The organism is Kordiimonas laminariae, assembly GCF_023008165.1.
GTDB lineage: Bacteria > Pseudomonadota > Alphaproteobacteria > Sphingomonadales > Kordiimonadaceae > Kordiimonas > Kordiimonas laminariae.
The window spans coordinates 1-57,671 of sequence record NZ_JAKQZA010000001.1 but is presented as its reverse complement, the minus strand read 5'-3'; the positions used below and the strand labels follow the sequence as shown (position 1 = coordinate 57,671).

General features: G+C 46.4%; 51 protein-coding genes and 1 tRNA gene (1 of these 52 running past the window's edge). 15 read left to right on the top strand and 37 right to left on the bottom strand.

The features are described from left to right. The 21 genes from MF542_RS00260 to MF542_RS00160 form a co-directional block, all read right to left on the bottom strand. Positions 1-1,327, bottom strand: partial view of a TonB-dependent receptor gene (locus tag MF542_RS00260; RefSeq protein WP_247014712.1) — the 5' portion only. The gene continues 989 nt to the left of window position 1, outside the view; only the first 1,327 of its 2,316 coding nucleotides appear in the window; it begins with the start codon at positions 1,325-1,327; the stop codon falls past the left edge of the window. A gap of 94 nt (positions 1,328-1,421) precedes the next feature. Continuing rightward, a complete protein-coding gene (locus MF542_RS00255; RefSeq protein WP_247014710.1) occupies positions 1,422-3,026 on the bottom strand; it encodes a PepSY-associated TM helix domain-containing protein in 1,605 nt (534 codons plus the stop codon). Next, positions 3,023-3,292: a hypothetical protein gene (locus tag MF542_RS00250; RefSeq protein ID WP_247014708.1), complete on the bottom strand. Its 270-nt coding sequence runs from the start codon at positions 3,290-3,292 to the stop codon at positions 3,023-3,025. The genes MF542_RS00255 and MF542_RS00250 overlap by 4 nt, the downstream gene beginning before the upstream one ends. After that, complete coding sequence (locus MF542_RS00245) at positions 3,289-3,609, bottom strand: DUF3325 family protein (RefSeq protein ID WP_247014706.1); 321 nt, start codon at positions 3,607-3,609, stop codon at positions 3,289-3,291. Before MF542_RS00245 ends, MF542_RS00250 begins: the two co-directional genes overlap by 4 nt. Before the next feature lie 174 nt (positions 3,610-3,783). Then, a complete protein-coding gene (locus MF542_RS00240) occupies positions 3,784-4,968 on the bottom strand; it encodes an HD domain-containing phosphohydrolase (protein WP_247014704.1) in 1,185 nt (394 codons plus the stop codon). Beyond that, positions 4,965-6,041 carry a response regulator gene (locus MF542_RS00235; protein ID WP_247014702.1) on the bottom strand — a complete coding sequence of 359 codons (1,077 nt, stop codon included), beginning with the start codon at positions 6,039-6,041 and terminating at the stop codon, positions 4,965-4,967. Before MF542_RS00235 ends, MF542_RS00240 begins: the two co-directional genes overlap by 4 nt. A gap of 14 nt (positions 6,042-6,055) precedes the next feature. Then, positions 6,056-7,384 carry a PAS domain-containing sensor histidine kinase gene (locus MF542_RS00230; protein ID WP_247014700.1) on the bottom strand — a complete coding sequence of 443 codons (1,329 nt, stop codon included), beginning with the start codon at positions 7,382-7,384 and terminating at the stop codon, positions 6,056-6,058. Positions 7,385-7,393: 9 nt separating this feature from the next. Then, positions 7,394-7,936, bottom strand: coding sequence for a heme NO-binding domain-containing protein (locus MF542_RS00225; RefSeq protein ID WP_247014698.1), 543 nt, complete (start codon positions 7,934-7,936; stop codon positions 7,394-7,396). A gap of 105 nt (positions 7,937-8,041) precedes the next feature. After that, a complete protein-coding gene (locus MF542_RS00220; RefSeq protein ID WP_247014696.1) occupies positions 8,042-9,046 on the bottom strand; it encodes a DNA-binding response regulator in 1,005 nt (334 codons plus the stop codon). 109 nt (positions 9,047-9,155) lie between these two features. After that, the gene (locus MF542_RS00215; protein WP_247014694.1) at positions 9,156-9,848 is read right to left on the bottom strand and encodes a response regulator; all 693 of its coding nucleotides are present in this window, start codon (positions 9,846-9,848) and stop codon (positions 9,156-9,158) included. A 1-nt stretch (position 9,849) separates the two neighbouring features. Continuing rightward, positions 9,850-10,323, bottom strand: coding sequence for a DNA-binding transcriptional response regulator (locus MF542_RS00210; protein WP_247014692.1), 474 nt, complete (start codon positions 10,321-10,323; stop codon positions 9,850-9,852). Continuing rightward, positions 10,307-12,370: a GumC family protein gene (locus MF542_RS00205; RefSeq protein WP_247014691.1), complete on the bottom strand. Its 2,064-nt coding sequence runs from the start codon at positions 12,368-12,370 to the stop codon at positions 10,307-10,309. The genes MF542_RS00210 and MF542_RS00205 overlap by 17 nt, the downstream gene beginning before the upstream one ends. Positions 12,371-12,379: 9 nt before the next feature. Then, positions 12,380-13,246 carry a glycosyltransferase family 2 protein gene (locus tag MF542_RS00200; protein ID WP_247014689.1) on the bottom strand — a complete coding sequence of 289 codons (867 nt, stop codon included), beginning with the start codon at positions 13,244-13,246 and terminating at the stop codon, positions 12,380-12,382. After that, positions 13,239-13,739, bottom strand: a complete 501-nt coding sequence (locus MF542_RS00195; protein ID WP_247014688.1) for a glycosyltransferase — start codon at positions 13,737-13,739, stop codon at positions 13,239-13,241. Before MF542_RS00195 ends, MF542_RS00200 begins: the two co-directional genes overlap by 8 nt. Before the next feature lie 72 nt (positions 13,740-13,811). Then, positions 13,812-14,276 (bottom strand): glycosyltransferase family 28 protein, encoded by a 465-nt coding sequence (locus tag MF542_RS00190; protein ID WP_247014686.1) that lies wholly within the window; start codon positions 14,274-14,276, stop codon positions 13,812-13,814. A 4-nt stretch (positions 14,277-14,280) separates the two neighbouring features. Continuing rightward, positions 14,281-15,510, bottom strand: coding sequence for a glycosyltransferase (locus tag MF542_RS00185; RefSeq protein WP_247014684.1), 1,230 nt, complete (start codon positions 15,508-15,510; stop codon positions 14,281-14,283). Further along, entirely contained in the window at positions 15,507-16,451 is a 945-nt protein-coding gene (locus MF542_RS00180) for a glycosyltransferase family 2 protein (protein ID WP_247014682.1), read from the bottom strand. The genes MF542_RS00185 and MF542_RS00180 overlap by 4 nt, the downstream gene beginning before the upstream one ends. Further along, the gene (locus MF542_RS00175) at positions 16,448-17,731 is read right to left on the bottom strand and encodes an O-antigen ligase family protein (protein ID WP_247014681.1); all 1,284 of its coding nucleotides are present in this window, start codon (positions 17,729-17,731) and stop codon (positions 16,448-16,450) included. The genes MF542_RS00180 and MF542_RS00175 overlap by 4 nt, the downstream gene beginning before the upstream one ends. Further along, a complete protein-coding gene (locus tag MF542_RS00170) occupies positions 17,728-18,984 on the bottom strand; it encodes a Coenzyme F420 hydrogenase/dehydrogenase, beta subunit C-terminal domain (RefSeq protein ID WP_247014679.1) in 1,257 nt (418 codons plus the stop codon). Before MF542_RS00170 ends, MF542_RS00175 begins: the two co-directional genes overlap by 4 nt. Continuing rightward, positions 18,984-20,252, bottom strand: coding sequence for an oligosaccharide flippase family protein (locus tag MF542_RS00165; protein ID WP_247014677.1), 1,269 nt, complete (start codon positions 20,250-20,252; stop codon positions 18,984-18,986). The genes MF542_RS00170 and MF542_RS00165 overlap by 1 nt, the downstream gene beginning before the upstream one ends. Then, on the bottom strand, positions 20,245-21,498 hold the full coding sequence (locus MF542_RS00160) for a polysaccharide pyruvyl transferase family protein (protein WP_247014675.1): 1,254 nt from the start codon (positions 21,496-21,498) through the stop codon (positions 20,245-20,247). Before MF542_RS00160 ends, MF542_RS00165 begins: the two co-directional genes overlap by 8 nt. A 263-nt stretch (positions 21,499-21,761) precedes the next feature. On the opposite strand from MF542_RS00160, the gene MF542_RS00155 reads away from it, so the two are divergent. From MF542_RS00155 to MF542_RS00140, 4 genes are read left to right on the top strand one after another with little or no spacing between them, the layout of a single operon-like run. Further along, positions 21,762-23,489: a sugar transferase gene (locus MF542_RS00155; protein WP_247014673.1), complete on the top strand. Its 1,728-nt coding sequence runs from the start codon at positions 21,762-21,764 to the stop codon at positions 23,487-23,489. A 2-nt stretch (positions 23,490-23,491) separates the two neighbouring features. Further along, positions 23,492-24,352: a DUF4114 domain-containing protein gene (locus MF542_RS00150; RefSeq protein ID WP_247014671.1), complete on the top strand. Its 861-nt coding sequence runs from the start codon at positions 23,492-23,494 to the stop codon at positions 24,350-24,352. Continuing rightward, complete coding sequence (locus MF542_RS00145; protein WP_247014670.1) at positions 24,343-25,698, top strand: archaeosortase/exosortase family protein; 1,356 nt, start codon at positions 24,343-24,345, stop codon at positions 25,696-25,698. The genes MF542_RS00150 and MF542_RS00145 overlap by 10 nt, the downstream gene beginning before the upstream one ends. Then, positions 25,695-27,695 carry a tetratricopeptide repeat protein gene (locus MF542_RS00140; RefSeq protein WP_247014668.1) on the top strand — a complete coding sequence of 667 codons (2,001 nt, stop codon included), beginning with the start codon at positions 25,695-25,697 and terminating at the stop codon, positions 27,693-27,695. The genes MF542_RS00145 and MF542_RS00140 overlap by 4 nt, the downstream gene beginning before the upstream one ends. Here MF542_RS00140 and MF542_RS00135 read toward each other — a convergent pair. The 5 genes from MF542_RS00135 to MF542_RS00115 form a co-directional block, all read right to left on the bottom strand. After that, entirely contained in the window at positions 27,692-29,110 is a 1,419-nt protein-coding gene (locus tag MF542_RS00135) for a sigma-54-dependent transcriptional regulator (protein WP_247014666.1), read from the bottom strand. The genes MF542_RS00140 and MF542_RS00135 overlap by 4 nt on opposite strands. A gap of 4 nt (positions 29,111-29,114) precedes the next feature. Beyond that, a complete protein-coding gene (locus MF542_RS00130; protein ID WP_247014664.1) occupies positions 29,115-31,388 on the bottom strand; it encodes a response regulator in 2,274 nt (757 codons plus the stop codon). Beyond that, positions 31,385-31,933 (bottom strand): heme NO-binding domain-containing protein, encoded by a 549-nt coding sequence (locus tag MF542_RS00125; RefSeq protein ID WP_247014662.1) that lies wholly within the window; start codon positions 31,931-31,933, stop codon positions 31,385-31,387. The genes MF542_RS00130 and MF542_RS00125 overlap by 4 nt, the downstream gene beginning before the upstream one ends. A gap of 262 nt (positions 31,934-32,195) precedes the next feature. Then, complete coding sequence (gabT, locus tag MF542_RS00120; RefSeq protein WP_247014660.1) at positions 32,196-33,473, bottom strand: 4-aminobutyrate--2-oxoglutarate transaminase; 1,278 nt, start codon at positions 33,471-33,473, stop codon at positions 32,196-32,198. A 1-nt stretch (position 33,474) separates the two neighbouring features. Further along, a complete protein-coding gene (locus MF542_RS00115) occupies positions 33,475-34,896 on the bottom strand; it encodes an NAD-dependent succinate-semialdehyde dehydrogenase (protein WP_247014658.1) in 1,422 nt (473 codons plus the stop codon). Between the two features lie 151 nt (positions 34,897-35,047). Between MF542_RS00115 and MF542_RS00110 the strand changes: the two genes are divergently transcribed. Beyond that, the gene (locus MF542_RS00110) at positions 35,048-36,235 is read left to right on the top strand and encodes an MFS transporter (RefSeq protein ID WP_247014656.1); all 1,188 of its coding nucleotides are present in this window, start codon (positions 35,048-35,050) and stop codon (positions 36,233-36,235) included. A 12-nt stretch (positions 36,236-36,247) separates the two neighbouring features. Here the strand turns inward: MF542_RS00110 and MF542_RS00105 are convergent, their stop codons facing one another. Together MF542_RS00105 and MF542_RS00100 are read right to left on the bottom strand one after the other, a co-directional pair. After that, a complete protein-coding gene (locus MF542_RS00105; RefSeq protein ID WP_247014654.1) occupies positions 36,248-37,675 on the bottom strand; it encodes an aldehyde dehydrogenase family protein in 1,428 nt (475 codons plus the stop codon). Position 37,676: 1 nt separating this feature from the next. After that, entirely contained in the window at positions 37,677-38,564 is an 888-nt protein-coding gene (locus MF542_RS00100; RefSeq protein WP_343264820.1) for a fumarylacetoacetate hydrolase family protein, read from the bottom strand. Between the two features lie 160 nt (positions 38,565-38,724). Between MF542_RS00100 and MF542_RS00095 the strand changes: the two genes are divergently transcribed. After that, positions 38,725-39,528, top strand: a complete 804-nt coding sequence (locus MF542_RS00095) for an acetoacetate decarboxylase family protein (RefSeq protein WP_247014650.1) — start codon at positions 38,725-38,727, stop codon at positions 39,526-39,528. After that, positions 39,497-39,874: a DOPA 4,5-dioxygenase family protein gene (locus MF542_RS00090; protein WP_343264609.1), complete on the top strand. Its 378-nt coding sequence runs from the start codon at positions 39,497-39,499 to the stop codon at positions 39,872-39,874. Before MF542_RS00095 ends, MF542_RS00090 begins: the two co-directional genes overlap by 32 nt. On the opposite strand, the gene MF542_RS00085 is transcribed toward MF542_RS00090, so the two are convergent. From MF542_RS00085 to MF542_RS00075, 3 genes are read right to left on the bottom strand one after another with little or no spacing between them, the layout of a single operon-like run. Then, positions 39,871-41,331 (bottom strand): aldehyde dehydrogenase, encoded by a 1,461-nt coding sequence (locus MF542_RS00085; RefSeq protein ID WP_247014646.1) that lies wholly within the window; start codon positions 41,329-41,331, stop codon positions 39,871-39,873. The two genes, MF542_RS00090 and MF542_RS00085, sit on opposite strands and share 4 nt — an antisense overlap. Before the next feature lie 18 nt (positions 41,332-41,349). Beyond that, positions 41,350-42,642: a glutamine synthetase family protein gene (locus MF542_RS00080; RefSeq protein WP_247014644.1), complete on the bottom strand. Its 1,293-nt coding sequence runs from the start codon at positions 42,640-42,642 to the stop codon at positions 41,350-41,352. A 48-nt stretch (positions 42,643-42,690) separates the two neighbouring features. Beyond that, positions 42,691-43,968 carry a cytochrome P450 gene (locus tag MF542_RS00075; protein ID WP_247014642.1) on the bottom strand — a complete coding sequence of 426 codons (1,278 nt, stop codon included), beginning with the start codon at positions 43,966-43,968 and terminating at the stop codon, positions 42,691-42,693. A 159-nt stretch (positions 43,969-44,127) separates the two neighbouring features. Here MF542_RS00075 and MF542_RS00070 point away from each other — a divergent pair, with 159 nt between their 5' ends. Further along, positions 44,128-45,015 carry a DODA-type extradiol aromatic ring-opening family dioxygenase gene (locus MF542_RS00070; protein ID WP_247014640.1) on the top strand — a complete coding sequence of 296 codons (888 nt, stop codon included), beginning with the start codon at positions 44,128-44,130 and terminating at the stop codon, positions 45,013-45,015. A gap of 70 nt (positions 45,016-45,085) precedes the next feature. Here MF542_RS00070 and MF542_RS00065 read toward each other — a convergent pair whose 3' ends face one another. Next, complete coding sequence (locus MF542_RS00065; protein ID WP_247014638.1) at positions 45,086-45,919, bottom strand: type 1 glutamine amidotransferase; 834 nt, start codon at positions 45,917-45,919, stop codon at positions 45,086-45,088. 92 nt (positions 45,920-46,011) lie between these two features. Continuing rightward, positions 46,012-47,019, bottom strand: coding sequence for an AraC-like transcriptional regulator QhpR (gene qhpR, locus MF542_RS00060; RefSeq protein WP_247014636.1), 1,008 nt, complete (start codon positions 47,017-47,019; stop codon positions 46,012-46,014). Between the two features lie 146 nt (positions 47,020-47,165). On the opposite strand from qhpR, the gene MF542_RS00055 reads away from it, so the two are divergent. The 3 genes from MF542_RS00055 (at position 47,166) to MF542_RS00045 (ending at position 49,829) form a co-directional block, all read left to right on the top strand. Further along, positions 47,166-48,191 (top strand): AraC family transcriptional regulator, encoded by a 1,026-nt coding sequence (locus tag MF542_RS00055; RefSeq protein ID WP_247014634.1) that lies wholly within the window; start codon positions 47,166-47,168, stop codon positions 48,189-48,191. 65 nt (positions 48,192-48,256) lie between these two features. Then, complete coding sequence (locus MF542_RS00050) at positions 48,257-49,504, top strand: NAD(P)/FAD-dependent oxidoreductase (RefSeq protein ID WP_247014632.1); 1,248 nt, start codon at positions 48,257-48,259, stop codon at positions 49,502-49,504. A 4-nt stretch (positions 49,505-49,508) separates the two neighbouring features. Beyond that, complete coding sequence (locus MF542_RS00045; protein ID WP_247014630.1) at positions 49,509-49,829, top strand: 2Fe-2S iron-sulfur cluster-binding protein; 321 nt, start codon at positions 49,509-49,511, stop codon at positions 49,827-49,829. Between the two features lie 138 nt (positions 49,830-49,967). Here MF542_RS00045 and MF542_RS00040 read toward each other — a convergent pair whose 3' ends face one another. After that, complete coding sequence (locus tag MF542_RS00040; protein ID WP_247014628.1) at positions 49,968-52,334, bottom strand: TonB-dependent receptor; 2,367 nt, start codon at positions 52,332-52,334, stop codon at positions 49,968-49,970. Between the two features lie 185 nt (positions 52,335-52,519). On the opposite strand from MF542_RS00040, the gene MF542_RS00035 reads away from it, so the two are divergent. Then, positions 52,520-52,596, top strand: a tRNA-Ile gene (locus MF542_RS00035). Here MF542_RS00035 and MF542_RS17730 read toward each other — a convergent pair. Further along, positions 52,553-54,103 (bottom strand): recombinase family protein, encoded by a 1,551-nt coding sequence (locus MF542_RS17730; protein ID WP_343264818.1) that lies wholly within the window; start codon positions 54,101-54,103, stop codon positions 52,553-52,555. The two genes, MF542_RS00035 and MF542_RS17730, sit on opposite strands and share 44 nt — an antisense overlap. 2 nt (positions 54,104-54,105) lie before the next feature. After that, positions 54,106-54,390, bottom strand: a complete 285-nt coding sequence (locus MF542_RS00025) for a hypothetical protein (protein ID WP_247014624.1) — start codon at positions 54,388-54,390, stop codon at positions 54,106-54,108. A 187-nt stretch (positions 54,391-54,577) separates the two neighbouring features. Between MF542_RS00025 and MF542_RS00020 the strand changes: the two genes are divergently transcribed. Together MF542_RS00020 and MF542_RS00015 are read left to right on the top strand one after the other, a co-directional pair. Further along, a complete protein-coding gene (locus tag MF542_RS00020) occupies positions 54,578-55,168 on the top strand; it encodes a hypothetical protein (protein ID WP_247014622.1) in 591 nt (196 codons plus the stop codon). Then, positions 55,165-55,728 (top strand): hypothetical protein, encoded by a 564-nt coding sequence (locus MF542_RS00015; protein WP_247014620.1) that lies wholly within the window; start codon positions 55,165-55,167, stop codon positions 55,726-55,728. The genes MF542_RS00020 and MF542_RS00015 overlap by 4 nt, the downstream gene beginning before the upstream one ends. 8 nt (positions 55,729-55,736) lie before the next feature. Here the strand turns inward: MF542_RS00015 and MF542_RS00010 are convergent, their stop codons facing one another. Then, complete coding sequence (locus MF542_RS00010; protein ID WP_247014618.1) at positions 55,737-57,257, bottom strand: hypothetical protein; 1,521 nt, start codon at positions 57,255-57,257, stop codon at positions 55,737-55,739. A gap of 247 nt (positions 57,258-57,504) precedes the next feature. On the opposite strand from MF542_RS00010, the gene MF542_RS00005 reads away from it, so the two are divergent. After that, positions 57,505-57,671 (top strand): recombinase family protein (locus MF542_RS00005; RefSeq protein WP_247015955.1); only part of this gene is annotated, 167 nt, incomplete at its 3' end.

Below are 57,671 nucleotides of genomic sequence, written 5' to 3'. Positions count from 1 at the left end.
ATACATCATATGTTACATCAGCAAATCCAGCGATTGAGCTGATATCTTGCGGCGCTCTTGTCAGGTAATTCACAACGACAGGATCAACAGGCCCATAGAGCGATAAAACACCATCTACCAAAGCAGCGGGTAGGCCAAAACCACCAACTGCGGGTGGAGCAGTAAGGATTTGACGAAGGCCTAGGCTTTCGAGTGTCAGAAAGGTCGTGCCACCAAATTCTTCATCACCGCTTTCATTGAAATAATAGGCGCCGAACACACCTTTCAGGCGGTCATATTCAAAGTTTACACGCAGTTCCTGTGTGAAGGTATCCTGTGGGTTATCGTCGAATGTCGTACCAAGCGGTAGCGCTGAAGCATCGGAGTCCCACTGGAACGAATAACGGTTTTCATTGTAGGACGTGATGGACGTGAGGCTCCAAATATCGTTCAGTTCGTATGAAAGTTCTGCGGTGAAAATAGTGTTTTCGTTGCGGGTTTGTGTTGGGGCATCATAATCAATCAACCGGTTATTAAAGCGGTCTGGTGTATCGACGATAGAGTTGGCGTGACCAGTTTCATGGTCATTATAGGCCGCAACAAAAAGTGCTCTAAAACCTTCTAGGCCTTCTGGCTCGATAAGAAGTTTGGCACGCAGCGTTGTATCATTATCGAAATCAGATTTAATACCCGTTGTGATATTATCAATGAAACCATCAAATTCTGTTGTTTCAACAGCAATGCGGAAAGCAACCTGATCTTCAATAAGCGGGCCGCCGCCGGCAAACGCATATTCTTCAAGCCCGCCATTACCAAATGTAATTTGACCGTGTGTATCCCATTCGTATGTTGGATCTTGTGTGCGGATAACAACGGCACCAGCCAACGCATTGCGGCCTTGCAGGGTTGATTGTGGGCCACGAAGAATTTCAACCTGAGCAACATCCCAAGCTGTTAGCGGGCCTGTTGCAACAGCGCGGCGGGGAAGGGCTGCACCATCCACATATACACTTGCAAGGTAGCTTGAACCGCCACCAGAAACGCTGAACGCATCAACACCACGAATGTTGAAACCATTGTTGGAGTTTGCGGATGATACGTTAGCTGTGCGCGCAAACACATCGTAAACATTATCAATGTTTTCTACTTCAATGGTGTCAGCCGTAATAACGCGAACACTGGAAACTGTTTCCTGAAGTGATTTGGCGCGTTTTTCGCCAATCACAACAATTTCTTCGACAGGCTTGTCTGCTTCCGAAGAAACTTCTGTTTCAGCAAGCAGGGGGGAGCTTGATAATGCAACTGCTACAGCTAAAAGGCTGGATCGGGTATATAGATTTTTCAACATGTTTCGGTTCCTGAACCTAAATTGTTAATAATTATTATTTGCAATTATAAAGTCTGTTTGCCTTGAGGCTTTCAATCGCGTTTTTTGTGGGGAATTACTCCGCGGGTTGTGCGGCCACCTTCCGGTGTCTGATCATTTCAGGGCGTTCGAGTGGTATCTTCGAGGCAGAATAAATTAATAAAGCGCCAGCGCTGAGCATCGTTAGATCAACAAGTGCTACAGCCCATTCACCCGCAAGCAGGGTTTTAAAGAGATGATCACTAGTGAGCACGCCGTTTGCAACGGGTACTAAAATTGATACCGCGGCTGAAGCCTGCAAGAGAAGCTTGGTAGACTTGTAAGCATTACCCAAACCAAAGGCGAAAATGATGCTTAGAACCCAAACGGTAAAATAGGTGTTGCCAACGATGGTTTCTGTAACGCTGTAACCAGCAGCAACGGCCATATGCTGGGCGAGAAACGCAGATGCCGTGGCCAATACCATGCCGCCGCATACGCCCACTGAAAGTGCAGAAAGCCAGCGGTATGAATTCATTGCTTCATTACCCTTGCGGCCAGTACGGCGTTCCATCCAAAGCAGAATGCCAGAAATGGAAAGCATGCTGGTAGATATGCCGAGAAGAGCGTAAAGCACCTTAAGGGCAACACCGCCGTATGTGGCATAGTGGAGCGGCACGATAGAATAATAGATACGCATACCGATACCGCTGGCGTGCCAATCCTTAGAGCTTAAGAATTCACCTGTTACGGCATGAAAGGATACAGAACCACGTGGTGCCAGTGCTGCGCGTGTTACATTCGGGATATCCAGATTGAATTCAATATAGGCGTTTTTATCACCGAAATTTTGAATAATGGCTGTTTCCATAACAGTACCGGGCTGCATCTGGGTGGCTTTAGCTTGCAGTTCATCCAGGTTTGTCATAGGTGTTGCTTCGCCTACATGCTGCGGTGGTGTACCGAGGATGGCAGCTTGTGCGGCTGCGGTGTCTCCTTTGTAGGCAGCACCAGCCGCGATCAGTAACAGAATGCCGGACAAGCCAATAAGCGCCCCTGTGAAGCCAATCATCGCATGGAAGATCAGCCCCCAAACACTCATGGCTTTGTGGCTGTCTGTGATCATCAGACGTAAGCTGCGGCCTACACGGAAACTGAATAGTTCCTTCAAAATTTTCTTATGAATGATCACCCCGGTGATAATAGAAAACATTAGAACCACACCCATAAAGCCCACAAGATAGCGGCCCCAAGGTTTAGGAAGGTGAAGATCTGTGTGCATATGAGCCAGAAAATGGCCAACACCATCGTCACTGGTGTGAAGCATTTCATTTGTTTCGGGATCGAAATTGAAATTCTGGCTATGGCCAGTATCAACATCCCGCAGGAAAATGCGAGCGAGGGGATAAAACTCGTTCGGTGGTACCGCTACTACAAAATTAGCGTCGCCTTCAAACATGGCATCGGCTGCTTTTACAGTTTTATCCAGAGAAAACTCAGGTCCACTATAAGCACGGCGTAGCCGCTTATCTTCCCACAAGCCAACTTCATCAGTGAAAAGTGCTACGACACCTGAGAAACATACGATGAACATCAAAAGTCCTAGTCCGATACCAGCCCAGGCATGACCTTCATACATTAGTTTGCGGCCAGCCTGTTTATCGGCTTTGGCCTGTAGTTGTTTGTTCTTATCAGCACTCATGCGCCTGCTCCCCCCATAATGGCATAGGCATTTGCACTGCCAGTAATTAGAATAATCAAGCCGGCATATCCCCAGGCTTTGAGTGTTGATTTCACGGTGCAGAACATGATGCCAGCAATCGACCAGATGACAGGCATGAGGATGGCACCGATGATCAAACGGTCAGCCGCTAAATCGTAGGGCAGATAAATATTTAGGAAAGCACCGCCAAAGATTGCTACGAGCAGGCCGCCGATTAGAGCACTGATTGCTTTACCTGCTGTCATGATGCTGCTCTCACTATAAGGGCACTGCAGCTTACAAGGGCTGAGATGGGGAAAAGCGCAGCTGCGAGCCTCGGCCTCACCGGATAGAGTAAGACGAGCACAGTGCCGCCAAGCATAAAGAGCGCCAGCCAAATCACGATGCCCAACTCCCAGCCGTAAGCCTGCTTCCAGCCCCATAAAGCTGCCAGATTAAGCGCTGTTGCAGCAACTTTATAAAAGCGTTTACTTAATTTGAGCGGCAGAATTTTGGGATCATTGGCCACATACGGTAACATCGCCGCAAATAGGCCAAAGCTAGATAGAAACCAGATATTCATTCGACAAGTACCCCAGTGTTGTCAATTCGGTGTTGCTGCATTCCAGTAGTCGCAGCGATTCTGGGGTACTAATAATGCGAGTCATTCTTACTTGCAAGACAAAATGATGTATTACTCATATTTGCTGGTTTCCATATCCTGAGTTACCTCAATACTTTAGGGTATTATTTTGTTTTATGCGGCTGCTTTAACACCTCGTCTAAGTATCTGTATTGGTGAGTTTAGACCAATATTGTCATTGGTTTGTTTAATTTTACCAAGCAGATGAGGGGTTAATACTGTTCCTGCTGTTAGAACGAGTGAGCCGTATCTAGTGCGGATATCCTCTTCGATAATATCATCTTCCACAAGGTCAGTTACTTCTACTGTCGTTCCTGCATGAGCTTGAGGCTCTCCTTGTTGGTGCTTTTCATGAATGAGGATGTGTTCAAACTGTTCAAGCAGCTGAGGGTCATATGCACCGATATTTCGTTTTAATTCACCAAATGATTTATGGAGCGAAAAGTTGCCATTTGCGTCAACTGCATGGGCACTAAGATCATTCAGAATTTTGAGGATACGTGCCATTTTCGGGATTGAATTACCCCAAACATCATCATTAGGCCAACCCGATCCATCAAAACCCTTATTTTGATACTGGATGGCATCTGCCACATTATTGAACATTGGTGTTTTATCAAGCACATGGTTGGCTGAACTTGTCGCTTTTTCAACAAGACGATATTCTTCATCTGTGAGTTGCTCTGAAGCTTCAATTTTGCTTTGCAATTCTTCGGGCAAAGACAGCTTCCCAAGGCCAGATAGAATAACAGCACATTCAAGTTCAAACGGATTAATATCTTCGATGTATGGGGCAAGTTGCTTTGCCCATGCTCGGGTGTATGGAACAGCACCAGCGTTGCTGCCACTTTTAAAGGCGATAACTTCACTCATAAGAGTAAGGCCCTCAAGCAAGGTTGCTTCTGCTGAAGTACGTTCATTAACCTTGCTTTCAAATCTTTTTAGCGCGCTGCGAACAGCGGTGAGTACATTTTCTGGTGAGCATGGTTTTGAAAGTATTTTAAAAACATGTCCATCATTTACAGCCTGTTGGGATGTTTCTTCATCCGCTTGGCCTGTCATCATAATACGCTGCATGTCCGGCGCGATTTCTTTAGCTGCCTTCAGGAGCTCTAAACCGTTCATTCCTGGCATATTTTGATCTGTTACAAGAACAGCAAAGGGTCCCTCTTCTTTAAGAAGGTCGAGCGCTTCCTGGCCGCTGGCTGCTGTGGAAAGGTTGATTTCCTTTCTAAGCCGACGTCTGATTGCAGAGAGAAGTTGTAGGCTATCATCAACAAAAAGTATTTTTTTAGTCATGCTGCTTTCTCCTCTTGAATAGACAGGTTTTGAAGACGTTCAATAAACTGCGCGATTGCTGCATTTTGTTGGCCGGCTGGTACACCTTCGTGTTGGAAGAACTGCCCAATGGCGGCAGCTACCGCCGCCTCATCAGTTGAGATATTGTTGGTCCAGATTTCCTTTAATCCCGAAACGATTTCCTGTGGAAATCCCCACAGATTTGCGAAGTTGATACAGAGGGTTTCATCCAGATAAGATTTGGCACCTGATGTAATGCCTAAAACTCTGCCCAAAGGGAGGAATTTGGCAAGCTGCCTGAGGAGAGCTGGGTCTAACTCATGCTCCGGAAAGTTATGGCAGTATGCATCAGCCATACGGGCATATTCCCCGGCCATATGAAGAAGGTCGTTTAATTCTTTGTAGTTAGGGCAGGTAGCACTTGCTGGCTCCATAAAACGAGTTTGGTCTTTAAGGGTTGTCAGAACCTCTCTACCCAGTGTTCTGACAGCATCGCCAGGAAGCAAGGTTGTATGCCCGTTACCAAAATAGGCCGAATTTGAAAGCTGCAGCAGCTTGGCAGATAATGCCAGATCATCACCAATTATTTCGGCCAGTTCGTTAGCATCAAAATCTGGCTGCTCAAAGATCCGGTTAATTTTCTCAGCGGTGCTATCCGGTGTTGGTAAAGCTTCAATGGCAAGTGGCCGCGAAGATTGTTCTGTTTCGAAAAGAGGAATTTGTTCCTCAAGTAGTTCAATTAGTTTCTGGCTGTCAAACGGCTTCGCAAGGAACTGGTGGGTGATACCAACCGCTTTAATAACAGCATGATCTGCGGCTTGCCCGGAAAGAATAAAACGGCAAGTGAACGGCCAGTTTTCAGCAAGGCTTTCCATTAATCCGGCACCATCCACATCTGGCATGCGCATATCGGAAACAATAATGTTTGCTGGCGTTTCTGACATAGCGATCATGGCTTCTTGTGCGCTTTCCACAAATCTCATATCCCAGTCCTTGCGCTTGCCTCTTAGAGCTCTACGAAGCCCCCTTAGAACATCGCGTTCATCATCAACAAATAAGATGCTTGGTTTCATCGCTGGCCTCCTATCTATTGAGCATGAAGGGGCAGAGTGATTTTGAAACAAGTACCAATACCGGCTTCGGTCTCTACTTCAATACTGCCGCCCATACGCTGAGTGATGATTTTATAAGTGATCGCAAGGCCTTGGCCTGTTCCTTTCCCAACTTCTTTGGTTGTGAAGAACGGATCATAGATACGTTCAAGATATTTTTCCGGAATGCCGCAGCCCGTATCAGTGATTTCAAGATGAACCGCAGAAGCACTTGAACGGGTTGATATGTTGATAGCACCGGAAGACGATTGTTTTTGTTCTTCAATAGCGTGTGCGGCGTTTACGATAAGGTTCAACATCACCTGATTAATATCACCGGCGTTACCTTTGATATGGGGTAGGTTTGGATCAAGGTCCAGATTAAGGTCTGCTACATATTTCCACTGGTTGTGAGTAACAGTAGCGGTGGTTTCAATCGCTTTGTTTAAGTCGATATCCGCAGTAGCACTTTGCCCGGGATGGGAAAATTCTTTGATAGCAGAAACAATAGTACCGATACGTTCCATGCCTTCGAGGGACTGTTCGCCACAAGAAGGTAGTTCTTCCTGAAGAAACTGAAGATCAGCATCTTCTTCAGCATCTTTCAGCTTTTCGAGAATTTCAGCTTTATTGGGGGCCTCGAGGGAATTGATCGCCTTGCGGTACTCAGAAATAAGGCTTTCAAGATCCTCGAAGCTATCCTGCAAGAAATGGATATTGTCACGTACAAACTGAATAGGGGTGTTGATCTCGTGGGCAATGCCGCTGGCAAGCGTACCAAGCGCTTCCATCTTTTGGGCTTGGCTTAATTCCTGTTCAAGTTTACGGCGGCGTTTCTCTGCTTTCATGCGGCTGCTTAGGTCACGGCAAATCCAAACGGTTTTAAAGCCGTCAGCAACTTCAATTTTTGAAACAGCAGCTTCAATAGGAAATGGTGTGCCGTCTGTTTTAAGTCCATGAAGGTCGAATAGTTCATCACTTTCGCCGCCCTTCTGGGTTAGGTATTCAACTGTGGCTCTGTGATCTCCTTCAAAAAGCGGAGCTAAAGGATGGCCCGTTGTTGCACCTTCCGTTCCAAACAGTTTACGGCTGTGTTCGTTGGCACGGATAATGATACCGTGCTGATCAACCATGAAAATAGCCGCAATGGTATGTTCTAAAATGGTTTCAATTTGCTGGCTTTGTTCCTGCAGGTTATATGCTGTTTGGGATAGCTCTTTATTGGTTTGGTAAAGTTCATAACTCTTTTGCTCAAGCAAGCTTTCAGCCTGTATCCTCGCGGCTTTTTCTCTGGCAATTCTGCTTTCTAATATTTGGATATCCATCGGTGCCTCCTATGCCATTTTCTGGATCATGAAGGTGGCGCTGGTGCCTGTTTCACATACTTTCTCACGGGTGATGGAAACAGCGATTTTGAAATGTTCGGCACATGCTGTGATCAAACCTTCAGCTAAATCTGCAAAAGGACATCGGGATTTATAGTCAAACAACAGTGTGCCATCCTGCGGTTGTTCACAGGCGATAGTTGGAAGCTGCGCATCAGGGTAGAGCTTTTTAACTTCAATATGGATGTAATCCTCGATGCTTTCCAAAAAGGAGAAAATATCCTGATTAGTATCGATATGCTCAGGGAAGTTTTTCTCAAGCGCAAAGAAAAGATATTCGCCAAATGCTTTCACCAGTTGCGGTACAGGTGTTTCTGTACGTTTACTGAGAGCAACTACAAGCGCGATTAGTTCTTTGTAATCGTATGTGCCAACGGATGTATAGGCACCGCCTGTTTTCAGATCGCACGCAAGGATAATTTCTTCGGTTACAAGCGGAGAAAATACTTCATCCACCATGCTTAGAAATTCTGTAAAAACGATACCTTTCATCGTGCTCTCCAATCGTGGTTCATTCCGAACTTGATTGAAGTTTGCCACCAATGGCAGAGTTCTACAGTCCCCATTTGGGGAGGGGGATAAAATTAATTTAAATTTTTAGATGTTGGAGCCAGCAGTGAGCACAAGCCGGATAAGGTCAGCCTGGCGGTTTGTCTGGGTTTTTTGGAATATTTGCTTCAGGTAAGTACGCGCGGTGGAAACAGTAATATCATTTGCTTCAGCGGCTTTTTCAATGCGTTCACCAATCACAAGAGCATGGGTAAGGTTCGCTTCTGAGGGGGTTAAACCAAACAGGTTTGCAATGGCTTCAGGATCGGGAATGATAGGTCTGTCAGGGTCTGAAACAAACATTACAGCATAGCCGCCCATATTCCCGCTACCATCTTCAAGTGGTGAGATAGCGAGGCATAATGCCCGCCGCATATCAGAGCGTGTTACCGCCATGATACCTTCATTTAGCTCTTCCAGATCATTGTTTGCAGCAGCGGCGATGAGTTCATGTAGGCGTTTGGTTTGTTCTGGCGTAGAGGCGCGGCATATTTCTTCATGCCCCCAATGGAGGCCATCTTCTTTCGCGAAGAGTTCAGCGCCTGCACTGTTTACGTATTGAACTCTGGCATTTGCATCTAGCACAATAATCGCGAGCCGCAGGTGGTTTAGTGCTGCTGCACCAATACGTTCAGAAAGGCTGATCTTTGCTTTTGCGCGGCCGGTTGATCTGCGCCATGCCTCAACTGCATCTTCAATACCTTCAGCTAATAAGTTGGGCTCACACGGCTTGGTATAAAACCGAAATACATTTGCCGTATTGATAGCGGTAAGGGTTAGATCAAGATCTGTTGTGCCGGTTAGCATTATTGCTTTGGTGCTTGTTACTGTTTCCCGTAGTTTAGAGACGAGGGATAGTCCTTCAAGTTCTGGCATGCGTTGATCGCTTACAATAACAGCAGGCGGGTTCTTTTGGGCGGCCTCTAACGCAGTTGTAGGATCACTGATGAAGGTTAGCTTATAACCATCCAAGAGTTTGGACATTGCACGCTCAAGAGCATGAAGTACAAAGGGTTCGTCGTCTACGAACAATATCTCTACAGGCTCTTCCATGAGTTGCAGAGTAACATCAAAAAATCAGATATTCTACTATGCAGAAAGAAAAGAAAGTGAGGTGTTAAAAACCTCACTTTTGATGTTCTAGTCCCTGTGCATACCTCTATTATTTTACGGCTGATGCCATTACAGCATCTATTTTCTCCTTCAGAAGTTTCCGTGTGTTTTGTGTGGCTGTTGGGCCAATTTCTCTCAGTTGTTCACTGCAACGAGAAGCAAAGCCTGATAACTTGCTATAACCATACAGAGCCGCACTTCCTCTTAACTGGTGCAATAGCGAACATAGCCTGTTGTATGGAATTGTATGGTTCAGTTTATTCGATAGCTCGCGTAAATGCGCTGTGTATGATTGTTGTAATTCCCAGGTTTCTGCCTGAATATCATGTTTGGATGAATGGACATTTACAATGTCACGTTCATGAAGGCGTTCCTTTAAGGTTGATATAAGGGCACTGATATCGAAAGGCTTTTCAATAAACTGAACGGCACCGGCTTTAAGTGCTTTTTTCTTTGCGGTTTCGCTGGAGTCCGCGCTCATCGCGATGCACGTCGCCTGATGTTTAGCTGTTTTTACCTTTTTAAGAACAGAGGTTCCGTCACTGTCAGGTAAATTGAGATCAACAAGAAGCAGTTCAAATGGAAACCGCGAACTGAGCGAGTCTTCATAAAGCACGAGTGCCTGTTCTGTGGTTTCAGCAATGGTAACGTTTGCACCTTCTGATTTTAGGTTTGCTGCAAGAAATAATGAGATACTTGGCGTATCTTCCACAATTAAAATGCGTTTGCCTGTGATGCTCATGTTACCGCTTCTCTTCATACGTGAGTTTTTTGTTCCATTCTGAAATCATGTCGCTGATGCCTGAGAAGGTTTCAGCGAAGGAAATCTTGTTTTCAGTTGGTTTAAGGTTTTCGGATTGAATATAAGCTTCAATCAGCTCATTCATGGCTTGAAGCTCATCAATGTTACCTTTATCGAACACTCCGGCCGTATGGCAGTTAACCAGACGTTTCAGAAGCTCAAGCTCCAACGTGCCAGATAGAATGATAACCAGGCTATCTGGCGCTTGCTCTCTTACTTGTTCAGCCAGTCTAGCACCGCATTTTTGGCCATTAAAATCATTGTCCAGGATATAGATATCATATCCGTGGATGAGCGTTTTTTGAGTTGATGAACTTACCTTTAGTTCCGGGAAACGTGCTTTTAGCTTTAAAGCCAGCATCCCCGTGTAGTGGAGATCATCATCAAGGATTAGCAGTTTATGCGACTTTTTCATCTTGTACTCCTTCGATCATAAGGGAAGTGGTTTCATGTTCCTTGCAGCCCGGGTCACCCTTTTTCGGGTTTACGAACACTGGCAGCAGGTTTTTAGCTCGTGCGATCAGGCGGCGTGCAGGTCTTATCTTCACACCTGGCGCAACGTAGATTGATTGAATATCAGCAAGGCTTGGCAACAGGCGGCTAGAGATATGTCTCTCGGAAATGCCTGTATAAAGAAGAACGAGATCATACCCAGTGCTCGCGGATTTTAGCCAATCCTGAGCTTGTTCAAGCGTATAGCCAGCCGCATCACTTGATTTGCCATAAGGCACATAGTGGAAGCCGTTAATTTCGTGCTTTTTCAGCGGAGCTTTACCCCGTATCTGGTCAGAAAAACCAGTGGCACTGCTGCTGTCTTCTTCTGAAGCACAAACCAACAATGTTCTTAGACCCAAATTACTTGATACTTCGGCAAGCGAGGACAGTGGGATTTTAGTATCTTCTTCAAATCGTGTGATGCTGACAATGGTGGCGCTTCCTGAACGCCACTGCTTCATAAGCTGCAGTTCACCAAGGAAGTTGATATAATCCGTTTTAGCGGGCGACTTAGGAAAAACATGATTATCCACAGAGGGCGGCAATAACACTGCCAGATCATCGCTGTAAAGGATACGGCCAGATAGTTGGCGGAGTATTAATATGCTTAAGGCACCTAATCCTGCACCCGCGATAAAGCCGAGAGCTGCGAACTGTTTGCGTTTGTCAGACGCAGGCATGTTTGGCATGCTGGCGCGGGATAAAATCTCGATAGTACCCGGTAAGCTGTTGCGGCTTTCCAGGCGTACCTGATCAAGGATACGTCGGGTTTCAGCCAGCATACCCGCGATCTGTGATTTTTCTTCATTAAGACGCTTCAGTTCAATTAGCTTGCCGTTCAGATCTTTGGCAGCGTCTGATAATTCCTTGCGGCGTGTTGACAGTTTTCGTTTAAGGGCGTGAAGTTCGGCTAAGGACTGTGATTTTTCAGCGCCGTCGGCACCAGTAATAGCGCCCGTTTTGCCGAGGGTGGCAATCAGCCTACGGCGGCTTTCAATCGCGGTGTCAATCACATCTAGCGAGGCTGAAAGTGTTTGAACTTTTGGGTGTGATGGCTGGTATCTGAGTAGTAGCTTTTGAAGCTCGGCAGCACGTTTAGCGCGCTCAAAAACCATATCTGCCATAGCCCGGTCGAGCAATGTGGCACGTTTAATTTCCATGTCACCAGTATCAGCATCCAGTGCGCCGTTTGATGCTTCCATTTCAAGGAGTGTATTTGAAAGCTCGTCTATTCTGATATCCAGTTCTTCAAGCTGGGTAACCTTGGTAAGGTGCGCTTTAGCAAGAGATGAGGAATCATACTCTTCACCAACTGCAAGCAGCTTTTCACCGAGAAATTTCTGTTTGGAACTAAGTTCACTTACTCGTACCTCAAGCTCTCTGGCTCTTAGGGTTGTACGTGAGCCCGATTGTTCCATATGGAGCTTGCTATAGCTTTCCAGTAGCGCATTTACAGACTGCTGAGCGTGTACGGCTGATGGATTTTTTGACGTGATTGAAATCAAGCCTTTAAGCTTCTTAATTGCAATGGAGTCTGCAAAATCTTTTAGCGTAGGGAAAGGTGCTGTTTCACCTCGTTCTTCAAGTTTGTCCACAAAGATTTCATGGGCTCTTTCAAGAACCTGTTGGCTTTGCAGGTAAGTTGCTTCAGCGGAAACGAACGCATCGTAGAGACGAAGGCGACTATCATCTTTATCGGCATATAAAATCTTTGGAGATTTCGCGGCCACTCTAACCAAACCTTCACTTTCGAAAGTTGGTTTCGTAGAAAATATAGCCGCCACACCAAGAAGAATACCTAGTACGAGAGATGTCACGATCGCTTTCAGCCACTGACCACGATAGAGCCGAGCAAGTGTTGCAATAGGGTTTACGGGTTTTTCTTCGGCTTCCTCGACAAAGTCGCGAACCTGCCAAAGGTCTTCGTTCCCTATTGCTGTTTGGTTATGGTCTATCGTATCGGTCATGGCATTGGCCTATTTATTCAATAGCTGACGGGCGCTTACATCGCTTTCCCAGGAGTTGCTATCAGGAGAAGCAATATAATTGCGGGCATGTGCAGCGAGCGCTGTGAAAGCAAAAACAGCAGCGCCTACCCAGTTTCCGGGTTTAAGGAAAAGGCGTTTTGCGAACAGGTAGGCGTTCGATTTACGTTTCTGTCCGCCGAGCGGCTCCATATCAGCTTCAAGCAGTTTATTGCCTCGGTAAACGCGGCTCCGAACCTTGATTAGGTTGGTTAGATCCCTTGGAGGCTCAACGTGGTATGGAGCGTTTTCCACCCAAGTAGAATTGATGATCAGGCGCCTACGTACAAACTCATCGTCATTCAGTGTCTCTGGGATTTCTTGAAGTCGTTCTAAACCTGATTTACTTACTGCAAAAAAGCCGCCCATTTTTTGTTTGTCAAAATAGGGGTTCAGATACCAGGCTTTATAGAATGCCCTTACAGCCCAGCTTGCATTTTCGGTGCGGAACTTTGCTGTGCCGTAGGCTAAAAACGCGTCAGACCAATTTAATCTGTGCACCATAGCGCGCACAGCGGGCGCGGTTGTTTTGATGTCTGCATCCAGAAAAACAAGTGGATAGGTTGAAGCTGCCTCAATACCCAAATTCAAAGCTTTTGATTTTGAAGCAATATCAGTGGTGATGATCTGAGCATCTGGTGCATACTCATTTGCAATATTTGCGGTGTTATCGGTGCAGCCGTTACATATGATGATGATTTCAAATTCATTTGGGCGAGCATCTTTCAGAAGCGACTGAAGCGTTTTTCCGATAACATTGGCTTCATTGTAGGCTGGCGTAATGATGCTGCACACAGGCGTTGAGACTGAGTTAAACATATTCCAGCTCCTGCTCGTCTTTGTTGATGAAGTTCGAAATTGCGCTGATTAACTTTGGCTCCGCACAAGAAGAAGCACATCTACTGGCTTTGAGAGAGCTGATATGGAGGAGCTTTTCCATGAGGCTGGTTTCATCCTGAGCGACATGGATGCCGGCACGGTCGCGTAGATTAGCGACAGTGGCCAATTGGTGATCATTACGGTGTTCACCATATTTAGCGAGGCGAGGCATGATGATAATTGGTTTGCCGTAACGCATCGCTGTAAGGATCGTACCCATACCAGCATGCGAAACGATAACTTTGCAGTCTGCGATATGCTTTGCAAATTGCAAAGGGGTAAGAGTAGCTGAAAAATCAATGCTTTCCGGCCTTTTTCCTTGAGGTCCTATTTGAGCAAAGCATTTGTTAATAGATTGATTTTTATGGAGTTTATCCAACGTTTCCACGAGCCTGTCGAATGGGAGCTGGGTTCCTACGGTGGCGAAAATCATAAAAAAACTCCTTCCAAGTTAGGTTGTTCTATCTTGGAAGGAGCAATGCTTGTGCCAGTGTTGATAGGGCGGTCAGAGGACGCTACCGTGGAATTCCACGCCCGCCTTTCTTGCTACTTTGGGCCACTGCGAAAAAACTTTGTTCGCGTGAGAAGATACCAGTTTGGCAGACAGCGACATTTCTTCTGCATTCGCAACACTATCAATAAACAGTGTTTTAGCGCCGATTAGTTTACCGAAGCGGCAAGCAAAGTATCCGTGCGCTGCACCAGTGGAGATAACCACATTTGGGCGGGTTATAAGCGTGATATAAAGAAGCTTCAGTGCCATCATGATCAAAGTGAACTTGGTGTCTCTGTTTCCGTCTGTTACGGAATAAAATTTGCAGCCATTCACATCTGATTTTGACCCAGGATTAACCGTTACATATGTAACATCACAATCCCTGAAAGCAGGCCGTAGCCTTAGCATTTGAACCCAGTGACCACCACCGGAAGCAACTGCAAGTACTTTGGTTTTTTTGTCTATATTCATCATTAGCTTAGCTCCTTGTAGGTGTTACTGGGGATAGGATGGATTTATAAAGATCGAGCAATTTGGAAATCTTCTGCGGCCATAACCCGATGTTGGTGATTTTTTCATAAGCACCTCGGGAAAGCTGCCTTCGCAGGGAAGGCATGGTTGCAAGAGTGCGAATGGCACCGGCAATATGCTGTGAAAATTGCTCAGGGTTTGATACGTCAATTTTAAAGCCACACGTATCGTCGATAACGAAACCTGGTCCGCCTCTATCAGCTACAATGGCGGGTAGCCCAAAACTTAACGCTTCATAGATTACGCTGCCGCTTGGTTCACGGAAGCTCGGGAAACAGAATATATCTGCTTTTTTGTAGAGTTCATCTACGGCACTTCTCGGGATTTGCCCGTGGAAAGTCACAAGATGTTCTATGTTCAATTCAGATGCTAGTTCTTTACAGATTTCAATTTCTTCACCGCGGCCTGCAACATCCAGGTGAACGTTTGGGATATCTTGTACAAGCGCCAGTGCTCTGATGCAGTCACGAAGACCTTTTGTTCTTACACCGCGTCCAACATGTAAAAGGCGAAGACCAGTACCGCGTGTGCTCGATGCTCGGCGGTTAATCTGTTGAATGCCCAGCTCACTCATCACTTCAAAACGCTGGACTTGGCTTTGACCAATCAGGTCCTGAACATATGGTGCAACACCTAAGATCGCGCTGGCGTTTTGGTAACTACTTTTAAGAAGAGGATCAAAAGCCAGCCTAACCTGATCGATAAAACGAAACTTCGTGTACCATGCTGCCGATTGGCATTCTTCTTTAAATGCATCAGGTGTTGATAGGCTGCCACCCAATGGGCCGAGTACATATGGTAGGTTGAAGGTTTTGAAAGGCGATGGGAACCGCAGTGCGATAGGTGAGAACTGGTGCCCTATATCGTATGTTTTCTCGTCATTAAGCAGTTCTTTAATTTGCTTTTTGGCCCAAAAATAAAAACTTGGGTACGAAAGTTTCGCCATTGCATTAAGGCGTTCAAATTTGCGTGCCCAACTTGGTTCGAAATGGGAAATTACTGTCACATCCGGCAGTTGCTCGGTAAGCGGTTTTCTACCAGGCCGTTCTTGAGCAATGAGTGTTACATTTGCAGCTTTTGAAAGTTCCAAAACCCACATGTATGCACACCATGCTTCGCCAACATCTGTACCGTCACAATAAGGAGCAATAGCGATTATGTTTGGTTTCCAATTCATAGCGAAACTCCTTTTTCTTTAGGCCAGGCTTTTACGAAATTGCGGCAAACTCCAATGAAATGACGCATGCGCTTGTTGGTTCTGTTGCGCGGCTTGATGCTGTTTGAAAATGCCCAGTAAACTGCTCTGCTCAGGTTGAAACCCCAAAGAAGCAGAAACACAAACAGGGCAGTAAACCATCCACTGTGTTTCAGATGCAGCCTAACAGTTGCCTGTGTAAGCATTAGGTCGCGTCGGTGGTTCAGGCTTTTTGAACTGCCTCCACCCAGATGTGTGATGGTCCCGATAGGCGCGAAATGAACTTCCTGATCGCTACTGCGTAGGCGTTTGCACCAATCCGTTTCCTCGCCAAAGAAGAAGAAATCCTCATCTAGAAGGCCGATAGTTTCAAAGCTCTCTCTGCGGGCAAGTAGGTAGCAGCCGGATATTGTTTCAACCGCCTGTGCAGTTTTGCGTTCGGAATATTGCATTCTGTAACGCTGGAAAAACTTCACACCGTTGATGCGGTCTAGACCAAGTGTTTGAATTGACAGGTTCAAGAAGCTCGGGAACTGGCTGGTACTGTGCTGCAAACTGCCATCTTCATTAAGAACTTTACAGCCTAATGCGCCCGCAGAGGAAGTGTTATCCATATAGTTCAGACTGGCCGTAAGAACAGCGCCGTGAACGATAGTATCTGAATTTAACAGTAATATATAATCGCCTGAAGAAGCGCCGATCCCAACATTGTTTGCAGCGGCAAAGCCCAGATTCTTTTTGTTTTCGATCAAAAAAACTGAAGGGAAATCACGCTTTACCATTTTGGTGCTGTCGTCTTCTGATGCGTTATCAACCACGATTACTTCAAACGGGTAAAGGGGCGCATTTTCATAAACTGATGTAAGACAATCTTTCAGCAAATCTTCCGTGTTCCAGTTGATGATGATGATTGAAAGTTTCATGCGAGTTTCTCCTTGAGCGGAAGAGAAGGATATCTGATTTGAGGTTTACGGCGCTGGACAAGTGCAGGAACCGAAACCGCTGCACCACAGCCAAGCAGGAAGAAAAACTGCACCATTAGGGCATTCCAGAAATGAACGGTTAAGCCAGCCAGCGTGAAGCCAAGAATTGTAATGATCCATGCTTTTCTAGCGTTTGTTGTAAGCATGCTTTTATTGCGGCGGCTTGTGGTTCTGCGCGCGATAAGAATAATTGCAATAACAAGACAAAGAAGAGCAGGCAGCCCGTATCTTACTGTTGTAAGCAGCCAATAGTTATCCATGGATGAGCTCATCCAAGGTGCGCGGATCCAATCATTCAAACCGATGCCGAAAAGAGGGTGGCGTGTAACTTCCGCTGTGCCGTAATTCCAGATATGAACCCGGTTATAGGCACTGTTGGCACTGAAGGTCAGGTAGCTGATGAAGATCAGAACCGGAGAGCGGTTTGACATCAGTGAAAGGATAACCCAGCTGAAGCCAAACAAACCCAGAAGGATAGACCAGCGGTTCGCAACACCTTTTGTAAACCTGTCCCAGGCGATTAAGCCACCTTGGAAAGCAAGCGCTGTGAAGGGGCCACCAGACAGGGAAAAGAAGGTTGCCATAACAATGGTGCCGAGGGTTTTTGTGCCTGTTTTATCAATTTTTTCCTTGATCAGAAGGTAATAGGCTCCAGCAAATGAACTTGCTGCAAACACACCGTACAGAATTGGGTGTTCAAATGATGTGAAGGCGCGGGTCAGGCCAAGGCGTGGTTCGATATAGTGTGGGCCAGCACCACCAAGCACTGCTTTGAAAGGTTCACGAAGGATATGAAAACCTGTGAAAGATTCAAGAATTGCAAAACCAAGAAGTGTTGCCGTTACAGTGAAAACCAGTTTGATAACGTTAGCAAAATCTTGTGCTGTTTTGATATAGGCCCGCGCTACTAAATAAGCACCAGATGTTTCGATGAAATAAATACCACCTGTTTCAATGCCTGAAGCAACCCCCATGTTAATACAGAGCGCAATGGTGGCCCAGATGCCGTGGAAAATAACCAAACCATCGAAGAAAGAGAAAGGTGTTTTAGTGTTGTTCAATACCGCATTGATGGCAGGGAACAACATGAAGATAAGCGTGATCCGGTAAGGAGACAAACGCAGCGAGCCCAGAGAAATGGATGTCTCAGGCGGAAGGGTGAATGTGAAAAGCAAAATCACAATCGGAAGCGCTGGCAATGTGAATTGCCCTTGTTTCATTGCGCTGTTCCTTCATGGTTTTGGAACGTGATCTTCTTCGCGAGGAACAGCTGCTTTACGATGATACGCTTCATAGTACCGGCGATGGATTGCACCTTGCTTTTTAAAGGTAGTTTCCACCAGCAGATGAGGCTTGCTTTGGTAAGTTTCGGCGCTTTCAGCCCCGCTAGTTTAAGAGCAAGAGAACGGCCCCATACAGCACCTTTTGTGGCGAACAGATTTGGCTGAGCAGCGAACAGAATTTCTGGTTTTTGTGGGATAGCTCGCAAATAGCCAGTTTTTATGGCTTCGCGAATAATTCTTTGGCCCCGCGCAGTGCGAACTACGATAAGAGATTTACCGTGTTCTTCTTCCTCTGGTGGGTTCTGCCACGGATCACCGACAGAGATATCAGCAAGCTCACCTGTATGGTCTGCGCATGTATGGCAGCGCCACTGACGTTGCTTTTGTAGGATATTACCCCAACCATCCGCATAAGTTGTTTCGAAAGTGTGGGTTTCTCCGTTTGCGGTTTCCCATTCTGCCTGCATATTGCCCGGCCAGCCATTACCGCGATATTGAAGATTTTTCAGTGTGCGATCATCTGTTGCACCAAGGTGGTTCAGAAGGTTATCTGTGCCCTTGTGGCTTGGTGTGCCCGCACAGAAGATAGAAAGCGTTAGGCCGATTTTATTCTTCATAAGTTGATTTTGGCGGCTCACTTTTTGAACGCCTTCAATATCGCAAGGCTTGCCAATAACAACAGATTGCCCTTCTGTTTTTTCCAGTTCCGGCAATGCATCACAAATACTGGCTGGGGCATAACGAGAACCAGCACCTTCCATGAGTTCGCCTTTGTTGGTGCTGAACGCCGCCATGTTATATTTGGGTTTGTCAGGATTAGCTTTTACATGAAGAGCGTTGGTGAAGTTACGTTGCTCCAGGCAGTATAGAGCAAGAGCCGTTATCGCACCGCCGCTGGAACCTTTGAAACGGATTTCCGCATCATCCGCATAGCCTTCCCATACTTCAAGGATTGGGCCCCATGCCGTTGCTGTTAAATCACCTGTTTCTATATTTGCCTGTTCATTATTCGCGCCTGGGCAGTGGCCAATAATATGGGCTTCAAGCTGCTCACTTAGTTTGCTGCATACCTTTGGGCGGCGGGCTTCATCTTCAGTTTCATGCATCTGGATATGCTTGGGTGCAATCGCGGCGCAAGCACCGCAACCGTTGCACAATCTGGAGCTAAGAATTTTTTCCAATTCAGACATTAGTTTGCCTCCCGAAGATTAGATTTTATGGTCGAAGCACGGCGTGCAAATTTTTGAGTTGGTACGCGGTTGCGAGCAGTGAAAAGAATGGATTGCACCACACAGGCAAGGATTTCACCAACACAGGCAGTTGCCAGTAACATCTGTAGTGACCCGCCTGTGTAGATAAAAAAGGCTCCTAATACAGAGGCAACTACCCGGATGATGTTAGCTTTCAGTGGAATATCTGTTTGTCCAAGAGCTTGAGCCGCAATGGATACAGGGGTTCTGCAAAGCCTGATAGACTGAGCAAGGCCGACCAAAATAATGATCATCATTTCTGCTTTGAAATCTGCACCAAACAACATCGTAAGCGTTGGGTTCACAAGAATTACAAAGGACATGAAGAAAACGAACATGATGCCATATGCTGCAACTTGAAAGGCAGTTACGCGTGAACTGAAGTTATTCCAGTTTTCTTTGGCAAGCACCAAAATTGGTAACCCAAGTGTAAGTGCTATCCGGCCGATAAGAAGAGCGGGAACCAACGCTAGTTGGAATAGCATGGAAAAGTGTGCGAACTCGCTTGATGACATAATTGAAGACAGGATTACCCGCTCGCCCTGCATGCTCCAAAACATGGTTAAGCTGGTTAAAAGAAGCGGAAATCCAAATTTAACCATGTCAACAAATGTTTCTTTGTGTGCAGCTGCTTTATAGCTCTCACCAGAAAAAATATGAGATAAAGCGGTGTGCATGCCCGCTTGTGCAAGCATACAGGCGCAAACGATTTCCAAGCTTGGAACAACAGAAATGGATGTGAAGATTGCAAACGTGCCCAAAAGCATGGTGCTGCCTTCAACATACAAAGCTGGTGTGAAATTCAGGGTGCGCTGCTTTAATCTGTAACCTTGGTGGGTGAAGCCTCTGATCAGTGCACTGCCAGCCAGGAATGCATAGCAGGCAAAGCTGATATTATGTACATTGTGAAGCCCCATAAGAAGAAGCATTGCTGCTAAAAACAAGCCTCTGATTTGTGCAATGGCATGTGAACCTGCAAGCGCTGCCTTCAGCCTGTTTTGGTCTACTTGCAGGATATAGCGCTCCGTTGCCAGGTCGGTTGACATGGCAAATAATCTGATAGCAAGAATAAGAAAGATAAATTCCCCAAGGCTTTCGGCACCTAGCAAACGGGCAATGATAACGTTCCTCAGGAACACACACCCTTCAAGCAACAGGTGGTTACCTGCAACGGTGCTGAGTTTCTTTGCCATTGGAAGCTTAGGCATAAACCACCTCCAGTTTCTCTTTCGGCTCGTCAAGGGCGTAGGAAATATCGTTCATTTGCTGAACCCAAACGCGCTTGGCGTTTGAAAGAGAGAAGGCCAATTCTGCTTTTGTTTTCTGGCGCTGATTGAAAGAAGCGAAGAGCGCAGAAACCATCTGATCTGTTGAATTTTTACGAAGATCAAATACCTGCTCTTGTTGGCCGCAGCTGGCGAATACGCCTCTTGCTTTCATGCTGTAAGCCATGTTGCAAACCGGAACGCCTGTTGAAAGCGCGGCGATGGTGGCGTGCATACGAGCACCTGTGAACCAACAAGTGTTAGATATGGTGCCTTTCAACAGCTCTGGGCTGTTGGCATTTTTTTCGATTTGAATGCGGTTGCGATATTCGCTTGGTATAGCAAGCTTGAATGCCCGGGAAGCCACAAGATCACATTCACTGCCGCCGGAGGGACGTACATGTGGCACCAGAAGTATATCTTTGTTGGTGTCTTCAAGAATTTTAAGGGCAAATTGAATAAGGCTTTGCTTATAGTCTGCTTTCAAACTGAATTGTTCAGCTGCCGCTGCTGCATCATGCCACAGCAGACCGCTTACATTAATGCCCACTGGCAGATCATCTGGCGTATTATCGCCGCCTACGCAAGGAAGACCAAAAGCAAGATCAACGCCTAAACGGTGCTGCTGCGGATCGAAATCGTCGCCTAACAAAGTTTGCAGGTTCTTGTAGCTATCTTCATCCCGAGCGTAAGCCAGGTGGGCAGCGTTTAAAATCTTACGTGCAATGCGGCGCGTTTTTGTGAATTGGTATGGGCCATACGTTTGCGGCAACAAAATAAGTGGAACGCCTGCATCAATAGCCATCAACTTTGGGACGGTGATTTGTTCAAATCGGGCTGGGCCATACATATCCGTAAAGCTATCGCCGCCACTTACATCAAGAACTGCATCAGCATTCTTTATGGTGGATAGGATAGGCGAAGGCAGGCCGAACATCTGACGTATGCGAACTTGGTGCATATTATTCGGCTGATAAAAGCGTTTACCTGGCTTCAATGCTAAAGTGCGGTAATGCAAAGAAAGCAATTCACCAAGCCGCATACTGCCACCATTATCAAGCACAGTAGCTTGCTGTAGACCGCGTTTGTCCAGCGCTGAAAGAAGAGAAAGCGCTAAAGCTGTAACACCGTGGTTTCCGGTATCAGGTGCCGCGCCGGCGAGGATGATATTTGTAAGCTGTTTTTTCATGCCTTAACTATGGCAACAGCTATGCCAACATGGCTCAAAAGATAGACCTTTGATTTTAAAGAATATTTTAAAAAGGCGATTGAGTTATTTGCAATTTGGCATTTCCAATTTTGCCAAAAAGCTAGCTGCAATTCGCAAAATGCAAAGAAGGTTTATTTTGCAATATTGGAAAATTGTTGAATTTATAAGGAGTTAGAGTTTTAGCTCCGTTGGCACGAAGGTTGCGCTGTTTATGGCTATCTTAATTAATAAGAGGCTGAAACATGACACAACAAGCTCCATTTTTTAAAGCCGATGTAATTCAGAAGTGGAAGCAGCACGATTGGGCGCGTTCTTCTCAGCCATATAATGTTTGGTATGCTATTCAGCGGTGTATAGCTGGCCTGTCGTTGCTTCTCTTATCTCCTTTGTTTTTGGTTTTATTTGTTGCCGTGAAACTCAATTCGCGCGGCCCCTTTATATATAAACAGAGTAGGCCTGGGTTTAAGGGTAAGACATTCACAGCCTATAAAATTAGAACCATGAGTGTGGGGGCTGATAAAGATCTGTCCCGTGCAAGGCAGGTTAGTAAAGATGATCCAATGGTCACTGGTATTGGTAAAATTCTGCGTGACTTGAAGATTGATGAATTACCCCAACTCTTTAACGTTCTTAAAGGTGAGATGGCTCTGGTAGGGCCTCGTCCCATTGCAAAGAGTTTACAGGAGGAACTGGAAGGTAAAATTCCAGGTTTTACACGGCGGTTGAATGTGCTTCCGGGGCTTACAAGCCTTGGTCAGGTTTGCATTTTTGATAACGCTGGTGCTGAGCATGTTGTAGATGATTGGAGCACACGGTTTGAAGCGGAACTGGATTATCTTCACAAGCATTCATGGCGCTATGATATCGCAATTATTGGCCTGACATGCCTCTTTATCTTTAAGAAAGTAGCTCGGAAAGTTCCAAAATATGTAAAGCCTCTCGCGCTGTGTATTATTTTTGTTTTTCTTGCAGCTTGCAGCGAGAGATTAGCTACACGCCCGTTTAATGAAGCAGACACCGCATACGAAAAAGATATCCGTGCCTACGGAGACCGTATAGATCCCGCGCTTGTTGAAATAGAGCCTGTAGCCATTGATGTGGAAGCTTCAGAATTTGAAGATCAGGTTTACCGTGTTGGTTCGGGTGATGCCCTTAGTATTAATGTTTTTGGTGAAGAGGGGTTGGATGATCTGCTTGTACAGGTAGATGGTGATGGCTTTATTCAACTTCCTTTCCTTGAGAATGTGAACGTAGCAGGGCGGAGCCTTAAAGAAATTCAAACCGTTCTTAAGGCAGGTTTTGCCAAACAATTCCGCAATCCATGGGTTGTGGTGAACATGGCATCCCACAAAAGCCGCCCAGTTTATCTGTTGGGGCAGTTTAATAACCCTGGGGTGATTTATCTTGATGGTCCGACTAACCTGATGCAGGCCGTGAGCTTGGGGCGCGGACTATCAGAAGCTGCATATCTTAGGGGCGCAAGGCTATGGCGTGATGGTGATATTGCAGCCGTGGACCTGAAGGCGCTTTTGATGGAGGGTAAGGCAGAGCACAATATTACGCTAAGGGCGGGTGATACACTCGTTGTACCCAGTGCCCGAGATAATAAAGCCTTCGTAATGGGGGCTGTTGTACGGGCTGGCGCTGTTCCATTTTCCAATGAACCAATGACCCTTCTTAAGGCTCTTACACAAGTGGGTGGGCCAGTTAAATCGGCAGCCCTAATGAGCCAGGTTCGCATTATCCGCACACACTCCGCCATTGAAGGGCAGCTTATTCTAGTGAATGCGGATCACATCCTGAAGGGCAAGGTTCCTGATCTTGAGCTTATGCCTGATGACATTGTTTATGTGCCTGATAACTGGATTGAAGGCTGGAACCAGTTTGTGCGCGCTATTGCTCCCACCATCCAACTTGCTGGGGGGGCCTTACAGCCATTCATCCAAGTTAAATTTTTGAAAGGAGACTAAGTGTGAAGAATTCTTCCAAAATTCTTATAGCCACGTTGCTTGGGACATTCCTGTCCGGGGCAAGCTTCGCCGGAACAGTTTCTACTGTTCAATCGAATGCAAGGCCGTTTGGGTTACAGCCTATCGGTGACGTAATGCTTGCAGGGTCTGACGAAAAAGCTGCTGATTTTAGCACGAACGCACTACCTGATTTACAAGCCATTGTTAACAACACGCTCACGGAGAGCCAATCAATCGGCGATTTGTCATCTATTGCACTTGATCCGTCGGATTTATATTTAACCGAGGCCTCTTCCGTAAGGGCTTATTTTGTTGGCGAAGGTGCCGGATACCGAAACAGCTTTGGCGTTTACACTGGCGATAGCAGTGAGGGGCTTAATGGCGATGCTGCTCTTGTTTTCCCTGATGCTAGTTCATCAAGTTCCTATATAGAACCTACTGAAACGACTTATAGATCATCATATGCGCCTTTGGCGCCCGGAGATTTCGTAGACCTTGGAACATTTGATGCTGATAGTCAGTTGAATCTGTTTTTGATTGCAAATGGAGCGAATGGCGGCACCAACACCTATTTCACCGATATATCACTAAATCCCGACGGTATAGATCATTTTGTGATTTTAGCCACTCCTGACAGCCCATACCTTCTGGTTGGCATGGAAGATCTTTTTGGCGGTGGAGATGAAGATTATAATGATTTAGTTGTAGCCCTTGATGTTGGTACTGCGAATGTTCAGAAAATGATTTCTAACGCAGTGCCGCTCCCAGGACCTGTAGCTGCCCTTTTAGGGCCACTTTTCTTGCTTGGTTTTGCAAAACTTCGCCGTAAGAAAACAGCCGATGAGATGGCGGTATGTGCTTGATTTTAAGCAAATATCGTCTTGGTGCTTTAGCCGCAATGGTTGCAGTGGGTTTTTACCTGCTGCTACCACTGCTGGAAGCCAGCCTGAAGACAGATCATTGGGCTATCATAGCTTTGTCTATGTTTAGCATTTTATTAATTGCCTTAGGAAAGCCCGGTGAAAGAGTTTTCGGGCGTGGATGGCTGTTGCTCTTAAGTGCTCTCGCATTTCTATTGCATATCGCGCTGGATATTCAAAAACTCGCTTATCTATCAGGCATGTTTTTGATCGTGTTCACCATATCAGAGTGCTTTAAACTATCTTTTAAAAAGACTATCTGGGTTACAGTGTGTGGTGTGTTGATGCTTCCAGTTCCTTACGGTTTGGAACAATCTGTGGGGGTGTGGCTTGCTACTGTTGAAGCAGAAATGTTTGTTACACTGGCCCAACTTCTGGACCTGCCAGTGTACAGATATGGATCACAGGTGGTTTCTGGTGAAGTAACAGTTACTATCAACACAAATTGCAGCGGTACATTGCTGTTTATCCCCGCATTCCTCGGCTGTTTAGTATGTGCTTCCATTCGGGATATTTCCCTTAAAGGTAAGCTGGGTATCATTGCTTCAGCTTTGCCTATTGCTATTGGGGTGAACCTTCTTCGCTTGTCTGTTTTATTGATTTTGAATTTTCAGGCACCGGAGGATTTGGTGAATACTTTCCATGATTTTCTGGGCTGGTTTATCATGCCGATTGTTTGGCTTTTGCCTGTTTTAATCTTCCTGCCGCTTCATGAATTGGTACTACCGGACATTAGACTGTGGTCAAAACAGGCTGCCGCCTTTGCTGTTGCATTAACTGTATCCAGTGTGAGTTACACAGCTTTAAGCGTAACTGAGAAAACGAATATCGAAGCAATTAGCGAGATACCAAACTACGTTGCTGGATGGGTCGGTGAACGGACAGATATTTCAGCGGAAGAACAAAAAATCATCAGTGCTGATTTTCTATCCCGTAAAACATTTTATGCACCGACCAGCGAGAGACAGTTAATTCTGACCGCCATTTTCCATGAAGACAGCAATAAATCGCAGCAGCATTCGTCAGCCATATGTTTTCGTGCGCTTGGCTGGATTGTCTCTCATGTGGAATTTCAAGATGAAAACATAGATGCCAGTATTGAACATCTGTTGGTGCGCAGCCACGCACAGGTTCAGGCAGTCGCTGAAATTGTGGCTGAAATACCCGGGAAAAAAGGACGATTACGTCTGCAAATTGTGGAAGATCCAAAAATTCCGTTGTCTGCACGTAGGGCAGTTGCTCTGCAATTTCTGGAACAAATTCAATCTCGTTTGGGGAAACAATCATGAAACGTTTGATCGTACTGATATTGTTGATCGCTGGATTGGTGACTGGCGGATTTTACAGCTTTAAACAACATCAAAGAAGTAAATGTGAAGCCTGGCTGGCTGAGGCTGATCAATTTATGCCACAAGGGTATTATGCTTCTGCTATCGAAGTGTTGACCCTGTATTTCTCCAATAAGAATTGTCGGACCAAAACAGATATTCACGCGATAACTCTTCTTTCTGAAGCACGCCTTCATGTTCCCTTGCCGGATAACGCGCATCTGGCGCAGGAGATTATGCTGAATAAGCTTGGATGGAGCCTAAAGCGGGATCCCCGCTACCACTTGCCGCAAGCTGTGGCGTATCTTGGTGGTGAGAAATGGCTGGAGGCACAGAGAAGTGCCAGGAAAGCGGAAGGCCAACAGGCTGCGTTAATCTTGCTAGCAGCATCAATTAAACTGGATGATGAAGAAAATATACTTCATGCGCTTGAAGAATTACATTCAGTTGAGACTTCGCCGCTTGTGTGGGCAATTGTGGAAACTTCATTAATATCAGGCGAGGCGGTACAGTTTGATGTTAAAGATATCGTGCCTTCTATCCCCAGTGATTGGCGAACGTTTGCATCCCGTATTTTGGCTCCTTCAGTACCAGATGGTTTCATGTTTTTGGAACAACTGTCTTTAACGCCATTGGAAGGAGAAGACTTAACAATTGCAACATCCTTACTTCTTTCTGAAGGAAGGCCTCTTGACGCGATTGTAGCACTTGAAAACGCTTCGGAAGGTTTAACTGCCAAGCAGGCAAGCCTGTTAGCCAAGCTATATTGGCGGGTTGGTATGTTTCATAAGCTTGTTTACAGGTTTCCTGAGAATATTCTGGATACAGCACCATTATTAAACGTGCAGTTATTAAAGTGTCTGGGAGCCTATGCGCTGGAAGCCAGATGTGATTTCAAAATGGATCCGGCTGACATTCAAAAACGATACGGCAAATATGCTGCATCAGTTTGGGGTGAATTAGCTCAAAATCTCTCTAATGGAAAAATAGAATATGCGCCGACACTGAATGCTTTAGAGCGAGCAGGGGATATCCTGCCTGATATGGGGCCAATCTTTCAGCTAAAGAGTAAATTATATCAGGCAATTGGTGAGAATGAGCTCTCACTAATCGCGGAAAAGAATGGAGCCATTCTTTCCGGCATTGGCCCTGAATGGGCTATCTTTGAGAATGTACGTGAGAAAACAGAGACTTTAGAGATTTGCGAAAATTTTATATCTGACGCGAAGGTGGATAATCTGGCGCTTGTAAGAACCTGTGTCGAGGAAGCCGGTAAAACAACCAACCTTCATGTAGAGGCAATTAAAAACGCCAGTCCTGAAAAAGCGATATTCTGGCGCCTGGTTGAAGCGCGGTATCTTTTGATGTCAGGCGAAAGTGATAAAGTGGCAAAAGCTATTCAGATTTTGAGGCCTGTTCTTAAATGGGCCCCTAATAACGCACGTGCTTTCCAGCTTCTATCGATTGCATACGCTTATTTTGATGATCTCGAAGCCACATATGCTCATTTAGCGACGGCCGTTAAATTACGTCCTGAGTTTACAGTTGAGGCAACAAGGCTTGCGCTGGGTTTTTATCAAAACGGCAAGGAATTGTCTGGCAAGCAGCTGGCGCACTGGTGGGGGGCTTTTACTCATATTGAGCTAAATCAGTATAGCAAGTCTTCGGAAATAGAACTGCGCAATCTGTTAAGGGATCGGTTGATGCTACTTGCTCAAATAGCTGAGGACAGTAAAGATCATGATCTTGCTCTCGCGGTATATCTAAAACTTCTTGAAATAGAAGAGGCTAATCATATTGCGCTCAATAACCTTGCATACAAATTATATGAAACTCAGGGTGATTTGCAGCATGCGCTAGAACTAGCAGAAAGAGCCGTAAAGCTTGCGCCGAATGTTACTGAATATCAGGCAACACTCTCTGATATTCAGCAAGCAATTGAAGCGCAAGGGTCTTAGACAGCTTCTTTTTTCAGCCAATCTTCTTTTTTACGGTAGATCGTGGAAGGGCTTACACCAAGTGAGTCCGCGGCTTTCGGGATACTGCCGCTAAAAGCTTCAATTCGGTCTTCGATGATTTTCTTTTCGAGTTCCGCCAGTGTTGCCAGCGAATTGCCTTCCAGGTTAATTGCCTGAGAAGGTTGCTGCATAGGAATGCTGTTCGGAATTTCCTGAGAAATCGGAGATAGTGAACCAAGCTCTCCTTCAAGCGGTGGGAACATTTCCTGAGTAATCACTTCACCATCGTGAAGAACGGCCATGTTGCGGATTGTATTCTGTAGCTCCCTTACATTTCCTGGCCAGTTGTATGACATAAGCAGTGCTTGTGCACCTGCATCAAACCCTTGGAATTGTTTACCTTCTTCTTCTGAGAACTTAGTCAGAAAGCTGGAAGCAATTTCAATCACATCCTGACCACGTGCGTTTAGTGGAGGCAACGCAATCGGTACAACATTAAGGCGGAAATATAGGTCTTCTCTGAACCTGCCGGCACGAACTTCCTCAATCGGATTTCGGTTGGTGGCGCAAATTACGCGCACATCTACATGTTCAGGCTGAGAAGCACCAACAGGGTGAACCATGCTGGTTTGAAGAAACCGCAGAAGCTTTTTCTGCAAGGTTAAATCAAGCTCACACATTTCATCGAGAAACAGAGTACCACCTTCTGCGGCTCTCGCCGCACCTTCGCGGTTTGAAATCGCCCCAGTGAAGGATCCTTTCAGGTGGCCAAATAGTTCTGATTCCAAAAGATCATGGGGAATAGCAGCACAATTCACAGGAATAAAAGGCTTTTTCGCGCGAGGTCCAGCTTTGTGTATGGCTTCAGCACACAGTTCTTTACCTGTGCCCGACGCACCCGTGATAAATACTGTCGCCTTCGATGCAGCCACGTTTTCAATGGTTCTGTAAACACGCTGCATGGAGCTGGAGGAGCCAATGAAATCGTGGAATGAGCCGCTTTGATGTGTTTGGCGAAGTGTATCAATTTGCTCCCGGAGCATTACCCTTTCAAGCGTGTTGTTCACTGTTGTGATCAAGCGGCTTTCGCTGAAGGGTTTTACCAGATAATCAAGCGCACCTAGCTTCATTGCATGCACCGCATTATTCAGCGAGGAATCCGCAGTGATGACAATTGCGGGCGTTTCGTTTGGCGTTCCCTGAATTTCTTCAAGAAAACTAAGCCCGTCACCGTCTGGGAGGTTGAGATCAAGAAGCAGTAGATCATAGTTTTCTTCTTTGATCGCTTCTCTGGCCGCGGCAAGTGTTTCAACGCTCTTTACGCCTAAGCCAGCCAAATTGAGCTGCTTTTCATATAGAAGAGCCATAGAGAGAACATCTTCGATAAGTAATATCTTGCTTTCGAGGGTCGTCATAAAGCTATCCTCCGCTACTATATAATTTGCCGGTATCTTCAATCATCTGAAGGCCTTTAGGCAAGGTCTCACAAATGGTGCGGCCAGTATTTAATGTTTCTGTTACCAGTTCATTTTTCCAGTGAACTTGTGTCTGTTCAGATAAATGCTGAATACGCGGCAGGCCAAATGTGCCGCTTACGCTCTTGAGCTGGTGAGCCATTTTAGCGACATGATCCGGATCATGATTTTGAAGGCCTTCCCGCATACCATCAAGAATTTTGTTCAAATCTTTAAGGCTCTGATCAATCAATAAGCCACAGCTTTCCTCATCCAGCGTTTCCAGTAAACTTCCAAGTCTTTCCTGTTCGAAGAAAGGAATAGCATTCTCTTGGTCTAAATTCTCGGTTATCGGTTCTGCCGCATCGCCGGATAGACCAACTGCGCTTTCAATCGCGTAATATAGCTGTTTTCTATTGAAAGGCTTTGTCACCAGATCAACCATCCCTGCAGATTGGAAATCCTGCCGGTCTTCATCCATGCCGTGGGCAGTTAGCGCATATATTGGAGGCGCATTTTTTTTGCCCAGCATCTGTATGATACGTTTCGTCGCTTCAATGCCGTCCATGCTCGGCATGGCAATATCCATGAAAATAATATCATACGAGTGCCTGCGCGCGGCCTCCACGGCTTCGATACCATTGTTAGCAATAGTAACCCGGCAACCAAACCGTTCTAATTCAGTGCGTACGATGATTTGGTTGGTAGGTACATCTTCAGCCACCAGCACACGGGCTCTTCTATTCAGCCTCTCTTTGAAGTTTGTAAGAATGCGTTCTTCGGTTTGCGGTTGGCTCTCAGCGGCGGTAGCCACTTTAAAGTCAGCAGCTAACCAGAAGGTTGCTCCTTTGCCCAATTGGCTCTCTACACCCACTTCACCAGCCATAAGGCGTGCCAGTTGCCTGCAAATAGCCAGGCCAAGACCTGCACCTTCAACGTTTGATCTGCTTTGTGTACGTGTTTGTGAAAATTCTTCAAAGATAATAGCTTGGTCCTCAATGCTAAGGCCGATACCAAAATCCTGTAGTTGAAATTTTAAATGGTTACTTTCGTCAGCCACTGAATTTGCGCACGTTACCGCAAGTACTAGTTTTTCGGTTTCCGAATATTTCAATGCGTTTGAAATATAATTGTTGATAATTTGCCGTATTCTGGCGGGGTCACCCCAATAGGCGCCTTTAACTGCATCATCGATACAGATATCCAGTGTACAATTTTTTGCTTCCAGATGCGGGTGCCAAAAATACTGAATGGAACCAATCAATTCGCGCACGGAAAATACAGATGGTTCAAGCTTCAATGTGCCAGCTTCTGTACGGGCAAAATCAATAACATCATTTAGAAGTGTGTGAAGGGTTTGGCCACTGGTTTTGGCCATATCCACAAGAGCTGATGATCTGCTAGGCAGGTCTTCATCTCCAAGCAGGTCAAGGCTGCCTAATATTCCGCTTAGAGGCGTACGAATTTCGTGGCTGATTGCTGCAACAAATCTGGATTTAAGGGCGCTGTGCTCTTCGGCTTTATCTTTTGCGGTCTCTAGTTCTTCTTTTAGGGAGGTGAGCTGTTTTACCTTTTCTTCCAGCTCATTTGCTCTTGTTTCCACTTCTTGTTGGGCCTGACGTTCAGCTATTTTAGCCGCGGCATATGATGCCACCGTTCCTAAAATTTCCAGATCATTCTCATTGAAATGATGTTTGATTGGGTGCTCGCAATCAATCACACCAAGAAGGCGGTCACCATGGATCATAGGTACACAAATTTCAGAACCGCCTGGTATTACATCTGGCACGTATCGTGGATCGTTTGTTACATCGCCGATAACTTCCGCTTCACCGGAAAGAGCAACGTTCCCAGTAATACCTTGGCCTAATGGAATTTCCAGAGGATTAAGTATTTCGTGCCCTTGAGGGTTTTTCTCGGCAATCGCAGCGGTTTGAACAAGGCACTGACTGTCTTCATTAAACAGATAGAATACACAGTCGGTGAACCCAAGCTTACCAACAACTTCTTTAGCCACATACCAGCCAAGCTCATCAACGGTTTTAAGTTCGGTAACCGCAATGGCAAATTCATTTAAAATATGAAGCCGCTGCTGGTGCCCTTCATTACTTCGAGCCAAGCTTTCGTTCAGCCTGTAGAGCTCAAGGCTTTTTGCCTCAAGCAACTTTTCAGCCTCCATACGAGCTTGTTTTTCACGTTCGTAACGAAGCTTATCTATATTTTCTGGCAAGCTGCTCATACAGGTATTTGTATCTCAAAGATTGTATGATTACCATCATGTGTTTGATGTGAGGTTTCACTTATGATTTTGTGCGCGTTTTTGAAATAGGCAAGGCAGGCACTTGTCAAACCTCGGGCAACAGCAGCCAGCGGACGCTGTGATCTATATGTTAACTGGTATTTTCCATCTTTTTCTTCCGTTAGAATAATCTCTGGGGGGCGAGCGTCAGGATATAGTTTCTTTACTTCCACATGAATATGGCTGCCTACCTGATCAAGGAATTCCAAGCCGGAAGTAACACCTTCGAAATACTGAGGAAAGAGCTCAGCGAAGCGGTGAAGCAATACTTTACCAAACCGTTCGGCGATGTCATTCGGGTCTCGTTTTAGATGTTCAGACAGTGCAACATGAATATGTGCAAATTCTTTAAAGCTGTAGTTACCAACAGAGGTGTACGAGCCGTTTATTTTATCACTAAGGTCAAACAGGATTTTCTCAATATCAGCTTCTGATGTGAGGCTCGCCGCAAAATCCAGATATTCCGTAAATAAAATGCCCCGCATCATCATCACCTTTGCAAAATAGAAATTGAAACCTTGTCAGGCTTCCCAAATTGCAACAGACGTGCCAGCAACTATGATGGTGGTTTCGCTTAAAAGCCGAGGTAACACGCCTTTATCTTTGCATATTGCAAAAGCATAATGCGAAAACCTTTCCAAAATGCAAATTTGGGAAGGTTAAGGAAGAGAAGCGAATTTGAAGATAGCAGGGTAAACTGCCTGACCAAAAAAAGGGGCGGCTGATCAGGCAGTTTTAGGGGGAGCTTTAAAGTTTCTTGAGGGATGCTTCCAGAATATCCAGACCCTCGTTTAGAATGTCGTTAGAAGCGGTGAGGGCAGGTAGGAAACGAATAACATTACCGCGAATGCCGCATGCTAAAAGAATTAGGCCTTTTTCTGCCGCATGTTTCACCAGTGCGCTTGTAAGTTCCGCATTTGGTTTATTCGCATCACCTTCTTTAACGAGTTCAATAGCGATCATCGCGCCGAGGTTCCGCACGTTGCCGATACGGTCGTCATCTGCCTGCATTGCAAGAAGGCGTTGATTGAAGAGCGCGCCAATCTCATTTGCGCGTGCACAGAGATTATCTTCCCTGATGATATCCAGAACCTTCAGGCCTGCCACACAACCAAGAACCGAACCACCATAAGTGCCACCAAGACCCCCGGGCGCTGCCGCATCCATAATATCTGCCTTGCCGATAACACCGCTGATAGGGAAACCACCAGCCATTGCTTTGGCGACGGTCATCAAATCCGGCTCAATTCCCATATGCTCTGTAGCAAAAAGTTTGCCTGTACGAGCAAAGCCAGTCTGGATTTCATCTGCGATCAGCATGATGCCGTGGTCATCACAGATTTTGCGAAGGGCCTTCATAAATGCGGTTGGTGCAGCGTAAAACCCGCCTTCGCCTTGAACGGGTTCAAGGATAATGGCCGCAACCCGGTTTGGTTCAATATCAGATTTGAAAATACCTTCGAGCGCTGCGAGGCTGTCTTCAGCGCTCACACCATGATAATCAATAGGGAAAGGTGCGTGGAACACTTCGCTTGGAAACGGTCCAAACCCAATCTTGTAAGGGGCAACTTTACCTGTGAGTGCCATACCCATCATGGTCCTGCCGTGGAAACCGCCCTTAAAGGCTATAACACCGGGCCTGCCAGTGTGGGCACGTGCGATTTTGATGGCGTTTTCAACGGCTTCCGCACCAGTGGTTAGGAAAATAGTTTTCTTTGGTGTGTCGCCGGGAGCTAAATCATTCAGCTTTTCCGCAAGCTCAATATAGCTTTCATAAGGGTTCACCTGAAAACAGGTGTGAGAGAAATGGTTGAGTTGATCTTTCACGGCCTCTGTAATGCGTGGATCGCTGTGGCCTGTGTTACATACGGCAATGCCAGTTGCAAAATCAATATAACGCTTGCCTTCAATATCAGTGATTTCAGCATTTTGAGCAGTTGCCGCGAAACGGGGATGCATGGTGCCAACACCGTGCGGTACAGCTTTCAAGCGGCGTTCCCAAAGCTCTGCATTTGTTTTTGTCATATTATATCCCTCCGATGAGGCTGTATTTAATTTCGGTATATTCATCAATGCCGTAGCGGCTGCCTTCGCGGCCAATGCCGCTTTCTTTCACACCGCCAAACGGGGCAACTTCGGTGGAGACAACGCCTTCGTTCACACCGACCATGCCGTATTCGAGCGCTTCCATAACGCGGAACATTCGGCCCATATCTTTTGTGTAAAAATATGCGGCCAGACCGTAAGGCGTATCGTTCGCCATACGGATCGCGTCTTCCTCAGTTTTGAATTTGAAAATCGGGGCAACAGGACCGAAAATCTCCGCCTGTGTGATGCTGTTGGTGTGATCAATGTTAGTCAGTAGCGTTGGTTCATAGAAGTTGCCGCCAAGAGCATGAGCTTTGCCGCCAAGCGCGACAGTTGCACCATCAGCGACAGCATTTTCAACCAGTTCTTCCACTTTGTTTATAGCTGCTTCGTTGATAAGGGGGCCAACGACGGTGGCTTCATCCGAGCCGTCACCAATGGTAAAATCAGCTACTGCAGTAGTGAATTTTTCAACAAAGATATCATAGATATTTTCGTGCACGTAAAAGCGGTTCGCGCATACGCATGTTTGCCCTGCGTTACGGTATTTACTGATAAGAGCACCTGCGACGGCTGCTTCAATATCTGCATCCTCAAACACAATGAAAGGCGCATTCCCGCCAAGTTCCATAGACACCTTCTTCACGGTGCCCGCTGACTGTGCCATTAGAAGTTTGCCAACTGCTGTAGAACCTGTGAAAGAAATTTTCCGCACGGTCGGGTGTGTTGTAAGTACTTTACCGATTTCCACTGGATCGGTAGTGGTTACAATTTTGAAAACACCCTCAGGGATGCCTGCCTCAAGCGCGAGTTTTTCGAGTGCAAGGGCAGACAGCGGTGTGGCTTCCGCCGGTTTGATCACTGCACTACAGCCAGCAGCCAGCGCCGGCGCTACTTTTCGGGTGATCATGGCAACTGGGAAATTCCACGGCGTGATAGCGCTAATAACGCCAATTGGCTGTTTCAGCACCATGATGCGTTTGCCGTCAGCATGGTGAGGCACGATATCGCCGTACAGTCGTTTCGCTTCTTCTGCGAACCATTCAACAAACGAAGCACCGTAAAGCACTTCACCATTGGCTTCTGTGAGAGGTTTACCGCATTCCGCTGTGATAAGGGCCGCGAGTGCATGCTGGTTTTCTATAATTAGATCGTACCACGTACGGAGAATAGCCGCTCTCGCTTTCCCTGTAAGGGAGGACCATTTTTTAAAAGCAATATCTGCATCTTCAATCGCATCTTCTACTTCGGCGACTGAATAATTTTTAACCGTGAATAAATGATCACCATTTGCAGGGTTTTCTACAGAAAGCCCATTGTCGGTGCGGTATTCAGCTATCAGACTGTCATACAAAGTCATGCATCTGCCCCTAAATTAAAATACTCATCGGAGCCTCGCAGATCGAACCACTGGTTGCTTGCCAAATTGGGCCAAGATTGTTGACCGCATATGCCATGCATAAGAGAGTGGAATATTCCTTTATGTGAGAGAGGAAATTGGGAAGTGTTTTATGAAAATATTGAAGGCAGGTGCAGATTATTCACCTGATGCAAGAAGTTCTATTGTTGCTGCGGTTCTGCTGGGTATCGTCGCAAATATTTCTTTTATCATTCAGCCCGGTCTTGTAGGTGGTTTTGTTGAAGGTTTGGGGCTTGGGGAACAGCAGGCTGGTGAACTTGCTGCTGCAGAAATGTTTGGCATTGCTATCGCGACTATTGTGTTGTCGCTTGCAAGCTTGAAGGTGAACTGGCGGGCCAGCTTTTTGTTCTTCTCTGCTGTCGCCATCGCCGGAAACCTTGTTTCCGCCTATATGACAGAATTTTCTGATCTGGTACTGGCAAGGTTGCTTTCCGGCCTTGGGCACGGTGGGCTGATTTCCCTGAGTTTTTCAGCCGTTGGTCTCACATCAAAAACCGATAGAAATATTGGTATCTATCTCGCTGTGCTTTTGAGTTACGGTGCTGTTGGGTTGCTGGCCATGCCATCCCTTATGGCAACGATTGGTTTGAAGGGAATTTTCATCAACTTCTCATTGGTTGTGCTGATTGGCATAGGGCTTGTTGGATATCTGCCGGATCAGGCGAAGAATGAGGAAGAAGTGCCTGAAGCATCTGAGCCGCTTAACATTAAGCTGCTTGTTCCAGCCTTGCTTGGGTATCTCGCATATAATATTTCGCAAGGTATTGTGTGGGCGTACTTGTTCCTGATTGGTGTTTCAAACGGGTTGGAAGAACAGGTGGTGGCGAACGCTTTGTTTGTTTCGCAAATTTTTGGTGTGCTTGGCGCACTTATCGCGATCGTGGTTTCCGCTCGTGTTGTAGGCCGATTTGCGCCGCTCACTATTGGTATTCTTGGGGGAGCAGTATTTATCGCACTCCTGTTACTGAAGGTAGATTATTTCATTTATCTGATCGCTGTATGTGGTTTTAATTTGATGTGGAACAAAGTGTTACCGTTTATTTTGGCTGCGATCTCGGATTTTGATCTGCGTGGCCGGGTAATGCCTTTCGCGCTTGCTATTCAGATGTTTGGTTTAGCCGTTGGCCCTTATATCGCTTCACAAATTGTTGGTGACGGGGATTACCAAGCGGTTGAGCTCGCGAGTATTTTCTTCTTTATACTGGGATATTTTTTGCTGATTGTGCCGATTATGATGCGCAAGCAACGACAGAAGCTGGAGTTGAAGAAGGCGCTTTGAGCGCCTTCTTTTTTATTGGTTTGCACCGTAAACAGATTTTACTTCAAGGAATTCTTCAAGGCCGTGCTTGCCCCACTCTCGGCCATTACCGGACATCTTAAAACCACCGAATGGTGCCGCGCTGTCAAGACCAGCGCCGTTCAGGTGTACCATGCCAGTACGGAGCTCAGAAGCAATCTTGCCAGCTTCCTCGGTCGTTCCTGCCCATACAGCACCAGAGAGGCCGTATTCGCTATTGTTGGCAATTTTTATAGCTTCTTCAATGCTTTCGTATGTCATCAAGGTAGCGACTGGACCAAAGATTTCTTCTCTTGCAATCGTCATGTCTGGGGTTACACCACCAAATACAGTTGCTGGGATGAAATAACCGTTTTCAGGAGTAAGGGCGGATTGGCAACCACCAGCTAATAAAGTTGCGCCTTCTTCGATACCGATCTGAATAAGATCTCTGACCTTTCGGTATTGGGCGTTATTGGCTATTGGGCCCAAGTCTGCTGTATCAGATGCACTACAGGTCATGCCACCAGCGGTTTCTGCAGCAACTTTTGCAGCTTTCACATAATCATCTTTGTGGACCAGAATGCGCGTTCTCGCATTACAGGATTGGCCGCTGTTGAGCATCAGATCTTTAATTGTTGAAGCAACAGCTTTTTCAATAGGCGCTGATGGGCATATGATAGCTGCTGATTTGCCGCCGAGTTCAAGCGATACTCGCTTAATTGTTGGTGCAGCGGCTTCACTGATAGCGATGCCTGCGCGGGTAGAACCTGTGAAGGAAACCATATCTACATCTTTGTGTGCTGTGAGCGGAGCACCAACACCTATGCCGTCACCGTGCACCAAGTTAAACACGCCTTCAGGTAAGCCAACTTCATCGATGATTTTTGCAAGAATGATAGCATCAAGCGGCGCAAGTTCTGAAGGCTTCAGTACCATTGTGCATCCGGCCGCGATCGCTGGTGCAACCTTGGTGGCAATCTGGTTCATCGGCCAGTTCCAGGGGGTGATCATACTCACAACACCGATAGGTTCATGCCGCACTGTTGTTGTGCCCAGCTTTTCACTGAAGGAATAGCTCTCAAGTTCTTTTAATATTTGCTCAAAATGCTGAGGTCCACTTGGCGCCTGAGCACGACGTGCGAGCGCCATTGGTGCGCCCATTTCCTGATGAATGGCGAAGGCAATATCTTCATTGCGCTCAATCAGTTTGGCATTGATAGCGGAAAGCAGTTCTTTTCGTTCTGCGATACTGGTGCGAGCAAAAGAAGGAAAGGCCGCCTTCGCGGCGGCCACTGCTTTATCAACATCGTTCTGGTTTCCGTAGGCGACCTTTGCAACAACCTGTTCGGTTGCCGGGTTGATCACATCACCAAAATCTTTCCCTTCAGGGGATACCCATTCACCACCGATGTAAAACCGGGTTGCGTCTGGCAGGCGCATATTATTTTTCCTCAAGGCGAGATTTGTAGAATTGAGCACCTTGACCACCAGCTGCACGCTTGCCGCGGTGTTCCCAGTCTCCACCCATTGCAGTAGAAATTACTTCTTCAGATTCTGTTGGCTGGGCGCCTACATCAGTACGAACAGGATATGGTCCTTCGACAATCTTATTGGTAAGTTTGCCAAGGCCTTCAACTTCCACTTCAACCACATCACCCGGCTGTACAGGGCGGCTGTTGGCTGGTGTGCCTGAAAGCAGAACATCACCCGGTTCAAGCGTGATGTTCCGTGCAATATCAGCCACCAGATAGTGCATATCCCATTCCATATTATCGGTGTTATCTTCCTGAACGACTTTGCCGTTCACGATTGTGCGGATGACCTTGTTTTTAAAATCCCATCCTTCAACAAGGCCTGGGCCAAGCGGGCAGAGCGTATCTGACCCTTTAACACGCAGCATGGAACCCGCATCAGTATCACGGAAATCATGAAGGCCGTAATCATTGGCGACAGTATAGCCCGCGATATATTCGCCAGCTTCTTCCTGCGAGATGTTTTTACAGTGTTTGCCGATTATGATGGCAATTTCACCTTCATAGTTCAGGTATTTACAATTGCTTGGGCGTACAACATCGCCTTTGTGGGTGTTAAGCGCTGTAAGGGGCTTGTGGAAATAGGTTGGGGAACCACCGAGTTTGGTCATGAATTCATCCACACGGCTATGGTAATTCAGGTGAACACAAATCACCTTTCTTGGCTCAACCGGCGGCAGGTGAACCGCCTCATCTACATGAACACTACGACCATCTTTTGCGCGTAACATATCGCCGTCACGTACGGTAAGAATTGGATAGCCATCAAGAAGAATTTTACGGTACTCGGTCGTCATCATACGCCCCTTTAAAAATTAATAGTCGTTCGGATTATTTCTACTAAAGAGGGGCCTGTCTTTCTTAGCATATGAGGACAATATAAGGCCGTGCGCTGGAAACTGGCAGTGGCCTTCATCATAGTGATCATCAGTTAGTTTTAACGGATGAGAATGTGAGATGACGGGTTTTTACTATCCAAGAACCAAATCTGGAAAATCAGCCATATTGCCGCCAGTGCCGTGGCATTATTCGGGTGAGTTGATTACCATGGAATACCGCACAGATGTGGAAGCTGTGAAAGCACTTCTGCCTGAGGGGTTTGAATTAGCTGATGAAGATCCGGGTGCGGTTGCCGCTATCTGGGCAGATTGGCAAAGCTGTTCTGATGATTTTAATGAAGTGCTTGATCCTGTACGTCTTCAGTACAAGGAAATGTTCATTGTTATCCGTTGCAAATACAAGGGTAAAACATACTCACGCTGTGCTTTCATTTGGGTCGATAAAGAGTTTGCTATCATCCGCGGCCAACATCAGGGATACCCGAAGAAACTTGGGATTATTCAGCAGACACGTCCGGTGAATGTTGGCAAGGCAGGGCCGCGTTTGGCGCCCGGTGGTAAATTTGGCGTTACGCTCGCCGCTTTTGATCGCCGCCTTGCGGAAGGTGTGTTTGAAATTACGGATACAGCTGATGCGCCGGGGTTTGTTAATGGTCATCCAATGGCTCATAGCCGGTGGTATCCAGCCATTGAAACAGACGGCACAGATAGTCTTTCAGAAGTGGTTACCATGTCAGGTTTTGATGTGGATTTTGGTCGCTGCTTCAAAGGTGATTTTGATCTCACGTATTTTGATAGCCCGGTTGAAGAGCTCGTTGACTTACCAATTCGAGAGAAAATTGGAGCTTATTGGCATGAAGTGGGGGTTTCCTGGAAAGCGGGAACAACGCTTGAACGTCGGACCCTTGAAGACATTGGTTAATTCAAACCAGAAATATAGCTATCACGCCCATGTCTATTATGATGTGGGCGTTTCTATTTGTCGGGAGCGTGCAATGGCGCTCAAACTTTGTGAGACAGCGCGTGATCGGTTTGAGCTGAAGATGGGGCGAATGCATGATGAACCCATTGGCCCGCACCCGATGGGGAGTTGCCAACTGTTAATACCAACAGAACGCACTGAAGAAATTATCAGATGGCTTGATGAAAACCGGCAAGGTTTAACGGTTTTGGTTCATGCATTAAGTGGCGATGATTACCGTGATCATACAAAAGGGGTGCTCTGGTTAGGCACCCCTTGTGAACTTGATTTGTCCGTCTTTGATTAGCTCGTAGAGTCTTCCAGAATTTGCAGTGTCTTGAGGTCTGAATGGAACTCAAGCGCATAGTGCCCGCCTTCACGGCCCAAGCCGGATAAGCCAATACCGCCAAACGGTGCTGTTAAGTCACGTACAAGGAAGGTGTTTACCCATACCGTTCCGCCTCTTACTGCGCGGCCGACACGTTCTGCCCGGTCACGGGAGCCAGTGTAAACAATGCCAGAAAGTCCAAATACAGTTGAGTTCGCAAGTGCAACACCTTCTTCTTCTGTTTTGAAGGTTTGGAAGGTGAGGACGGGGCCGAAGATTTCGCTTTGCACCACTTCGCTATCATTGTTTTTAGGCTTGATAAGGGTTGGTTCCACCCAAAGGCCATCTTCTTTATATTTCTTGCCGCCACGGACAATTTCGTCGCCGTTTTCACGGGCGCGTTCGATAAAGCCCATTACTCGTTCTACATGGGTTGGGTGGATCATGGCAGACATGGTGGTGTCACCATTCTTGCTATCGCCCATGATGTGCTTGTCTGTATATTCGTGGAATTTCTTTTCAAACTCTTCAGCAATAGATTCCTGCACAATAATACGAGAGCCGCACATACACACTTGGCCGCTATCATCATACTGACCTGCCGCTTTCTTTGCTGCTGCGTCAATGTCTGCATCTTCAAACACCAGCAGGCAGCTTTTCCCGCCAAGTTCAGCAGTGAAGGGAACAACGTTTTCCGCGGCAGCCTTGCCGATGATGCGAGCCGTGGGCACTGAGCCCGTGAAGGAAATACGTTTCACACGCGGGTCGTTCACGAGCGCATTGCCAACTTCATACCCCATACCCTGAACCACATTAAACACACCGGGCGGGAAGCCAGCTTGATCAACCATATCAGCGAGCAAGCTTGCGGATAGGGGTGACCATTCAGCAGGCTTCAAGATCACTGTATTACCAGCGGCCAGTGCAGGGGCAACTTTCCATGTGGAAAGCATGAAAGGGGCATTCCACGGCGTGATAATAACCGCTGGGCCTGCAGGCATGCGAATAACCCTATTGTGGGTGCCTTTACTGTCCCAGACACGTTCTTCATGCTCAACAGCAAGGTCAGCATAGTTCCGGAAATTCAGCGCGCCACGCGGCACCAGCCTGAGTTCAAGGCTTTCCTGAAGCATGGCCATATCCATGCATTCAGCTATAGCGATCTTTTCTTTGTTTTCTTCGATCAGATCCGCAAGCCGGTGCATATAAGCAGCACGTTCTTTTGATGTAAGTGCTGCCCATGCCGGAAACGCTTCGGTTGCGGCGGTTACCGCTAAATCAGCGGTTTGGCCGTCACCCCGTGCGATGTTACCTAGAAGGTTATCCCAGTTCATCGGGCTGCGGGTTTCAAATGTAGTAGGGCTCGAAACTCGTTTGCCGCCAATATAGTGATGGGGGGAAACAGCGACGCCTTCAATCATTAATCGATCTGTCATTGTTTTTGTTCCAAAACCTTAAATATAGTTGATGTAATAATCGATCAGGCCTTGTTCATCGAGGTTTGCTGTTTCCTCAACTTCTGCTTCTTTGATCGCGATATAGTTATCGGTGATCAGTGATCCAATCGCATTTGTGAGGTCAGTATCGGCTTTGAAGATAGCAATTGCCTCCGTGAGGGAAGCAGGTACATGGCGATCAGTATTAACCGTTTCCAGACCGTCGTTAGTTTCAGCTTCTGGCAGTTTGTAATCATGCTCGCAGCCGAGAAGGGCGGCATTTAAAACGGCACTCAGCGCAAAATATGGGCTCGCCGCACAGTCACCAACCCGGTGTTCTATGCGTGCAGCACGTCCGCCTTCACCGGAAATACGTACTGCGACGCCGCGGTGATCATATCCCCAGTTTGCCCAGTAACCGGAAAGACTCCCAGGCTGCAAGCGGGCATAGGAATTTACTGTTGGCGCCAGAATAGCGGACATAGCTTCATGGTGTTTCACCAGCCCAGAAATACAGCCCTTCACTAGGTCTGATAGTTGATCCTTCTCAGTGCCGCCCGCAAACACATTATTCCCCTTCTTATCATTGAAGCTGAGGTTGATGTGCAGACCGCTGCCCGAGAGATCAGGGATAGGCTTTGGCATAAACGACAGCAAATAGCCGCGCTTATACAGAACTTCCCGGGCCATAGTGCGGAACAGGAAGAAATCATCGCAGGCCTTAAGTGCATCTGTATAACCCATTGTCAGTTCATACTGAGGCGCATCAAATTCTGCGTTGAAAGATTCAATATGAATGCCGATTTTCTGCGCAACAGCCCAGATTTCATCAATCAAACCAGCGGGGTCGGTAAAAGGGCCCGTGCCGTACACGAATGAACCCGGGGTGTTGTATGGCACCCAGTTACCATCCGCATCACGTTCGAAAATATAGGCTTCGCCTTCAAAACCCACCATGGGGGTGAGGCCTTTTTCTTTCCACTTGGCTAGAATTCTCTTCAAAGCACCCCGTCCACATAGCTCGGACGGTTCATCATTGTCATAGATATCTGCAAGCGCGATTTGGGTGTTATCTTCCCAACCAATTCTGTATGCACCCGGGTCAAACATGGCCTCTACATCGGGCAAGCCGACTTCCACACCGGCACCCGGAGCTGGTACAATATCTTTGTTATATGTAACCGCATAGGCGCCTTTACAGAAGCGAGCCTTGCCTTCTTCCGCAAATTCTTTTGGAATATATTTACCGCGTGCCAAATTCAGCTGATCAGCAAATAATACACGAACCCTGTTCATAATTGATGTTTCCATCGTCTTCCCTTTAACCCTTGTTCTTACGTGTATTTCAGCGTGATGCCGTTAGGCGGCTGTCATCTTCACAGGTAATTTTTTGATACCTAAAATGAAGTTTGATCTGAGATAAGCGTGCGGCCCTGTTTGCTCGATTTTAGCGACACGCTTTGCAAACTCTTCAAGCACGATCCGCACTTCCAGTTTCGCGAGGAACATACCAAGGCAAACATGCGGACCGCCCTGACCAAAAGATACAAACCTGTTTGGTTTACGGTTTAGGTCAATCTCAAACGGATTACCGAATGTGTCTACATCTCTGTTGGCGGCAGTGAACCATAGAACAACCTTGTCGCCTTCTTTGATCTGGTTACCACCATATTCGAAATCGCGTGTTGCCGTGCGGCGGAAGTGTGTGGTTGGTGATGCCCAGCGGATCATTTCATCCGATGCTGTCATCATGAAACCATCATCATCCATGTTATCGCGAATTTGCGAGAGTAGTTCAGGTTGGTTTGCCATAGCGTGAATAGCCGCAGCGATACTGTAGCGGGTGGTATCATTGCCTGCTGCCACGAGTAGACAGAAGAAATTCCTGAACTCATCATGAGACATGGAGTGCCCGTCCTTGGTCGGCTGAAGCACAGAGTTCAGCACACCAAAAGATTCCCCTGCATCCATGCGTTTTAGAAGATCGTTTGCATAGTCAAACAATTCTACGGCGGCAGGAGAACGGAATGGTAGAAGGCGGTATTCTTCGGTATCTACCTTGTCGACAACGAAATCCGTGTAATCCGGATCAGAGTTGGAGATGAGCGCATCACCTTTTTCCACAAGCCAATCTAGGTCTTCATCCGGCACACCGATGATCTGCCCAAGCATACGCATTGGCAGTTGGCGAGCGATTTCATCAGTTGCATCAACTTCGCCTTTTGCCAGTGCTTTATCAATGAGTTCGGCTGTAATTTCACGGATACGATCAGAAAATAGTGCGACCTGACCACGGGAAAAAGCTTTGTTCACAAGCATACGGAAATAGGTGTGTTGTGGTTGATCTGTTTCCTGAAATGTCTTCCGGGCTTCATATTCTTCTTCGGTTTGATCTTCGATACGAATACCTCGCGCGGAACTCAGCAGGTCAGGCTGTTTATTCAGTGCCATAACATCTTCATGACGGGTGACAGACCAGAAGCCCCGGCCATTTGTTTCCTCTGTCCAGACAACCCCGTGGTTTTGCATTTTTTCAAATGTTGCGAAGGGTGCACCTTCGTTAAAGGCATCTAGGGATGAAAGATCAACAGCAGTGTCTGTTGATGGAGAAAAAGGATAATTCCAATGCTTGCTCATAGTCGCCTCTTAACTCATGTCTCTAATCAATCTTTCATCACGCTAAACCAAGGAAAAGCAGGTGTCTTAGCAGATGTGGACATAGTAAGGGGCGTTGCTGGAAGGCCTTGTTTTTTGCGCTTATAAACTGATTATTCAAGGTTCTAAGGAGTGAACGAAATGGGTGAAGTTGTAGGCGCAGGTCTTGTTAGTCATGTCCCGACTATCATGCTGCCAAAAGAAGTTCGGTATGAGATCTATGGAGGTAAGGACACTACCTTAATCGAAGGCTTTAAAAAGCTGCGATCTGAGGTGCTGGATAGCCTTGGTGCAGATACAGTTATTGTGTTTGATACCCACTGGGCAACACTGGTTGAATTTATCGTAACTTCTCATGAACGCCGAACTGGAAAATACACTTCGGAAGAACTACCGCGCGGTATGTGCCAGGTGCCCTATGATTTGAAGGGCGATCCCGAGCTAGCTGAACTCATCGCGGCTGAAGTAGATGCAAACGGCGCGCGCTGCACCGCCAATGATGACCCATATCTTCCTATTAACTACGGCACAGTGAATGTTGCGCATCATATCGCTAAAGAGGAAGCATGGCTCAGTGTTGGTATGAATATGGCGGCGAAGGCCTCTGATTATCTGAAAGTGGGAGAGGGCATTGGCCGGGCTATAGCAAAATCAGGCCGTAAGGTTGTGCTGCTCGCAAGTGGTTCCATGAGCCATACCTTCCATACGTTTCAGGATATCAGCAACGGCAGGTATGAAACAGCTGATCCCGCTAACATCTTTTCAGATGCAGCGCGTGAGGCAGATTATGAGCGCTTAGAATGGTTCAAAGAAGGGAACCATGCCGCAGTGATTGATGGTATGCCGGCTTATTATCCTCATAAACCTGAAGGTGCGTTTGGCCATTATTTGATGATGGCGGCTGCTATCGGTGGGCGTGACTGTAAGGCTAAAGGCCGACAGTTCAGTGATTATGAAAATTCAGTGGGAACCAGCCAGGTACATGTTTGGTTTGATAAGCCTGAAGGTGGCTGGACTGCTGAAGCATAATAAAAAATGTGGCCAAGAGATTTCTTCTCGATGGCCACATTAAGGGGGGACTAATTTGTGTTAAAACCATCTAGAGGATTTGGTGCTTGATCCAGTTGATAATCTCCGCCCTGCGGTTCTCCGGCACTAGGATATCTTCATCAACCCCAAGCTGCCACGCGTGGCTTTTTGAATTTGGGTTTGTTGCAGCCGCATCAATCAATGCTTGATAGGCGTTTACATCTTCTTCCTTATCGAAAAAGCCTTGAGTAAGAAGATCTTTCTTATAAAGCCGAAAGAGCATGGAAAGCTGCTCAAGATCGAATTCAGGGTGGTACTGCACAGCCCAAACTTCTGATTTTCCAATCGGGATAATAGCCCCTTGAACCAAACTGTGCTTGTTGCTGCAAAGTAGGGTGGCTGAGGATGGCAGTGCTGAAACTTCATCATAGTGAATACAGGGTGCATCAAACGCCGTCGGTTTGCCCTTCATATAAGGATGTGTTTTGCCTTCTTCAGTAAGGGTTATCTTCCGGGCAAAGCCGATTTCACGGCCATTTGGACTTGCTGCTACCGTACCACCAGCAGCAATAGCAGCAATCTGAAGGCCCCAGCAACTGCCGAGAACTGGTTTGCCAGTTTCGCAAAATTCTTTCAGGATTTTAATCTGGTTCTGTACAGCGAAGGTCTCATCAAAGGCGCGCAGGCTTGAACCGCTTATTACCATGCCGTCAAAATCCTCATAACTCATGCCTTCGGGTAGAGCTGCATCTTTGTCTGCCGCATAGATGATCGACATTTCTATGTCTGGAAAATGGGCTTTGATAGCATGGGCATAAACATCGCTCGCAGAGCGCACATTAATGCTTTCCGCTTTACGGCGTACTTTCGCCGGGTTCCCTTCCATTAGAAGTAAATGGGGCATAGTTTCCTCTCACAGCATGACCAGAGCGTTATTGGTATGAAAGCCTGAAAACATCAGCTTTGCATATGTGGTCAATCAAATGAAAACACCAGTTAGTGAAGTTTTCTGAACTGCTGCGGTGCTATGCCTGCCCAGCGCATAAAAGCGCGAGAGAAAGTGCTGTGCTCAGAATAGCCAAGTTTCAGTGCCATCTCGGATAAGGACTGGTTCGGGCTAATCTTAAATTCAAGCGATGCGGCCCGCATGCGGCATTCATCAAGGATAGCCTGATAGGATACTTCCTCGGCAGCCAGTTTGCGGCGCAATGTGCGGCGTGAAAGGCCCAGGGTTTTTGCTACATGGTCTTGTGTTACATGACCGCGGCTAAGGCCTTGGAAAATTGCTTGTCTCGTTTTCTCGCTCACGGGCAGGTAGCGCCGTTTTTCAACCAGCAAACGGTTGAGATAATTCAAAATGTCATTCTCTACTGGTGGTAGCAGCCCAATAGGATTGTTTAAAATCTTTGTAGGGAAGCGGATGCCGTTTGTTTCAGCTTCATAAACAACATTGGCGCATACTTCGTTGGTAAGATCCTTCTTCACCACATTCTTGTCAGCTTCAATAAGAATATCCACTGTTTCCCATGTGGTGGGCGCAGCTGTTTTAATGAAGGAAGAGAAAACACCAAGTGTGTATAGGGCATCTTCCGTACGCGGCCAGATATCCGGGTCCAGAATACGGTAGCCAAGGGTTGTGAAATCTTCACCTACCTCTAGGCTTACGTCCGTGCGGTCCTGAATAAGGGGATAGAATTTCACGAGCCGGTTAAAAGCCGTGCCTAGGGTTTTTGAACCAAGGATTGCCTGACCAACTTTACCACGTTTCGCATAGTTAGACGCAAGGCCAACGGACCATGAAATACCGCCTCCGCTTTTAACAGAACCTGTCTTTTCAACGGTAGCAACAAACTCCTTCAGATCAATCAATTGCTGATCAAAGTTGTTGCCTGATAGAGTTGGTTTTCTTAGCAGGCTGTCGAAATCCTGCGTGTTGATGCCGCGCTCTGCGAGTATGTTTCTCCAGTCAGATGCCGCGGACGCATTTACAAACGCGTGTTCCATCTTACTTCCCTTTATTCCTGACGGTTGGTGCTCCCTCACACTGGTCAACCTTAGGGCGGCGATAAAAACTGAGATTGTCAAAATCTATCAAACATGTGATAATTTCTATCATAAACGAAATTATGAGTATGCTTGAGGGGTGAGGTGTGAAAGAAAATCATAAAAAGCAGGAGCCCCTTATTTGGTCGTCAGTTGTGCGCTCACTGACAAACCCTTTGATGGAACATGATCTGGATCCTGCTTCTCTGTATAGAGATAGCGGCATCTCCGCCGATGAAGTATTGCGAGTGGACGGTGAAGTACCCCTTAAAAACTGGCTCAAATTTCTTGAGTTGGCGGCAGAGCATGCGGATAATCCGATCCTTGGCATTCACTTAGCGAGAGCCGCAGGCCCGGAAACGTTAGGGGCTATTGGGTTCTTGTTCCTTTCGTCAAAGAATGTGCTCGAGGCGCTTGAAAACCTCTGCCACTATATGAACCTTCTGCAGGGGGTTACTTTTGCGCAGGTAACGCGCGATAAACATGAAACCGCATTTGTTTATGAGATTATGTATGCCAGTGATAATGATTGTAGGCAGGATGTGGAATTTTCTCTCGCACTCACCAAGCGGCAGATACGCATTTTCTCTGGTGGGCAAGCTAAGGTTTTAAGGATTAATTTTAAGCATTCTCCACAGTGTGATCCTCGGCTTTATGAGCGGCAACTCAAAACGTCAGTGTTCTTCAATCAAGATGAAAACAGCGTTGTGCTGCCGTCTTCCGCCAATATGATTTCTGGCAAAATTCTCGATAATACTTTGGCCCCAATTCTTAAAACTTATCTGGATAGGGAGCTTAAGACCGTTACGATGGCAATGACTTTCTGTGATCAGATTGAGCGGCTTTTATATGCAAACCGTATTGATCCGCCGATAACTGCCAAGAAGGTTGCTTTTCAAATGGGGGTGTCTGAGCCCACCTTATACCGAAGGTTAGCCGCTGAAGGGCGGAAGTTTTCCAGTATGCTGGATGCCTATCATTTCGAACAAGCCAAAGAATATCTGGATACCAGTAGCCTGTCAGTAACCGAGATTGCGCACATGTTGGGGTTCGCAGATTCCGCGAGCTTTTCTCGCGCTTTCTCTCGTTGGTCGGAAGGGACTGCACCCTCCCGTTACCGCACTCGTGATTGACCGCATCTGCAAGGCGGTTAGGCTATAGGCTAGCTATAGATATCCTCTCGAAGGAGGTATCTATTATGGCAACCAACATGGAAAAATTGGTGATAATTGGCTCGGGGCAGGCAGCTATTCAGCTATCGGCTTCCCTCCGGCAAAAAAAGTATGATGGCCGGATCACCATGATCGGCGAAGAGCCATATCTTGCATATCAGCGACCTCCACTTTCAAAGGCTTTTTTGAAAGGCGAATTGGAGGAAGGTAGGCTCTTTTTGAAGCCGCAGAAATTCTATGATGATAAAGACATCGAGCTTATCTCTGGTGCCCGGGTAGAGAAGGTCGATACCGCCAATAAGGCAGTGACCATAGGCGGTGGCACTTCTTATTCATATGACAAATTGGTGTTTGCTACAGGGACACGTCCACGGATGATCCCGGAACTTGAAGGTGCAGAAAATGTGCAAGTTATGCGCACACTGGATGACGCTAAAGCTCTAAAGACTCAAGTGGATAAACTGAACCATGTCACCATTGTTGGTGGCGGTTATATCGGGCTTGAAGCAGCGGCAGTGCTCCGAAAAATGGGTGTCGCTGTTGACGTTCTTGAACGCATGCCGCGGTTGCTCGCACGTGTAATAGGCGAAGAGATTTCTGATTATTTCAAAAACTTACATGAAGCAAATGGTGTGAACATTAGACTGGGAGCTGAAGTTCAGGCTTACCAGAAAGATGGGAACTCTATAAAGGGCGTTGAGTTAAATGATGGCACTACCTCCAAAACGGATTTAATTCTTGTAGGTATCGGCGTGTTGCCAAATCAGGAGTTGGCAGCAGAAGCTGGCATTGAAGTTGGAAACGGGATCATCGTTGATGAAAACTGCGAGACATCTGTTTCAGGCATTTATGCCATTGGCGATAACGCACTTCGCCCCCTTGAAGGTCAGTCAGAGAAGTTGAGGCTGGAAAGTGTTCCGAATGCTATTGATATGGCAGAAACAGCCGCACGACATATTCTGGGGCTCGAACGTCCTGCCTATGACCCGCCCTGGTTCTGGTCTGACCAGTATGACACCAAAATCCAGACAGTTGGTTTGTTCTCAGAACATACAGAAACGTTTGTGAGGGGCGATGTGGCGGCTGGAAAATTCTCAGTTTTTTATTTCAAAAGCGAAACGTTTTTAGCGGTGGATTCTGTCAATGATCCACAGTCCTTCATGGCATGCAAAAACATCCTCAAGATGGGGCTGAGGCTCACGAGTGAGGCTGTGCAGGACCAAAGCAAAACCATGATGGACATTTTCAAAGAACTTAAAACACAGAAGGTTTAATGACATGGCGAAAATTACTTTTGTTTCCAATGATGGGGAAGAGCAGGTTATTGAGGCAGCCGAAGGCGAAAGCGTGATGGAAACAGCGCTCAATAACGGGATAGACTGGATTATGGCGGACTGTGGTGGTGCCTGTGCGTGCGCTACCTGCCATGTATATGTTGATGAAGATCAACTTGAGGCGACAGGCGAACCAAGCGAGATGGAAAACTCTATGCTTGAGTTTAATGATCATCAGCAATCTAATTCCCGGCTTTCTTGCCAGATTAAAGTGACTGAAGATTTAGACGGTTTGCGTGTAACAGCTCCTGAAAGTCAATATTAAACCTGATAAGATCGAAACCAAAAAGGGCTGGCGGAGATGCCAGCCTTTTTTATTGCCGATTAGGTGTTCTTAGTTGCCAATGAGAAAGCCCCAAAGCATGAGCTTTGAGGCTTGTTTGTTTCTTTGTTGTAGATGGGCCTAGAAATTATAATTCAAGCCAACACCAAGCCAACGTGGTTTGCCAAAGAAGCGCTGGTTATAACCACCTGGGCCTGTGAAATCGAAGGTGTAAACCAGGTATTCTTTATCGAACAGATTCTTCGCAAAGGCGCTGATTTTGAGCCCTGTATCTTCATGGGTATAAACAAAACGAAGATCAAACAGGGTGTATGCACCTTGGCGAGAATTTTCGCTGTTGGTGATATCGAAGAAATGCGAGCCCTGATGGTTAAAGCTAACAATTGAAGTGAGCTCACCGCCCGGAACACCAGCTGTATAAGATACGGAACCATTGGCTGTGAAGTTCGGTGCAAGCACCGCTTCACGGTCATTCAGTTCTGTTCCCTGCACGTTCACACCGTCAACATCGGTGCTTAGCAAACTCGCACCTAACTGGATATCCCAACCCGCTGCGGGAAGAATAGTTAGTTCCGCTTCAGCGCCGTAGAAAGTTGCTTCACCATTAGTGATGAACTGTGACAGGCCCTGGAACGTAAGGGCTTGGAAATCATTATAATCATAGTAGAAACCAGCACCGTTTAATCTGATTGTGCGGTCAGAGGATGTCCACTTGAAGCCGATTTCATAGCTATCCAGTGTCTCAGCATCAAACGCGACCTGATCAGAGGTTACGAAATCTGTCTGGTCAAGGAAACCGGCGTTAAAACCACCTGATTTAAAGCCTCGGCTCCATGATGCATAGATAAGCGCATCATCGCTGATATCGTAATCAAGCGTTACTTTGCCGAGGAAATTATCATCGCGAATGCGGGATGCATCAGCCGAAACAACATCAGCCGGGCCAGCGCCAACAACCGCTGCAAAACCGTTTGTATCACCCGCGCGGAGGCTAAGGTAATTTGCTTCGCCAACACCGTTCAAAAGGTTATTCAGCAAGAAGCCAGCCGGTGCCTGGTTAATATAATCAAAATCGCGGTTTTCTTTGGTATAGCGTGCACCCACAGTAAGGTTCAAGCGGTCAGAAAGGCGGTATTCCACCTGTCCAAAGCCTGCATATGACTGTGTATCCTGCGTATAATCCACATCAAAGAAGATAGCAGGAACTAATGTACCGTCGGTTGGGAAGCCCGGTGTGAAAGCGGCGAGACCGCCATCAAAGGCTGCAGGGTCACTATCCAGAAGGGCCGCGAAATCACCACGCCAGTTTACCTGCAGATCATTAGCGCTTTCTACTTTGGTATCCAGATAGAACACGCCAAACTGCCAAACGCCACCATCAAAATCGCCTGATAGGCGAAATTCGTTTGTCAGCGCATCGATCTCTGATCGGAACGTTGGTTCAATACCAGCTTGGGGGCCAACATCTGTATCTTCTTCGTGCAACTTATCAGTTGCCTGATAGGAGAAGGTGTTTGTCAGTTCAACACCGCCGAAATCATGAACATAGGTGGCATGAACGCCTTTTACTTCGATATCAAGGCGGCCCTCCCTGTCATATTCACCAGCGAAATTATCATCATCTGTATCTGCATAACACCAGATATCGCGCGGTACATCAGTTGGGCAGAATGGTAGGTTATCTGCTCCTGTCGCGCCCAAAGTTGCCTGATGCTGATATTGCGGCGCTACTGTATCTGATGAACTATAGAAGGCAGAAACGCTTAACAGGCCATTATCAGCCACATCAATTTCTGCGCTACCGCGGATGGAGAAGCTGTTGGCCTGATTGGCATTTTCACCAATACGGTTTTCTACGTAACCATTGTTGGTTTTGTATGATGCCGCGAGCCTTGCTCTTACTGTATCAGACAATGGCCCGCTGATAGCCCCTTCCACAAGGAAAGATGTATAAGATCCAGCTTCAGCGCGCAGATAACCTTCGGTTTCTTCCGTTGGTTTACGCGATACAAATTTCATAAGGCCGCCGGTTGCGTTACGGCCATAAATTGTGCCTTGCGGCCCACGGAGTACTTCAACACGTTCCACATCAAATAATTGGAAGGTTAAGCCGGGTAGGGCTGCCTGATAGGCTTCATCCAAATAGATGGCAATGGGGCCTTCGTTGTTGTCATTGAAATCATTCAACCCAACACCGCGCAGTGTGAAAGAAGGGTTGTTTCCCTCACCCACCGGTGTGCCTACATTAAGGCCCGGTACCTGCGCTACAATGTCTGGGCTGTCTGTAAAGCCAAATTTCTGTAGTTTGTCACCGCTGAACGCTGTTACAGATACGCCAATCTCTTGTGTGGACTGGGCGCGTTTTTGCGCTGTTACGGTTACTTCTTCAATTACTATACTTTCTTGTGGAGCATTTTGTGCGGCGACAGCTTGGCTGAACGCAGCTGGTATAGCTATCGACGAAAGCAATAGATGCTTCGTGTTCATGAGCATTTCCTCTTCCCTTAATGAAACCTCCACGTACTTGTTTGAAGGAAGTAGAAGAAGGCCGCTTGTTAAAAACGGACAACCTGAAACAGATGTTCAATAACTCTAATCTAGTGGTTTGACAAAAAAGTAAAATTTCCTCTGTTCAAGGGAAAAAAGCTCTGCTAGGTAACACGCCGTGGTAAGGGCCTGTAGCTCAGTTGGTTAGAGCCGACCGCTCATAACGGTCTGGTCGGGGGTTCGAGTCCCTCCGGGCCCACCACTTTAAACCTACCAGTACTAAACACCCCGAAAGCCCTGAATGGAAGCGCGATTGCGGCGGTTCGATAGCCTGTCTGGCGCGAGTAGAATAATCCGTCAGGAAACGCCAGTTTTGCAACCATTCTCTTGTGTTTCAAAAGGTCTGAATCCCAGAGCCTCCAGGGGTTTGACAAGAAACTAAAGGCTGTTCGAAAGCTCTGCTCAAAGCTCATAGGCGTTTTAGTGCTCTTATAGCTGTTTTCTTGTAAATAAAGCTTCTTCTCAGACAGTTTTTTAATCTGCTCTTCATAGGCCGTGATGAGGGTGTCATTGTCCGTGCCGATGATTCTATCCATTAATTGACCGATCTTGGCTTCAATCTTCTTTGCTTCTGTTTTCGCATTAGCAACATGACCAGATAGATTAGACTTTTGTTCTTTCCATAGGTCAGAGAACATTTCATACACTAAGTGGAAGAGTTTTGGGCTTGGTTGTAGCTCTTTGAGTATATCTTCAAAGCCGAGTTCAATGTCATCACGTCTGATGGATTTCTTATATTCAGCGCATGTCTTTAACTGACAAAAATAATATGGATAATATGTATTACGTCCCTTAGACCATGCGGCTGTCATTGGATGCTCACAAGTCCCGCAATTGATAAACCCGCGTAGTGGAAAGTCTTCATTTAGATCAGTACGCGCAGGAATTTTCCCTTTGTTGTTTTTGCGCTCCTGTATCTTCTGCCATGTAGCAAGATCAATGATTGGTTCATGCTTGGCTGGGTGCATAAACAACTTCCATTTCTTCACAGTGATGTAGCCAGCATAGATAGGGCGTTCAGTAAGAGCGATTGCTGCATTGAGATCGACTTCTCCTGTCTTTAAGCGCGGGATAGATGGATGCTTATTTAGGAAGCGCTGGATTTCAGCACAGCTTTCAAAACGACCCGACGCAAAACCTTCTAGCGCTTCCTTGATAATGGAAGCATTAGGCTCGTCCTTAACAAGCATCTTACCGTGGCCTTGAACATTTTCATATTTGTAACCCATGACAGGGGAGAAGAGCCAATAGCCATTATGCACACGAGCCTTCATCCGATTTTTAACTTGCTCGGCATTCTTTTGCCGTTGGTGCTGAGACACGGAAGCGAGCAAGTTTTCAATTAGAATGGAATCTGAATCCTCTCCGAACTCGATAGAGGGACTTTCAAGTTTGCCACCTGCATCATTGATAGCTGCGCGTAAATCCAGATGAGCTTTAATATCCCGCGCCAAGCGCGAGATATCATCAATAATTACAATGCATTTATCAGTCCGATTATCTTCCAGAAAAGCGAGCATAGCCTGCATGCCTTGGCGTTCAATCAAGCCGCCAGAAATACCTTCATCATGAAATACATTCACAACGTCATAACCCTGCCGCTTAGCATAGTCGCGACAACGGATTTCTTGGGATTCAAGACCATGCCCACGTCTAACCTGCGCGGGGCTTGATACACGGCAATATATAACGGCTTGTTGTTGGAGCATTATTAGTCCTCGCTTTCCATTGATAGTTTGTCCTTCAAGTATAATTCATACTCGTCATCAAGTGGGGCAGGTTCGAAGTCTTCTCCACAGATTGCTTTAAGGGCAAGAGTGGTGGCATCTCTGCCAAAACCCAGATCAACAAATTGGGTCATGATCTGCCAGAGGGTGATGAGCAGTTCCTGTTTTTGCTCTTCGGTCAGATCAAACTCGTCCAGATGATGACGATATTTCTCTAATTCCGGTGAGTTGGCGGGTAGTGGGTCTGGGATTGGGGCATGTTCATTCATGTCTTCTACTTTCTTCTTTGTGTTTGCGAGGGCATGTATTCGCCAGCGCTTGGAAAAAATTACATCAAGGTTGATATTTTTTTGCTTGCGATTGTATTTTCGCTGATTGAAAACTTGCCATGCTTGGTGTTGTTGGGGCTACCAAGCAGCCGGAACATTCCAGAATATTCCAAATGAATGAGGGTATATGAGCTTCGATCCTATTAAATTGGGCCTGTTGAGCCATTATTCGCAGGATGCACAACAACGTATCAAGCGGCTCATTCTCGAAGATTGGAAGGCCGCAGGTGTGAAGTTGCCAACGTATATGAAATTACTCGCCAGACATATCGCGCCTATGGGCGTTTCAGAAGACTGGCTTGCCAAGCTCTCACACCAGACCATGAATAAGATGCTCAAATCTATCTCCACACCCAGACACGAATTCTGGGCGTGTTTACATCTCTATATTATCAAGAAATATGGGCCACAGGATATTGCGCCGGAATTAAGTGATGTTGATATTTTAGGGCAATCGCTTGTACGCTTTGGTGATATTAAAGAAGCACCGCCATCATTAAAAACAAGCATTAAGGGCAAAGAGCTCATTATCAATGCACAGGGCGGCAAGTCCTATGCTCTAGCAAGCATGACTGAGACATATAAAAGCAATGAGGCTTTTGCTGTTGAGGTGACATATAAGGCTCAGGGTGCTGCTGTTATTCAAAACAATCAGATCAAAGCCATCTTACGCAATGAAATGACCCGTCAAATTTCCATGCTGGAGATTGATGTATGACCGATTATGCACGAGAGCGTTTTGAAGAGCTTAAAGCTTATGCAGATAATTTGCCCAAAGCTGAATTTGATAAGCAATCAGCCAAAGGTCAGGCGCATAATAAAGCTATATTTGATATGATTAGAACAGGTGACGCACTTGGTGTTTATTGTTCTGTTAAGCAAAACCCATCTCTTCTTGAAAATCGTGATGATCACGGTATGACCCCGCTTCATTGGGGCGGCTCAGACAAGCCGGGTGTGATGCAGGAGATACTCACAAGCGAAGTTAGTAACTCCCCTTGGGTACGTGATCGGTTTGGGCGCTTACCGCTTGATGTCTTGCGTGATGGTGGTCATCACACACACGCTGATAAGATGGAGCGGCTGACATATCCGCGATTATTCAAAGATGAAAAAGATGGGCCAGTGCTACAAGAGAAGATCAAAGCTTTTGATGATAAATCAAAAGCACTCGGGCGACCTGATACCAGACCGCCCTTTGCAAAGAGTGTAGATTTTAAACCGACTATTCCGCGCCTTAAAGGTCAGGCAAAAGATAGAGGGGATTTAGAAAGATAGGTTATCTGTTACTCTGGTTTAAAAAGTAAGTTCGCTTCATGCCACCAAATATCTTTTGAAGGAAACTTCTCGACTAATTCCACAGTACAGTACCGAGCGTTACGGTGTTGCTCTTTGACGTTATATACAGCAATCTTTACTGCACCCGCTTCGCCAAAGCCTAGAATACCAGAATGAAGAATAAGCGCCCCAAAATCAAAATTGCCACCACATGGCAAGCCCTTAGCCTTTCTATTGGTAAAGGTTATGCTATCTTTTAAAAGCCTTTGCCAACGAGAGCGCCTTTTCTGATCATTCTTACGTCCCCAATATGGTTCCACAGATGTATCTTCACGTACCCATTCACTGTCAAAGTGATTTTCTACATAGACCAATGCATATGTATTATCTCTGAAAGTGCTGGTTTTTATGCTTGAGTGAAACTTTATGGCGTTATGTTTCGTTAAAAACGCATCAACAAGATTATCATAACGCTCTTTCTTTTGTTTCAGAGCGTCGATCTTCTTAGACAGCTTAGAGAACGGCATATATTGGGAGCTATTTTTAGCTCGTCTTTCAAGGCCAATGAGCTTCTCTTTTGAGAACACGCGGCCTTGAATTCGCTCAATCCCAAACTGTCGCCTACCAGCCGTGTTTAGGTTGATAGTGTTGAACTTAAAATTCTCACGCCGCTTATCAAACTCAAAACTTGATTGTAGCCATGGAGAGCTTACCCAAGGTCTCAATGAATCAATAAGCTGAAACTCAATCTTATCATTCATTGATGTTCCCTTGGGAATGCGAAAACGAACAAGCGGTGCGGTTGTTGGCCTTACTGCGCCTCCTTCATAAGAACTGCCTTTATAAAACTGGTGCCAAGGAACAGAGACCCAGTCTCCACTAATGTCAGTACGTATCTTTTGGATACGCTCCTTTTCTCGTTGAATAGCAAGCTGACGTTGGCGCTCTTTTTCTGCCTTTTCTCGCGCGCGCTTTTCTTCTTCCAAACGCTTTAGTTCTTCTCGGCGCTCAACATACCGTTTTTTTGTTTTTTCAACTTCCTCGTCATCTTGAAATAAATACTCCCTACCTTCCTTCATAAACTCGGAAAGCTCTACCATCCGATCACGCGCATTGCGGATGTCTCCAGAGATTTCGTCCAGATCAACTTTCCAACGACCAAGGTCAAGTGTACTGGATGTAACAATTTCGCCTGTTACTTCATCGCCGTCATTAAACAGCTTTTTGATAATGAGAATTTGCGGGTGCGTATCATCAATGCCGTTGATGCTATCCACTTCAATCACTTGGTCTCCATTAACCTCTACAGTGAATTCAAAGCGGCTTTTGACAACGGGTTTCTTCTCATCGCCCCTTTGTTCAGAAATCACATGATTAACATCTGTTAGTACAACAGAGCCTTTAGGCAGTTTTTCTATAACGAGTTTTTCTAACAGTTTTTCAATATAATCTGTTGGTGGGCGGTCTTGCGATTCAGAACACGCGACGACACACAAAACCAACATAAATGCACTTAAGTATTTGATCATGTTGCACCTCAAAGTTTCCGTTCAAAAACCCTCCTTTTCCCCCGTTTTTCATAATTGTGAATTGACAGATTCACCCGTTAACCATAGCTAGGAAAGCCAATGACTTAACAAACATACGATCGTATGTGTCGAGTCGATATCTGCAAATCCAGCCCTCGTGCGTAATGGAGCCTTTTTGCACGACTTACACGTATCAAGAGTCTCTTTTCCCTTTTAAATCAATCCGCTAAAGCCCTATCCTTCATATATGAAGATAGGATATGCCCGCGTTTCTACCGAGGATCAAAGCCTTGATCTCCAACTAGACGCGCTCACTGCCGCTGGCTGTGAAGCGATCTATAAAGATCATGGTGTGAGTGGCGTTAAATCTAATCGCCACGGCCTTGATGCTGCGATCAAAGCAACAGGGAAAAA

Excerpts from the sequence above, each read along its gene's own strand:
- MF542_RS00255 (WP_247014710.1), bottom strand. The coding sequence starts at position 3,026 with ATGAGTGCTGATAAGAACAAACAACTACAGGCCAAAGCCGATAAACAG.
- MF542_RS00250 (WP_247014708.1), bottom strand. The coding sequence starts at position 3,292 with ATGACAGCAGGTAAAGCAATCAGTGCTCTAATCGGCGGCCTGCTCGTA.
- MF542_RS00245 (WP_247014706.1), bottom strand. The coding sequence starts at position 3,609 with ATGAATATCTGGTTTCTATCTAGCTTTGGCCTATTTGCGGCGATGTTA.
- MF542_RS00240 (WP_247014704.1), bottom strand. The coding sequence starts at position 4,968 with ATGACTAAAAAAATACTTTTTGTTGATGATAGCCTACAACTTCTCTCT.
- MF542_RS00235 (WP_247014702.1), bottom strand. The coding sequence starts at position 6,041 with ATGAAACCAAGCATCTTATTTGTTGATGATGAACGCGATGTTCTAAGG.
- MF542_RS00230 (WP_247014700.1), bottom strand. The coding sequence starts at position 7,384 with ATGGATATCCAAATATTAGAAAGCAGAATTGCCAGAGAAAAAGCCGCG.
- MF542_RS00225 (WP_247014698.1), bottom strand. The coding sequence starts at position 7,936 with ATGAAAGGTATCGTTTTTACAGAATTTCTAAGCATGGTGGATGAAGTA.
- MF542_RS00220 (WP_247014696.1), bottom strand. The coding sequence starts at position 9,046 with ATGGAAGAGCCTGTAGAGATATTGTTCGTAGACGACGAACCCTTTGTA.
- MF542_RS00215 (WP_247014694.1), bottom strand. The coding sequence starts at position 9,848 with ATGAGCATCACAGGCAAACGCATTTTAATTGTGGAAGATACGCCAAGT.
- MF542_RS00210 (WP_247014692.1), bottom strand. The coding sequence starts at position 10,323 with ATGAAAAAGTCGCATAAACTGCTAATCCTTGATGATGATCTCCACTAC.
- MF542_RS00205 (WP_247014691.1), bottom strand. The coding sequence starts at position 12,370 with ATGACCGATACGATAGACCATAACCAAACAGCAATAGGGAACGAAGAC.
- MF542_RS00200 (WP_247014689.1), bottom strand. The coding sequence starts at position 13,246 with ATGTTTAACTCAGTCTCAACGCCTGTGTGCAGCATCATTACGCCAGCC.
- MF542_RS00195 (WP_247014688.1), bottom strand. The coding sequence starts at position 13,739 with ATGATTTTCGCCACCGTAGGAACCCAGCTCCCATTCGACAGGCTCGTG.
- MF542_RS00190 (WP_247014686.1), bottom strand. The coding sequence starts at position 14,276 with ATGATGAATATAGACAAAAAAACCAAAGTACTTGCAGTTGCTTCCGGT.
- MF542_RS00185 (WP_247014684.1), bottom strand. The coding sequence starts at position 15,510 with ATGAATTGGAAACCAAACATAATCGCTATTGCTCCTTATTGTGACGGT.
- MF542_RS00180 (WP_247014682.1), bottom strand. The coding sequence starts at position 16,451 with ATGAAACTTTCAATCATCATCATCAACTGGAACACGGAAGATTTGCTG.
- MF542_RS00175 (WP_247014681.1), bottom strand. The coding sequence starts at position 17,731 with ATGAAACAAGGGCAATTCACATTGCCAGCGCTTCCGATTGTGATTTTG.
- MF542_RS00170 (WP_247014679.1), bottom strand. The coding sequence starts at position 18,984 with ATGTCTGAATTGGAAAAAATTCTTAGCTCCAGATTGTGCAACGGTTGC.
- MF542_RS00165 (WP_247014677.1), bottom strand. The coding sequence starts at position 20,252 with ATGCCTAAGCTTCCAATGGCAAAGAAACTCAGCACCGTTGCAGGTAAC.
- MF542_RS00160 (WP_247014675.1), bottom strand. The coding sequence starts at position 21,498 with ATGAAAAAACAGCTTACAAATATCATCCTCGCCGGCGCGGCACCTGAT.
- MF542_RS00155 (WP_247014673.1), top strand. The coding sequence starts at position 21,762 with ATGACACAACAAGCTCCATTTTTTAAAGCCGATGTAATTCAGAAGTGG.
- MF542_RS00145 (WP_247014670.1), top strand. The coding sequence starts at position 24,343 with ATGTGCTTGATTTTAAGCAAATATCGTCTTGGTGCTTTAGCCGCAATG.
- MF542_RS00140 (WP_247014668.1), top strand. The coding sequence starts at position 25,695 with ATGAAACGTTTGATCGTACTGATATTGTTGATCGCTGGATTGGTGACT.
- MF542_RS00135 (WP_247014666.1), bottom strand. The coding sequence starts at position 29,110 with ATGACGACCCTCGAAAGCAAGATATTACTTATCGAAGATGTTCTCTCT.
- MF542_RS00130 (WP_247014664.1), bottom strand. The coding sequence starts at position 31,388 with ATGAGCAGCTTGCCAGAAAATATAGATAAGCTTCGTTACGAACGTGAA.
- MF542_RS00125 (WP_247014662.1), bottom strand. The coding sequence starts at position 31,933 with ATGCGGGGCATTTTATTTACGGAATATCTGGATTTTGCGGCGAGCCTC.
- gabT (WP_247014660.1), bottom strand. The coding sequence starts at position 33,473 with ATGACAAAAACAAATGCAGAGCTTTGGGAACGCCGCTTGAAAGCTGTA.
- MF542_RS00115 (WP_247014658.1), bottom strand. The coding sequence starts at position 34,896 with ATGACTTTGTATGACAGTCTGATAGCTGAATACCGCACCGACAATGGG.
- MF542_RS00110 (WP_247014656.1), top strand. The coding sequence starts at position 35,048 with ATGAAAATATTGAAGGCAGGTGCAGATTATTCACCTGATGCAAGAAGT.
- MF542_RS00105 (WP_247014654.1), bottom strand. The coding sequence starts at position 37,675 with ATGCGCCTGCCAGACGCAACCCGGTTTTACATCGGTGGTGAATGGGTA.
- MF542_RS00100 (WP_343264820.1), bottom strand. The coding sequence starts at position 38,564 with ATGACGACCGAGTACCGTAAAATTCTTCTTGATGGCTATCCAATTCTT.
- MF542_RS00095 (WP_247014650.1), top strand. The coding sequence starts at position 38,725 with ATGACGGGTTTTTACTATCCAAGAACCAAATCTGGAAAATCAGCCATA.
- MF542_RS00085 (WP_247014646.1), bottom strand. The coding sequence starts at position 41,331 with ATGACAGATCGATTAATGATTGAAGGCGTCGCTGTTTCCCCCCATCAC.
- MF542_RS00080 (WP_247014644.1), bottom strand. The coding sequence starts at position 42,642 with ATGGAAACATCAATTATGAACAGGGTTCGTGTATTATTTGCTGATCAG.
- MF542_RS00075 (WP_247014642.1), bottom strand. The coding sequence starts at position 43,968 with ATGAGCAAGCATTGGAATTATCCTTTTTCTCCATCAACAGACACTGCT.
- MF542_RS00070 (WP_247014640.1), top strand. The coding sequence starts at position 44,128 with ATGGGTGAAGTTGTAGGCGCAGGTCTTGTTAGTCATGTCCCGACTATC.
- MF542_RS00065 (WP_247014638.1), bottom strand. The coding sequence starts at position 45,919 with ATGCCCCATTTACTTCTAATGGAAGGGAACCCGGCGAAAGTACGCCGT.
- qhpR (WP_247014636.1), bottom strand. The coding sequence starts at position 47,019 with ATGGAACACGCGTTTGTAAATGCGTCCGCGGCATCTGACTGGAGAAAC.
- MF542_RS00050 (WP_247014632.1), top strand. The coding sequence starts at position 48,257 with ATGGCAACCAACATGGAAAAATTGGTGATAATTGGCTCGGGGCAGGCA.
- MF542_RS00045 (WP_247014630.1), top strand. The coding sequence starts at position 49,509 with ATGGCGAAAATTACTTTTGTTTCCAATGATGGGGAAGAGCAGGTTATT.
- MF542_RS00040 (WP_247014628.1), bottom strand. The coding sequence starts at position 52,334 with ATGAACACGAAGCATCTATTGCTTTCGTCGATAGCTATACCAGCTGCG.
- MF542_RS17730 (WP_343264818.1), bottom strand. The coding sequence starts at position 54,103 with ATGCTCCAACAACAAGCCGTTATATATTGCCGTGTATCAAGCCCCGCG.
- MF542_RS00025 (WP_247014624.1), bottom strand. The coding sequence starts at position 54,390 with ATGAATGAACATGCCCCAATCCCAGACCCACTACCCGCCAACTCACCG.
- MF542_RS00020 (WP_247014622.1), top strand. The coding sequence starts at position 54,578 with ATGAGCTTCGATCCTATTAAATTGGGCCTGTTGAGCCATTATTCGCAG.
- MF542_RS00015 (WP_247014620.1), top strand. The coding sequence starts at position 55,165 with ATGACCGATTATGCACGAGAGCGTTTTGAAGAGCTTAAAGCTTATGCA.
- MF542_RS00010 (WP_247014618.1), bottom strand. The coding sequence starts at position 57,257 with ATGATCAAATACTTAAGTGCATTTATGTTGGTTTTGTGTGTCGTCGCG.